Source organism: Pseudarthrobacter defluvii (assembly GCF_030816725.1).
Taxonomy (GTDB): Bacteria; Actinomycetota; Actinomycetes; order Actinomycetales; family Micrococcaceae; genus Arthrobacter; species Arthrobacter defluvii_A.
In genome coordinates this window covers 2798195-2854557 of the sequence record NZ_JAUSYG010000001.1, presented here as the reverse complement: position 1 = coordinate 2854557, position 56363 = coordinate 2798195, and the positions used below count along the sequence as shown (strand labels likewise).

The 56363-nt window shown below is 66.6% G+C and carries 54 protein-coding genes, 3 tRNA genes and 2 riboswitches (2 of these 59 running past the window's edge); of the genes, 43 read left to right on the top strand and 14 right to left on the bottom strand.

Going from position 1 to position 56363, the window contains the following annotated elements:
* The 5 genes from QF031_RS13440 to QF031_RS13420 form a co-directional block, all read left to right on the top strand.
* Window positions 1-20: the final stretch of a CitMHS family transporter gene (locus tag QF031_RS13440; RefSeq protein WP_307428909.1), read on the top strand. The gene continues 1453 nt to the left of window position 1, outside the view; the window shows 20 of its 1473 coding nt (coding positions 1454-1473); its start codon lies off the left edge, out of view; it ends in the stop codon at window positions 18-20.
* 147 nt (window positions 21-167) lie between these two features.
* Window positions 168-464 carry an Asp-tRNA(Asn)/Glu-tRNA(Gln) amidotransferase subunit GatC gene (gene gatC, locus QF031_RS13435; protein WP_307428906.1) on the top strand — a complete coding sequence of 99 codons (297 nt, stop codon included), beginning with the start codon at window positions 168-170 and terminating at the stop codon, window positions 462-464.
* Between the two features lie 2 nt (window positions 465-466).
* Window positions 467-2038 carry an Asp-tRNA(Asn)/Glu-tRNA(Gln) amidotransferase subunit GatA gene (gene gatA / locus QF031_RS13430; RefSeq protein ID WP_307428904.1) on the top strand — a complete coding sequence of 524 codons (1572 nt, stop codon included), beginning with the start codon at window positions 467-469 and terminating at the stop codon, window positions 2036-2038.
* On the top strand, window positions 2038-3546 hold the full coding sequence (gatB, locus tag QF031_RS13425) for an Asp-tRNA(Asn)/Glu-tRNA(Gln) amidotransferase subunit GatB (protein WP_307428901.1): 1509 nt from the start codon (window positions 2038-2040) through the stop codon (window positions 3544-3546). Before gatA ends, gatB begins: the two co-directional genes overlap by 1 nt.
* A gap of 225 nt (window positions 3547-3771) precedes the next feature.
* Window positions 3772-4431 carry a hypothetical protein gene (locus QF031_RS13420; protein WP_307428897.1) on the top strand — a complete coding sequence of 220 codons (660 nt, stop codon included), beginning with the start codon at window positions 3772-3774 and terminating at the stop codon, window positions 4429-4431.
* Window positions 4432-4467: 36 nt separating this feature from the next.
* Here QF031_RS13420 and QF031_RS13415 read toward each other — a convergent pair whose 3' ends face one another.
* Complete coding sequence (locus QF031_RS13415) at window positions 4468-5379, bottom strand: LysR family transcriptional regulator (RefSeq protein ID WP_307428894.1); 912 nt, start codon at window positions 5377-5379, stop codon at window positions 4468-4470.
* A gap of 130 nt (window positions 5380-5509) precedes the next feature.
* Between QF031_RS13415 and tdh the strand changes: the two genes are divergently transcribed.
* The 6 genes from tdh (at window position 5510) to QF031_RS13385 (ending at window position 12035) form a co-directional block, all read left to right on the top strand.
* Window positions 5510-6556 (top strand): L-threonine 3-dehydrogenase, encoded by a 1047-nt coding sequence (gene tdh / locus QF031_RS13410; RefSeq protein ID WP_307428891.1) that lies wholly within the window; start codon window positions 5510-5512, stop codon window positions 6554-6556.
* A gap of 21 nt (window positions 6557-6577) precedes the next feature.
* Window positions 6578-7774, top strand: a complete 1197-nt coding sequence (locus QF031_RS13405) for a glycine C-acetyltransferase (RefSeq protein ID WP_307428887.1) — start codon at window positions 6578-6580, stop codon at window positions 7772-7774.
* 98 nt (window positions 7775-7872) lie between these two features.
* Complete coding sequence (locus QF031_RS13400; protein WP_307428884.1) at window positions 7873-9021, top strand: NAD(P)/FAD-dependent oxidoreductase; 1149 nt, start codon at window positions 7873-7875, stop codon at window positions 9019-9021.
* An 11-nt stretch (window positions 9022-9032) separates the two neighbouring features.
* Complete coding sequence (gene hutI, locus QF031_RS13395) at window positions 9033-10244, top strand: imidazolonepropionase (protein ID WP_307428881.1); 1212 nt, start codon at window positions 9033-9035, stop codon at window positions 10242-10244.
* Between the two features lie 99 nt (window positions 10245-10343).
* Complete coding sequence (locus QF031_RS13390) at window positions 10344-11132, top strand: DeoR/GlpR family DNA-binding transcription regulator (protein WP_307428878.1); 789 nt, start codon at window positions 10344-10346, stop codon at window positions 11130-11132.
* A 126-nt stretch (window positions 11133-11258) separates the two neighbouring features.
* A complete protein-coding gene (locus QF031_RS13385; protein ID WP_307428874.1) occupies window positions 11259-12035 on the top strand; it encodes a CPBP family intramembrane glutamic endopeptidase in 777 nt (258 codons plus the stop codon).
* 569 nt (window positions 12036-12604) lie between these two features.
* Here QF031_RS13385 and QF031_RS13380 read toward each other — a convergent pair.
* Together QF031_RS13380 and QF031_RS13375 are read right to left on the bottom strand one after the other, a co-directional pair.
* Complete coding sequence (locus tag QF031_RS13380) at window positions 12605-14347, bottom strand: HNH endonuclease signature motif containing protein (protein ID WP_307428871.1); 1743 nt, start codon at window positions 14345-14347, stop codon at window positions 12605-12607.
* Between the two features lie 351 nt (window positions 14348-14698).
* The gene (locus QF031_RS13375) at window positions 14699-15337 is read right to left on the bottom strand and encodes a VOC family protein (RefSeq protein WP_307428868.1); all 639 of its coding nucleotides are present in this window, start codon (window positions 15335-15337) and stop codon (window positions 14699-14701) included.
* 151 nt (window positions 15338-15488) lie between these two features.
* Window positions 15489-15603, top strand: a riboswitch (SAM riboswitch).
* Window positions 15604-15646: 43 nt separating this feature from the next.
* On the opposite strand from QF031_RS13375, the gene QF031_RS13370 reads away from it, so the two are divergent.
* From QF031_RS13370 to QF031_RS13355, 4 genes are all read left to right on the top strand, one after another.
* Window positions 15647-16963 (top strand): bifunctional o-acetylhomoserine/o-acetylserine sulfhydrylase, encoded by a 1317-nt coding sequence (locus tag QF031_RS13370; RefSeq protein ID WP_307428865.1) that lies wholly within the window; start codon window positions 15647-15649, stop codon window positions 16961-16963.
* Window positions 16964-17082: 119 nt separating this feature from the next.
* Window positions 17083-17198: riboswitch (SAM riboswitch) on the top strand.
* Window positions 17199-17210: 12 nt separating this feature from the next.
* Window positions 17211-18326: a homoserine O-acetyltransferase MetX gene (gene metX / locus QF031_RS13365; protein WP_307428862.1), complete on the top strand. Its 1116-nt coding sequence runs from the start codon at window positions 17211-17213 to the stop codon at window positions 18324-18326.
* Between the two features lie 192 nt (window positions 18327-18518).
* Complete coding sequence (locus tag QF031_RS13360) at window positions 18519-19901, top strand: MFS transporter (RefSeq protein ID WP_307428860.1); 1383 nt, start codon at window positions 18519-18521, stop codon at window positions 19899-19901.
* 4 nt (window positions 19902-19905) lie between these two features.
* Window positions 19906-21042 (top strand): zinc-dependent alcohol dehydrogenase family protein, encoded by a 1137-nt coding sequence (locus QF031_RS13355; RefSeq protein WP_307428857.1) that lies wholly within the window; start codon window positions 19906-19908, stop codon window positions 21040-21042.
* Window positions 21043-21101: 59 nt separating this feature from the next.
* Here the strand turns inward: QF031_RS13355 and QF031_RS13350 are convergent, their stop codons facing one another.
* Complete coding sequence (locus QF031_RS13350; RefSeq protein ID WP_370874511.1) at window positions 21102-22031, bottom strand: LysR family transcriptional regulator; 930 nt, start codon at window positions 22029-22031, stop codon at window positions 21102-21104.
* 117 nt (window positions 22032-22148) lie between these two features.
* Between QF031_RS13350 and mmsB the strand changes: the two genes are divergently transcribed.
* Entirely contained in the window at window positions 22149-23066 is a 918-nt protein-coding gene (mmsB, locus tag QF031_RS13345) for a 3-hydroxyisobutyrate dehydrogenase (RefSeq protein WP_307428851.1), read from the top strand.
* Window positions 23067-23112: 46 nt separating this feature from the next.
* Window positions 23113-24597 carry a CoA-acylating methylmalonate-semialdehyde dehydrogenase gene (locus QF031_RS13340; RefSeq protein WP_307428849.1) on the top strand — a complete coding sequence of 495 codons (1485 nt, stop codon included), beginning with the start codon at window positions 23113-23115 and terminating at the stop codon, window positions 24595-24597.
* A 70-nt stretch (window positions 24598-24667) separates the two neighbouring features.
* On the opposite strand, the gene QF031_RS13335 is transcribed toward QF031_RS13340, so the two are convergent.
* Window positions 24668-25249, bottom strand: a complete 582-nt coding sequence (locus tag QF031_RS13335) for a hypothetical protein (RefSeq protein WP_307428846.1) — start codon at window positions 25247-25249, stop codon at window positions 24668-24670.
* Window positions 25250-25296: 47 nt separating this feature from the next.
* Window positions 25297-26166, bottom strand: a complete 870-nt coding sequence (locus QF031_RS13330) for an SGNH/GDSL hydrolase family protein (RefSeq protein ID WP_307428844.1) — start codon at window positions 26164-26166, stop codon at window positions 25297-25299.
* 77 nt (window positions 26167-26243) lie between these two features.
* On the opposite strand from QF031_RS13330, the gene QF031_RS13325 reads away from it, so the two are divergent.
* On the top strand, window positions 26244-26894 hold the full coding sequence (locus QF031_RS13325) for an alpha/beta hydrolase (protein WP_307428842.1): 651 nt from the start codon (window positions 26244-26246) through the stop codon (window positions 26892-26894).
* Window positions 26895-26928: 34 nt separating this feature from the next.
* On the opposite strand, the gene QF031_RS13320 is transcribed toward QF031_RS13325, so the two are convergent.
* Window positions 26929-27162: an RNA-binding S4 domain-containing protein gene (locus QF031_RS13320; protein WP_307428840.1), complete on the bottom strand. Its 234-nt coding sequence runs from the start codon at window positions 27160-27162 to the stop codon at window positions 26929-26931.
* 32 nt (window positions 27163-27194) lie between these two features.
* Here QF031_RS13320 and QF031_RS13315 point away from each other — a divergent pair, with 32 nt between their 5' ends.
* The 3 genes from QF031_RS13315 to QF031_RS13305 all read left to right on the top strand — a co-directional run bounded on the left by QF031_RS13315 (window position 27195) and on the right by QF031_RS13305 (window position 30736).
* Entirely contained in the window at window positions 27195-28184 is a 990-nt protein-coding gene (locus QF031_RS13315; protein ID WP_307428839.1) for a DMT family transporter, read from the top strand.
* Between the two features lie 129 nt (window positions 28185-28313).
* Window positions 28314-29699, top strand: coding sequence for a glycine--tRNA ligase (locus QF031_RS13310; RefSeq protein WP_307428837.1), 1386 nt, complete (start codon window positions 28314-28316; stop codon window positions 29697-29699).
* 2 nt (window positions 29700-29701) lie between these two features.
* Complete coding sequence (locus tag QF031_RS13305; RefSeq protein WP_307428834.1) at window positions 29702-30736, top strand: GNAT family N-acetyltransferase; 1035 nt, start codon at window positions 29702-29704, stop codon at window positions 30734-30736.
* Between the two features lie 117 nt (window positions 30737-30853).
* Here QF031_RS13305 and QF031_RS13300 read toward each other — a convergent pair whose 3' ends face one another.
* Both QF031_RS13300 and QF031_RS13295 read right to left on the bottom strand, forming a co-directional pair.
* Complete coding sequence (locus QF031_RS13300) at window positions 30854-31681, bottom strand: lysophospholipid acyltransferase family protein (protein WP_307428833.1); 828 nt, start codon at window positions 31679-31681, stop codon at window positions 30854-30856.
* Between the two features lie 10 nt (window positions 31682-31691).
* Entirely contained in the window at window positions 31692-32501 is an 810-nt protein-coding gene (locus QF031_RS13295) for an alpha/beta hydrolase (RefSeq protein ID WP_307428832.1), read from the bottom strand.
* A gap of 140 nt (window positions 32502-32641) precedes the next feature.
* On the opposite strand from QF031_RS13295, the gene QF031_RS13290 reads away from it, so the two are divergent.
* Window positions 32642-34093, top strand: coding sequence for a YibE/F family protein (locus QF031_RS13290; RefSeq protein WP_307428830.1), 1452 nt, complete (start codon window positions 32642-32644; stop codon window positions 34091-34093).
* A gap of 51 nt (window positions 34094-34144) precedes the next feature.
* On the opposite strand, the gene QF031_RS13285 is transcribed toward QF031_RS13290, so the two are convergent.
* On the bottom strand, window positions 34145-35365 hold the full coding sequence (locus QF031_RS13285) for a globin domain-containing protein (protein ID WP_307428827.1): 1221 nt from the start codon (window positions 35363-35365) through the stop codon (window positions 34145-34147).
* Between the two features lie 153 nt (window positions 35366-35518).
* On the opposite strand from QF031_RS13285, the gene dusB reads away from it, so the two are divergent.
* The 10 genes from dusB (at window position 35519) to QF031_RS13235 (ending at window position 44247) form a co-directional block, all read left to right on the top strand.
* Window positions 35519-36697 carry a tRNA dihydrouridine synthase DusB gene (dusB, locus tag QF031_RS13280; protein WP_307428824.1) on the top strand — a complete coding sequence of 393 codons (1179 nt, stop codon included), beginning with the start codon at window positions 35519-35521 and terminating at the stop codon, window positions 36695-36697.
* Window positions 36698-36704: 7 nt separating this feature from the next.
* Window positions 36705-38009, top strand: coding sequence for a deoxyguanosinetriphosphate triphosphohydrolase (locus QF031_RS13275; protein ID WP_307433350.1), 1305 nt, complete (start codon window positions 36705-36707; stop codon window positions 38007-38009).
* A 116-nt stretch (window positions 38010-38125) separates the two neighbouring features.
* Window positions 38126-38449, top strand: coding sequence for a hypothetical protein (locus tag QF031_RS13270; protein WP_307428822.1), 324 nt, complete (start codon window positions 38126-38128; stop codon window positions 38447-38449).
* Between the two features lie 85 nt (window positions 38450-38534).
* The gene (locus tag QF031_RS13265) at window positions 38535-39704 is read left to right on the top strand and encodes an FAD:protein FMN transferase (protein WP_307428819.1); all 1170 of its coding nucleotides are present in this window, start codon (window positions 38535-38537) and stop codon (window positions 39702-39704) included.
* Window positions 39697-40254, top strand: coding sequence for a ferric reductase-like transmembrane domain-containing protein (locus tag QF031_RS13260; RefSeq protein ID WP_307428817.1), 558 nt, complete (start codon window positions 39697-39699; stop codon window positions 40252-40254). The genes QF031_RS13265 and QF031_RS13260 overlap by 8 nt, the downstream gene beginning before the upstream one ends.
* Window positions 40251-41606 (top strand): NADH-ubiquinone oxidoreductase-F iron-sulfur binding region domain-containing protein, encoded by a 1356-nt coding sequence (locus tag QF031_RS13255; RefSeq protein WP_307428815.1) that lies wholly within the window; start codon window positions 40251-40253, stop codon window positions 41604-41606. Before QF031_RS13260 ends, QF031_RS13255 begins: the two co-directional genes overlap by 4 nt.
* On the top strand, window positions 41603-41863 hold the full coding sequence (locus QF031_RS13250) for a ferredoxin (RefSeq protein ID WP_307428812.1): 261 nt from the start codon (window positions 41603-41605) through the stop codon (window positions 41861-41863). The genes QF031_RS13255 and QF031_RS13250 overlap by 4 nt, the downstream gene beginning before the upstream one ends.
* Before the next feature lie 44 nt (window positions 41864-41907).
* Entirely contained in the window at window positions 41908-43881 is a 1974-nt protein-coding gene (dnaG, locus tag QF031_RS13245; protein ID WP_307428808.1) for a DNA primase, read from the top strand.
* A gap of 97 nt (window positions 43882-43978) precedes the next feature.
* Window positions 43979-44051: transfer RNA gene (locus QF031_RS13240), tRNA-Asn, on the top strand.
* Between the two features lie 123 nt (window positions 44052-44174).
* Window positions 44175-44247: transfer RNA gene (locus QF031_RS13235), tRNA-Asn, on the top strand.
* Window positions 44248-44337: 90 nt separating this feature from the next.
* Here QF031_RS13235 and QF031_RS13230 read toward each other — a convergent pair.
* The 3 genes from QF031_RS13230 to QF031_RS13220 form a co-directional block, all read right to left on the bottom strand.
* Window positions 44338-44745: a hypothetical protein gene (locus QF031_RS13230; protein ID WP_307428806.1), complete on the bottom strand. Its 408-nt coding sequence runs from the start codon at window positions 44743-44745 to the stop codon at window positions 44338-44340.
* 79 nt (window positions 44746-44824) lie between these two features.
* The gene (locus QF031_RS13225; protein WP_307428805.1) at window positions 44825-45043 is read right to left on the bottom strand and encodes a hypothetical protein; all 219 of its coding nucleotides are present in this window, start codon (window positions 45041-45043) and stop codon (window positions 44825-44827) included.
* A gap of 38 nt (window positions 45044-45081) precedes the next feature.
* Window positions 45082-46305, bottom strand: a complete 1224-nt coding sequence (locus QF031_RS13220; RefSeq protein ID WP_307428801.1) for a multidrug effflux MFS transporter — start codon at window positions 46303-46305, stop codon at window positions 45082-45084.
* A 180-nt stretch (window positions 46306-46485) separates the two neighbouring features.
* On the opposite strand from QF031_RS13220, the gene QF031_RS13215 reads away from it, so the two are divergent.
* The 6 genes from QF031_RS13215 (at window position 46486) to QF031_RS13190 (ending at window position 51721) form a co-directional block, all read left to right on the top strand.
* The gene (locus QF031_RS13215) at window positions 46486-47337 is read left to right on the top strand and encodes a phage holin family protein (RefSeq protein ID WP_307428798.1); all 852 of its coding nucleotides are present in this window, start codon (window positions 46486-46488) and stop codon (window positions 47335-47337) included.
* A gap of 68 nt (window positions 47338-47405) precedes the next feature.
* Window positions 47406-48029 carry a CDP-alcohol phosphatidyltransferase family protein gene (locus tag QF031_RS13210; RefSeq protein WP_307428795.1) on the top strand — a complete coding sequence of 208 codons (624 nt, stop codon included), beginning with the start codon at window positions 47406-47408 and terminating at the stop codon, window positions 48027-48029.
* Window positions 48029-48937 carry a DMT family transporter gene (locus tag QF031_RS13205; RefSeq protein WP_307428792.1) on the top strand — a complete coding sequence of 303 codons (909 nt, stop codon included), beginning with the start codon at window positions 48029-48031 and terminating at the stop codon, window positions 48935-48937. Before QF031_RS13210 ends, QF031_RS13205 begins: the two co-directional genes overlap by 1 nt.
* A 111-nt stretch (window positions 48938-49048) precedes the next feature.
* Complete coding sequence (locus tag QF031_RS13200) at window positions 49049-50245, top strand: glycosyltransferase (RefSeq protein ID WP_307428789.1); 1197 nt, start codon at window positions 49049-49051, stop codon at window positions 50243-50245.
* 74 nt (window positions 50246-50319) lie between these two features.
* A tRNA-Ile gene (locus tag QF031_RS13195) sits at window positions 50320-50393 on the top strand.
* Between the two features lie 137 nt (window positions 50394-50530).
* Window positions 50531-51721 (top strand): acyl-CoA dehydrogenase family protein, encoded by a 1191-nt coding sequence (locus tag QF031_RS13190; RefSeq protein ID WP_307428787.1) that lies wholly within the window; start codon window positions 50531-50533, stop codon window positions 51719-51721.
* 131 nt (window positions 51722-51852) lie between these two features.
* Here the strand turns inward: QF031_RS13190 and QF031_RS13185 are convergent, their stop codons facing one another.
* The gene (locus tag QF031_RS13185; RefSeq protein WP_307428785.1) at window positions 51853-52437 is read right to left on the bottom strand and encodes a murein hydrolase activator EnvC family protein; all 585 of its coding nucleotides are present in this window, start codon (window positions 52435-52437) and stop codon (window positions 51853-51855) included.
* A gap of 448 nt (window positions 52438-52885) precedes the next feature.
* Between QF031_RS13185 and rpsB the strand changes: the two genes are divergently transcribed.
* The 5 genes from rpsB to QF031_RS13160 all read left to right on the top strand — a co-directional run.
* On the top strand, window positions 52886-53764 hold the full coding sequence (gene rpsB / locus QF031_RS13180; RefSeq protein ID WP_307428783.1) for a 30S ribosomal protein S2: 879 nt from the start codon (window positions 52886-52888) through the stop codon (window positions 53762-53764).
* A 129-nt stretch (window positions 53765-53893) separates the two neighbouring features.
* Complete coding sequence (gene tsf, locus QF031_RS13175) at window positions 53894-54730, top strand: translation elongation factor Ts (protein WP_141940723.1); 837 nt, start codon at window positions 53894-53896, stop codon at window positions 54728-54730.
* 166 nt (window positions 54731-54896) lie between these two features.
* A complete protein-coding gene (pyrH, locus tag QF031_RS13170; protein WP_043452869.1) occupies window positions 54897-55634 on the top strand; it encodes a UMP kinase in 738 nt (245 codons plus the stop codon).
* 130 nt (window positions 55635-55764) lie between these two features.
* Window positions 55765-56322: a ribosome recycling factor gene (gene frr / locus QF031_RS13165; RefSeq protein ID WP_307428780.1), complete on the top strand. Its 558-nt coding sequence runs from the start codon at window positions 55765-55767 to the stop codon at window positions 56320-56322.
* Window positions 56322-56363: the beginning of a phosphatidate cytidylyltransferase gene (locus QF031_RS13160; protein ID WP_307428777.1), read on the top strand. The gene runs 873 nt beyond the window's last position; 42 of the gene's 915 nt are visible here — the first part of the coding sequence; its start codon is at window positions 56322-56324; its stop codon lies beyond the right edge, outside the window. The genes frr and QF031_RS13160 overlap by 1 nt, the downstream gene beginning before the upstream one ends.

Below are 56363 nucleotides of genomic sequence, written 5' to 3'. Positions count from 1 at the left end.
GAGCCATTGGAATCGGTTAGTCTGTAGCTGCCCGCGCTCCTGTCCCCGTGACACGACGCGGGCATCGAAGGTGCCCGTCTGACGCCCGCTGGGGGATGTCAGACGGGCATCTGCGTTTCCGCACTAGACTGGATCGGAAAACAATCCGAACTTTGCAGGGGAGATCCATGGCTGCGATCAACCGTGACGACGTCGCGCACCTCGCGCGGCTCGCTCACATCGAGATGAGTGCCGAAGAGCTGGACAGGATGGCCGGCGAGCTCGCCGTCATCGTCGATTCGGTCAAGTCCGTCAGCGAGGCCGCCGGGAACGATGTACCGGCCACCTCGCACCCCATCCCGCTCACCAACGTGTTCCGCGACGACGTCGTGGGCCACACCTTCACGGCGGAACAGGCACTCTCCGGCGCCCCGGACTCCGATGAGAACCGTTTCAAGGTCCCGGCCATCCTGGATGAGGCATAACCATGACTGAACAGAACACCAGCGCCGACACCCTGATCCGCCTGTCCGCCGCGCAGCTGGCCGAGAAACTCCGCGCCGGCGAGGTCACCGCCGTCGAAGCCACCCAGGCCTACCTGGACCGCATCGCCGCCGTGGACGGCAAGGTCAACGCCTTCCTGCACGTCAACGCCGAGGAAGCCCTGGCCGTCGCCGCCCAGGTGGACGCCATCCGCGCCGCCGGCGGTGCCGAAGCCGAGGCCCTGCACGTCCTGGCCGGCGTACCGATCGCCGTCAAGGACCTGATCGTCACCATCGGCCAGCCCACCACGGCCGGCTCAAAGATCCTTGAAGGCTGGCACAGCCCGTACGACGCCACGGTTGTGGAGCGCCTGCGCGCCGCGAAGATGCCCATCCTGGGCAAGACCAACCTGGATGAATTCGCCATGGGCTCCTCCACGGAGCACTCCGCCTATGGGCCCACCCGCAACCCTTGGGACCTGGACCGGATCCCGGGCGGCTCCGGTGGCGGTTCGGCCGCTGCCGTTGCCGCCTTCGAGGCACCCCTGGCCTTGGGCACGGACACCGGCGGCTCCATCCGCCAGCCCGGCGCCGTCACCGGCACGGTCGGCGTGAAGCCCACCTACGGCAGCGTCTCCCGCTACGGAGCCATCGCCATGGCCTCCTCGCTGGACCAGATCGGCCCCGTCACCCGCACCGTCCTGGACTCAGCCCTGCTGCACCAGGTCATCGGCGGCCACGATCCGCGCGACTCCACCTCCCTGCCCGACCCGCTGGCGGACCTCGTTGCCGCCGCGAAGACCGGCAACGTTGAGGGTCTCCGGATCGGCATCATCAAGGAACTGCACGGCGAGGGCTACCAGGCCGGCGTCGAAAACCGTTTCAACGATGCCCTGGAGCTGCTCAAGGAAGCCGGGGCGGAGATCGTTGAGGTTTCCTGCCCCAACTTCCAGTACGCCCTGGGCGCCTACTACCTGATCATGCCGTCCGAGGCCTCCTCCAACCTGGCCAAGTTCGACGGCGTCCGGTACGGCCTGCGCGTCCTCCCCGAAGAGGGCCCCATGACGATCGAACGCGTCATGGGTGCCACCCGCGCCGCAGGCTTCGGCGACGAAGTCAAGCGCCGCATCATCCTGGGCACCTACGCTCTGTCCGCCGGCTACTACGACGCCTACTACGGTTCGGCGCAGAAGGTGCGCACCCTGGTGCAGCGGGACTTCGAGGCCGCCTTCGCGCAGGCGGATGTCCTGATCTCGCCCACCGCCCCCACCACGGCGTTCCCGCTCGGCGAAAAACTGGACGATCCGCTGGCCATGTACCTCAACGACGTCGCCACCATCCCGGCCAACCTCGCCGGTGTCCCCGGCCTGTCGCTGCCCGGCGGCCTGGCCGACGAGGACGGACTGCCCGTCGGCATCCAGCTGCTGGCCCCGGCCCGCGAGGATGCCCGCCTGTACCGGGTGGGTGCGGTCCTGGAGTCGCTGCTCGAAGCGAAGTGGGGCGGACCGCTGCTGGCCCAGGCTCCCGACCTTGCCGCCGCCGCTGCCGGAACCCTCGAAACCCAGGAGGCAAAATAATGAACACTGACCATATCCTGAGCTTCGATGAGGCCATGGAGAAGTACGATCCCGTCCTGGGCTTCGAGGTCCACGTGGAGCTGAACACCAAGACCAAGATGTTCTCCTCGGCCCCGAACGTTTTTGGCGACGAGCCCAACACGAACGTCAACGAGGTGGATCTGGGCATGCCCGGCGTCCTGCCCGTGGTGAACCGGACTGCCATCGAGTCCTCCATCAAGATCGGCCTGGCGCTGAACTGCAAGATCGCCGAGTCCTGCCGTTTCGCCCGGAAGCAGTACTTCTACCCGGACACCCCGAAGAACTTCCAGACGTCCCAGTACGACGAGCCCATCGCGTACGACGGCTACCTGGACGTCGAACTCGAGGACGGCACCGTGTTCCGTGTGGAGATCGAGCGCGCGCACATGGAGGAGGACGCCGGCAAGCTGACCCACATGGGCGGCGCCACCGGCCGGATCCACGGCGCCGACTTCTCGCTGGTGGACTACAACCGCGCCGGCGTCCCGCTGGTGGAGATCGTCACCAAGCCCATCGAGGGTGCCGGGTCCCGCGCACCGGAACTGGCCAAGGCCTACGTGGCAGCCGTCCGGGAGATCGTGAAGAACCTGGGCGTGTCCGACGCGAAGATGGAACGCGGCAACGTCCGCTGCGACGCCAACGTCTCGCTGCGCCCGCACGGCCGCGAACGGTTCGGCATCCGGTCCGAAACCAAGAACGTGAACTCGCTGCGCGCCGTCGAACACGCCGTCCGCTACGAGATCCAGCGGCACGCCGCCGTCCTCGATTCCGGCAACCCGGTGGTCCAGGAAACCCGGCACTGGCACGAGGACACCCGGACCACCACCTCCGGCCGGCCCAAGTCCGACGCCGACGATTACCGCTACTTCCCGGAACCTGATCTGGTTCCCGTGGTGGCCTCCCGCGAATGGGTGGAGGAACTGCGCGCCACCCTGCCCGAACCGCCGGCCGAGCGCCGCAAGCGCCTGAAGGCTGACTGGGGCTACTCGGACCTGGAGTTCCGCGACGTGGTCAACGCCGGAGTCCTGGACGAGATCGAGGAAACCATCGCCGCCGGCGCCTCCGCCTCCGTGGCCCGCAAGTGGTGGATGGGCGAGATCGTGGGCCGCGCCAAGGCCGCCGACGTGGATCCCGGCCAGCTGGGCGTCGAGCCTGCCACTGTTGTCGAACTCAGCCGCATGGTGGAGGCCGGCAAGATCAACAACAAGATGGCCGCCCAGGTGCTGGACGGCGTGCTCGCAGGTGAAGGCACGCCCGAGGAGATCGTGGAGAAGCGCGGCCTGGCGGTCGTGTCCGACGACGGACCCCTTCTGGAAGCCATCGACGCCGCACTCGCCGCCCAGCCCGACGTCGCGGACAAGATCCGCGGCGGAAAGGTCCAGGCCATCGGCGCGATCGTGGGCGGGGTCATGAAGGCCACCCGCGGCCAGGCCGACGCCGGCCGCGTAAAGGAACTGATCCTGGAGAGGCTGGGCGTCACCGTTTAGGCCCATCCCGCGCAACTGGGTCGTAGTTGATGTCGTTTTGAACCCTCATAACGGCATCAACTGCGACCCGGTTTCGCTCTAAGCAGGTGTTGGGTACTCGGGCGGCCCCGCCCGAAAGTACCCGTGGCTGCTGGGTTGCGTGGGACTTACACTGGAGCCCACGGGGGCGCTGGTCCCCAGGAGCGTGCGGGAGGAACAACCACGGTGGTCCGGGAACCAACGAAAATGCGCAGGGCGGTGCTTGCCGGTGCAGTTGCCGTGGCGCTGACCGGGGCCGGGTCCGCCCTCGCGTGGTCCGCCACCAGCACGCCAACGCCCTCGCCTTCACAATCGGCATCACAATCAGCGCCTGGCAACTCAGGCAGCGCGCCGGGGCACAACAAGCCCGGCAAAGCCCAGCGCGCGCAGCCGCTGCATGGGGAGAGCGTGGTCAAGAACGCCGACGGTACTTTCCAGACCGTCCTGGAACAGCGCGGAACCGTGGAGTCGGTCAGCGACTCTGCCATCACCGTCAAGAGCGAGGACGGCTTCACCCAGACCTACAACGTCAATGGCGACACGAAAATCACAAGGATCCCTCCGGCCGTCAGTTCAGGCGTAGCGCCCAGCCCGGGAGCAACGCCCAGCGGAGGAAAGTCCGACGACGGCAAGCGCCTTAAGCCAACCGACGGAACCATCGCGGACATCGCCGCCGGGGACACCGTCCGCATTGCCGGCGTCAAGGACGGGGACAAGGCCACGGCCAAGCGGATCGTGAAGGGCGCCGGTGAAGGGCCCGGCATGGGGCTGGGACGCGGACCGGGACACAGCCAGGGCCTGGGACACGGCAAAGGCCTTGGACAAAAGATGGGCAAGGGCAACCACCAGGATGAGCAGGACTCGTAGCCTCCGGAACGCTGCCCCTTTTCAGGGCTGCTGCATTTAGCCCTGCTGCACCAGGCCTGCCATGATGTCCTCCAGCGCCTCGCACACCATCACCACGGCCCGCCGTTTCAGGTTCTCGGGCCGGGCCAGCAGGTCAATCCTCCGGTGGGTGCTGATGCCTTCCAGGGGGCGCAGCACGATGTCCGGGTTGAGGACGGGACCGGCGGTGTACCTGGGCAGCAACCCCACCACGCCGCCGGCAGCCACCAGCGCCGCCACCGTGGAGTAGTCGTTGATGCGGTGGACGATGTTCGGTTCCCGGCTGGAAACGGCTGCGACGGCGGACAGGACGTCGGCGGGGGAGTAGCCGGGGTGGCTGGTCACCCAGGCCTCGGCGCCGACGTCGTCCGCCGTCACCGTGTCCTTTTCCGCCAGGGGGTGGCCGGCCGGCAGCGCCACGTCCAGGGGTTCGTGCGCCAGCGGGATGACGGCCACCCGGTCGGCCGGCCAGCGCGGACTGTGGTCCATGCGGTGTGCCAGCACCAGGTCATACCGGGCAGTGAGGGCGGGAAAGTCATGCTGGGCAACGTCCTCGTCGGACAATTCGATCCGTGGATGCTCTGGCCGGTCCAGCATCCGGGCCAGCGGCGCGAACAGAGCCTGGCCTGCGCTGTGGAAGCCGCTGACCGTTACCCTGCCGGCGGGGGAACCGTGGTAGCTGCTCAGGGCGCCGCGGGCCTCGGCCATGGCGCGGACGACGGCGGCACCTGCGTCAGCGAGTACCTGGCCGGCCTCGGTGAGCACCAGGTTCCGGCCCTCCTTGCGCGTCAGGGGCACCTCCACGCTCCGTTGCAGGTGCGCCAGTTGCTGCGACACCGCCGACGGCGTGACCATGAGCGTGTCGGCCACCGCTTTCACACTGCCCAGGGCACCCAGTTCCCGCAGGATTTCAAGCTGATGAACCTCCATGAACCCCAGTCTATCCATTAGCAGTTGCTACATCGTCGATTGAGAAGATTGCCGTTGTGCTAAAGCGTCGGCAGCGCTTCAATGGGGAAGACGTACCCCGCAGATTGAATGCCAAGCAGTAAGGACGCCAATGAAGGCCCTCTACAAGTCCGGCCCGCACGCCGGTTTCGAGCTCGTCGACCGGCCCGAGCCCGTCGCCGGCCCCGCAGACGTCAAAATCCGGGTCATGACCACGGGAATCTGCGGCACGGACCTGCATATCCAGTCCTGGGACGCCTGGGCACAGGGAATCATCGAAGCTCCCCTGATTGCCGGCCACGAGTTCTACGGCGAAGTGGTGGAGGTCGGGGAGGACGTCCGCGAGGTCAAGGTGGGGGACCGGGTCTCCGGCGAAGGCCACGTGGTGTGCGGCATCTGCCGGAACTGCCGGGCCGGGCGCCGCCAGATGTGCATCCACACGGTCAGCGTGGGAGTGCAGCGCGACGGCGCCTTCGCCGAGTACGTCGTCATTCCCGAAACCAACGTCTGGGTCCACCACGACCCGTCCGTCACGCCCGAACTCGGCGCCATTTTCGACCCCTTCGGCAATGCCGTGCACACCGCGCTGAGCTTTCCGCTGGTGGGCGAGGACGTGCTCATCACCGGCGCGGGTCCCATCGGACTGATGGCCATCGCCGTCGCCCGTCATGCCGGCGCCCGCAAGGTGGTCATCACGGATGTCTCCCAGCCGCGGCTGGATCTGGCCCGCCAACTCGGCGCCGACCTTGCCATCAACGTCTCCACCACCCGGGTGCGCGATGCCCAACGCGAGCTGGGCATGCGCGAGGGCTTCGACGTCGGAATGGAAATGTCCGGCCATCCCTCCGCCCTGCCTGAGATGATCGACAACATGAACCACGGCGGCCGGATCGCCATGCTGGGACTGCCCAGCCAGGAGATCACCATCGACTGGGGCAAGGTGGTCACCCACATGCTCACGCTCAAGGGCATCTACGGCCGTGAGATGTACGAAACCTGGTACGCCATGAGCGCCATGCTCTCCTCCAACCCGGTGCTCCACGCCGGAATTTCCGCCGTGGTCACGGACACGCTGCCGGCCTCGGACTGGGAAAAGGGCTTTGAGATTGCCCGCAGCGGCGTGGGCGGCAAAGTTGTCCTCGACTGGACCCGACTCTAAGACCCGACGGTAAGGAACCCCATGTACACCTCCATCAAGGACCAGCTCCACGACGAGCTGGAAGAAATCCGCACGGCCGGGCTCTACAAGACCGAACGCAGCATCAGCTCTCCGCAGTCCAGCCACATCACCGCCGGGCAGATCGGCGGCCCGGGCGCCGACGTGCTGAACTTCTGCGCCAACAACTACCTGGGCCTGGCGGACCACCCGGACATCATCAGCACCGCCAAGGCAGCCATGGATGAGCGCGGCTTCGGCATGGCCAGCGTCCGTTTCATCTGCGGCACGCAGGACCTGCACCTGGAACTGGAAGCCCGCGTGGCGAAGTTCCTGGGCACCGAGGACACCATCCTGTTCTCCAGTTGCTTCGACGCCAACGGCGGAGTCTTCGAGTCCCTGCTGGGCCCGGACGATGCGGTCATTTCCGATGCCTTGAACCACGCGTCCATCATCGACGGCATCCGCCTGTGCAAGGCCCGCCGCTACCGCTACGCCAACCAGGACATGGCCGAACTCGAGGCCCGCCTGCAGGAGGCCCAGGACGCCCGCCGGAAGATCATCGTCACGGACGGCGTGTTTTCCATGGACGGCTACCTTGCGCCGCTGGAAGCCATCTGCGACCTCGCCGACAAGTACGGCGCCGTGGTCATGGTGGACGACTCGCATGCTGTGGGCTTCATGGGCGCCACCGGGGCGGGCACCCCGGAACACGCGGGCGTTTCGGACCGCGTGGACATCTACACCGGAACCTTCGGGAAGGCGCTCGGCGGGGCCTCCGGCGGATATGTGTCCGGCCGCAGGGAAATCGTTGCCATGCTGCGGCAGAAGGCGCGGCCCTACCTGTTCTCAAACTCCCTGGCTCCCGCCATCGTTGCCGCAACCCTTAAAGCATTGGACCTGGTGGAAAACTCCGGCGACCTGCGGAGCCGGCTGTTCCAAAACGCCGAACTCTTCCGCCGCCGCATGACCGAGGAGGGCTTCGACCTGCTTCCCGGCGAACACGCCATCGTGCCGGTCATGTTCGGTGACGCTGTCATGGCGGCGAAAGTTGCCGACCGCATGCTGCAGCACGGCGTCTTCGTCACCGCCTTCAGCTTCCCCGTGGTCCCGCGGGGTGCCGCGCGGATCCGGGTGCAGCTGTCAGCCGCACATTCAGCGGACGACGTCGAAGCGTGCGTGCGTGCCTTCGTCGCCAGCCGTGCCGAGGCAGCAGCCTGACAGGAGTTTCGGGGAGGCTGGGGATTCCAGCAGGCAGCGGCAGGCAGGGGCTGCTGGTAATAGGCTTTGTCACGACCAGACTCTGACAGGAGCAACCAATGGCAGCACATTACGATGTCCTGATTGTGGGCGGCGGCATCGCCGGCCTGTCCCTGGCGGCCGCACTCGCCGGCCGTTGCACCGTGGCGCTCGTGGAGGCGGAACAGGAACTGGCCTACCACACGTCCTCCCGCTCCGCCCGCCAGCTGATCCCCAGCTACGGGCCGCCGGTGGTCCGGGAACTCACCGTCCGGACCCTTGAGCTGCTCGCGGCACGCGACGCGGAACTTCCGGAACCGGTCCTGACGCCGCGCAGCTTCATGCTTGTTGGTTCCGAAGCGGACGTCGCCGCGGAAGCCAGCGGGCACATGAAGCCCGTTTCCGTTGACCGTGCCCTGGAACTGTGCCCCGCCCTGAAACCGGGAACCTTTGCCGCGGCCGGCCTGGACACCGGCTCCTTTGGCTGCAACGCGCCCCTGCTCCTGGCTGAGCACCGAAAGCGGGCGCTCGCCGCCGGAGCCGACATCATCACCGGCGCCCGCGTCCATTCGGCGCAACGGCTGGGTACCGGATGGCAAGTGGGTGCCGGTGCGGAAGGCTTTGAAGCGGGCGTCATGGTCAACGCGGCCGGTGCGTGGGCTGACGAGCTGGCGGTGATCAGTGGCGTCGAAAAGCTGGGCCTGCAGCCGTACCGGCGCACTGCGGCAATTGCCGCCGTCGAACGCCCCCTGCCTGCCGCCACTCCCATGGTGGCTGCCGCGGACAACACGTTCTATTTCCGTCCTGACGGCCAGGATGTGTTGATTTCGCCGTCTGAAACCGTGCCGAGCGGGCCCGAGGATGCCCGCCCGCGTCCCGGGGACGTGGAACGCCTGGTGGAGAAGCTGAACGCGTTCACCAGTTTGGGGATTACCGAAGTCCGCCGGGCCTGGACCGGGCTGCGCACGGAAGCTGCAGACGGGGTTCCGGTCGCGGGGTTCGACGCCGAGGCAGTCGGGTTCTATTGGCTCGCCGGCCAGGGCGGCTATGGGTTCCAGACGTCGGCAGCCTTGGCGGAGTTCGCTGCGCAGCAGATCCTTGCGGGGCAGGAAGCCGGGGTTGGTGCTGTCTCCGCCGGGGGGACTGCCTCCACCGGTGGGACCGCCGACGGTCCGGCATCCCGGACAGCGCAGGCCCTGGCTGCCACGCGCTGGTCCATCCGGCGTTGAAGAATGGTGCCATGAGTACCCTGATCACCAACATTGCCGAGCTGATGACCCAGGACCTTGAGCACCGGGTCCTGAAGGACGCAGCGGTGGTGGTCGAGGGGGAACGGATCTCTTGGATCGGCGCCGCGGCCGATGCACCCGCGGCGGACGACGCCGTCGATGCCGGGGGGCGGGCCATGCTGCCGGGGTGGGTGGACTCGCACACCCACCTGCTGTTTGCCGGGGACCGCACTGGCGAATTCGAAGCACGGATGGCGGGGGAGGCCTACGCGGCCGGGGGCATCGCCGTCACGATGGAAGCTACGCGCGCTACCTCCGATTTCGATTTGACCCGGCTGGCCATGGGTAGGGTTGCCGAGGCGGTCTCGCAGGGAACCACCTATCTCGAAACCAAGACAGGCTATGGGCTGGATGTTGAGAATGAGGCCCGAAGTGCCCGGATCGCGTCCACGGTGGCGGACCAGGTGACCTACCTCGGTGCCCACCTGGTTCCGGCGGGGCAGGATCCCGAGGAGTACGCCGACCTGGTTTGTGGACCGATGCTGGAGGCCGTCCGCCCCTATGTCCAATGGGCCGACGTCTTCTGCGAAGAGGGCGCATTCAACGCCGAACAGTCCCGCCGCGTACTGATGGCCTGCCGCGATGCCGGCCTGGGCCTGCGCGTGCACGGCAACCAGTTGGGTGAGGGCCCCGGCGTGCAGCTGGCCGTGGAACTGGGAGCGGCGAGCGTGGACCACGTGAACTATCTCGCAGGCCAGGACGTGAAGGCCCTTGCCGCTTCGTGGTCAGGCTGGGATCCCGCCACTGGAACGGGGGAGCGGGGCACCGTGGCTACCTGCCTTCCGGCCTGCGACCTCTCCACCCGGCAGCCGCTGGCTCCTGCCCGCGAGCTTCTCGACGCCGGGGTGCAGGTAGCACTTGCCTCCAACTGCAATCCCGGCACGTCCTACACCAGTTCCATGGCCTTCTGCGTCACCACGGCTGTCCTGCAGATGCACCTCAGCGTGGACGAGGCAGTCCGGGCCGCTACGTACGGTGGCGCCTTGGCATTGCACAGGGACATCGGCCGGGATGCTGACGGTGAACGCGCAGTCGGGTCCATCGCCGTCGGGCACCGGGCCGACCTGCACTTGCTCAACGCCCCGTCCCCGACGCACCTCGCTTACCGCCCCGGGATGCCGTTGACGTACGCTGTCTGGCGGGCCGGTGCCCGGCAACGGTGACCGAAGGCGCCGCTTTGATTGTTCCTGATCGTTTCCCTAGGGTTATAATCAAGAAACGTCATCAGGAGTGGTGGCTGGTGCATGGAAGGGCCCTTTCTAATGACGCGCACGGACCGGCTGACGGCGATCCTCGATCTGCTGGCCAAGACCGGCCAGGTAGAGGTCGATGAAATTGTCAGCACCCTCAATGTTTCCCCTGCCACGGCCCGGCGCGACCTGGACAGCCTTGCCAAACGGCGGCTGCTGACCCGCACCCGTGGTGGCGCCACCACCGGCGCCCTGGCGTACGACCTGCCCGGCCGCTACAACCGCGACGACCATGCCGAAGCCAAGGAACAGATCGCCCAGTGCGCCTCGGCGCTGATCCGGCCGGGAGCGGTTATCGGCCTGTGCGGGGGGACCACCAGTACTGCGCTGGCGCAGATCCTGGCCACCAGGGAAGACCTGAATGCACCCTCCAACCAGCCCACCCTGACCGTGGTGACGAATGCCATCAACATCGCCGGCCAGCTGGCGGTCCGGCCCAACATCAAGGTGATGGTCACGGGCGGAATCCTCAACCCGCGGTCTTACGAGCTGGTGGGCCCGTACACGGACATCATCATGCAGAAGGTGGTGCTGGACATCGCATTCATCGGAGTCAACGGCATCGATCCCGAGGTGGGGCCAACCAATACCGGGGAGGGGGAGGCATCAGTCAATGCCCTCCTGGCGTCCCGGGCGAGGGTTTCCTACGTCATCGCAGATTCCTCCAAGGTGGGGGTGCGCGCCTTCGCCACCATGGACGGCTATAACTTCACCCGCCTGATCACGGACTCAGGTATCTCCCCCCGCGACAAGGCCGCCTTCGAAGCCAACGGCACGGAAGTGATCGTGGCACCCGCCTGATCCGTGCTCCTTCCCCCGCCTGATCAAAGCCCCGTTCCGCCTGATCCCCAGCTCCTTTACGCCTGCGCTGCCGGACACCCGCTGTTCCATCAGGCCGGATCCAGAAACTGAAGGCAAGATGGGAACATGCTGGTTCCCTCCCGCCGTCGACTGCGGCTCGAAGTCTGGATCGTCCTGGGCCTGTCCCTGGGCCAGTCGGCTGTCTATTCCGTGGTGCAGTTGCTCGACAAGATGACCCGGGCCCCTTTGGCCGAGGGGACGTCCACGCTGAACCGCTCGCAGAGCACCCGGGAGTACTTCGACCTGACGTACCAGCTGCTGGACATCATCTTTGCGCTGGTGCCGGTGCTGCTGGTCCTCTACTTCCTCACTGACCAGCGCCAGGCGGCGCCCGGTGAGGCCGGTGCGCGCTCTCCATTCCAGAAACTGGGGTTCAACTTCGCCCGTCCGGGCAAGGACCTGCTGCAGGGCCTGGGACTGGCTGCGCTGATTGGCATCCCCTCCCTGGGCCTCTACGCCGCCGGCCGTGCGCTGGGAATCACCACCGCCATCATTCCCAGTGCGCTGGATGCCTACTGGTGGACTGTTCCCGTCCTCATCCTGTCTGCCATCCGCCACGCGGTGCTCGAAGAAGTCATTGTGGTGGGCTACCTCCTGAACCGCTTCGGGAAGTTCGGTTGGAGCATGCCGCTGGCCATTGCGGTGAGCTCCCTGCTGCGCGGCAGCTACCACCTGTACCAAGGCTTCGGACCTTTCATCGGCAACGCCGTGATGGGTGTCGTGTTCGCGTGGTTGTACACCCGAACCCGCAGGGTCATGCCGTTGGTCATCGCCCACGCACTGCTGGATATCGTGGCGTTCGTCGGCTTCAGCCTTTTCGGTAAGGCTGTGGGGCTGGGGTAACACCCCGCTATTCGCCGCTGCCTGGAAGCCGGTGCCTCTAAAGCCGGTGCGTTGAAAGTGACGTCCTCCCACTCACCCGCCGGTCTTGACTGGATGATCGCCAGGGAGGATGGTCATGCACCATGAGGTGGGGGTCGAGATCGACAGTGTCCTTGATAGTGGCCGTCTTGGTCTTGGCCGGCTTACTCGTCGTCTGGCGCTTGTGGAGCATCCACCAACAGACCTCGGACTGGGTGCTCTGGCCGAACGAGGTTCCCTCCAAAGTGCAGTTTGCCGGGCGCGAGTACAACTGCGGTCCAACCCCGGAGCCCCCGCATCAGGATGTCACCCGTCTAACCGTGCAAGGCGTAACAGCTGGCGGTGCCCAGATCCTCGCAGAAGCCCCCTCCAATGAAGCCCGGGTATTTATCGTCGTGAAGACCGCAGAAAGAACTGTTGCATGCGGCCTGCTTGGAGGCCCATGACTCTGGCTCCGCTCAGCCCCCGGCCCTCGCGGTACCGGAAAACGCGGCCCTCGGCTTGTGGCCCGATCTCCTGTGCAGCCCTTTCCCAGCGCGTGGTCCGGCCCGTCACATCTGCGGTAGCAGTAGCTGCCGCCAGTCCGTTTGCGGGTCGGGTGGCAAAACGAACGGCCGCGCGTAGAAGTCTTCCCACAGTGGATCTGACGCGCATGGTCCCGTCGGGTCGATCAAGTACTGGCTGGGGGGTTCTTCGGGTGGTGGGTCGGGCCAGGTGGGCATGTCTGCGAGCAGTTGCTGCCACTGCACGTCCTCATCCTCGGATTCCGTGGCCTTCAGTCGGGCCGCGGTACCGGAGGAGCCGACTGAGTTTGGTGGCACGCCGGCGTCAGGGACGGTAGTACCCGGTGAAGCCGCCGCCTCATTGGCGCCCGCACCAGCTTCCACTGGCAGGATGCCGGGTGGCCAGTGGGTTGGTTCCGGGTCGGGTTGTTCGGGTCTGTAGTGCCGGCCGGTTGGTGAGGTCCAGCCGGGCGGTTCATTTTCCGTCGCCGGGTCTGGTGTCCATTGGCTGTGGTGTTTGAGTCTGTGGTGCTTGGGACAGAGTTGCGCCAGGTTGCTGATCCCTGTGGTTCCTCCGTGTTCCCAGGCGGTGAGGTGGTCGGTTTCGTTGTCGGGGGTGCGGTTGGTGCAGCCGGGGAAGGTGCATTTGGCGTCGCGCAGCCTGATCCAGCGCTTGATGGCCTCGGTGAGCCGGTAGTTCTTCCGCCCGATCTCCAGTGGCGCCCCGTCCCGGGGATCCACAAGCACCCGGTAGAACGACTCCGCCCCGTCCGCGACGAGTTTCCTGGCCAGTGACGCCGGGATCGGTCCGAAACCATCCAGGATCGCGGGCTCGTCGGTGACGCCGAAGAGGGCGAACACGGGAACCATCACCAGGACATCAGCCCGCGGGGTGGGGACCTGTCCGACCTCCGTGGGTTTCCCGGTCTGTGTGGTGTGCCCGGCGCCGAGGAGCAGGGAGGCGGCGATGTCGGGGCGGAGTTGGGTGAGGGTGCGGGGTTCGTGGGGGCCCTGGAGTCCGCGGGCGGTGGCGGTGGCGCGGTTCCAGATGGCGCACGCGGTGTCTCCGGGGAGGTAGAGCGAGACCCAGGCCATGCCGTCCCGGTCGGGGGTGTATTCCATGCGCCGGTCCGCCACACCCTTTACATAGCGCTTCTGCATCGATTCGGGGTGGTGGCGTTCGCGCCAGGCACGGACCTTGGCCCGGAACCGGGAGGGGATGAGTTCGCCGGGGGCCGCACCCCGGGCCGGGCTGGGGGCGTCCGGGTCGAAGAAGTGCGCCACCAACCCGGCCGCCCCCGCAGGGTCAAGTCCTTCAGTCTCGTCCGCAACAACGCGGGCGTGCTGCCACGACATCGCCCCGGCGGACAGGGCCTCGAACACCCGCGGCAGCTCGCAGATCCGCCGGGACTGGTCCACGAAAGCCCCGGCCGCGGCGGAGCTGATGGTCAGAACCCCGGCGATCTCCTCAACAGTGGACATCTCGGCGTACGTGCGGTCCTGCACCGAGGCGTCCGGCGGGGTCATGGCCTGCTGGAACCCGACGGCTTCGGTGACGTCCCGTGCCTTCACCGCCGCGAGCTGTGCTTCTAATCGGGAGATAACCTCCAGCCGTTCCAGCCGGATCTCGTACCGCCGCTCCATCACATCAACACCGGAACCAACACCGACACCGGCCGCCAGGAAGGAGTCCTCACGGTCCAGCGAATCAAGGACAGCAAGGGCATCAAGGGCAGCAACGCAGGCAGAAACACCCTCCGAAGCCACCCCAACACCGCTGCCGATTTCCATAAGAGAATCATCCAGCGAGCCACTGACATTCTTATGTGCCAGCTGAACCAGCCGCCAGGACGCCTGGGTCAGTCTCCGCGTGGGTGAGGCAGCGCGCCCAGCCAAGATGCCGCCGTCGTAAGCATTTTCGCTGCTGAGGTTCCCTTTCGCAGCCCAGGTGTCAGACGCGCAAAGGAGCATGTGTGGCGCAGAAGGATGAGCGGCCCTCGCTGACTCAAAAGCAGGCGCCACTTAAAAGAATTCGGCCGCCATGAGGTGGTGACGCCGTTGTCACCACCTCATGGCGGCCGAAGCTGGTCCGGGTATAACGCCCGGCGCACCCATATCCCGATAAGGGACTAGGGAGGAGCGTCAGATAGTAACGGCTCCGTTGGCGCTCTCAAAGGTGACCGAGAGGATGCCCGGGGTCCCGTGCGGGGCAACCCATTCGACCGCAACGTCCTCGAGCGGCTTCTCCACCGGCTCACCCAGCCACTCGGTGACGCGCGAGGCGGAACCGGCGATGGTCAGGCAGCTCATCTTGAGGTTGCTCTCGTACGCATTGGACGGGTGGAGCGAGGGATCGCCCTCCCACTTGAGCATGTACGGCACCTGGGGATCGGCGATGAGGCCCAGGATGCCAATCTGCTTCCAGACCAGCTCGCGGCCGTCCGGGAACTTGCGGTTGCCGTTCACGGCGGCGCGGCCCAGGCGTTCCTCGAAGGGGGCGAGGTCGTCCACTTCGACGCACCAGCCCATCCACCCGCCACCGGCAGCGGAACGGGCACGCACTGCCTGCCCGAAGGGTGCCTTGTCCGATGCCGGGTGGTCCAGGACCTCGACAACTTCGAGGTACTTGTGCCCGGCGAGCGGAATGATCATATTTCGGGTTCCGAAGCGGGGGTGTACGCCACCCTTCACTGCCTCAACGCCGAGGGCAGTTGCAATACGTTCGGTAGTGGCCGCGAGGCCATCGTGTTCACAGGCGTAAGAGACGTGATCCATGCGCATGCGAACATCTTGGCACTTTGTGATGCGGCTCTCAGCTAAGGGTACCCTTACTGGAAATGCGGCCCGTCAAAGGGAATAACGAGACCGCAAAAAAGACCATGTTCGTCATAATGCTGTTCTTGGTAATCCACCCCTTCCTAGACTGGGCGCAGGTCATGAGTGCCAGCGCCAAGCCCGGCTCGCTGGCCGGCAACCCTCCATCCGCGGTGGGGTGCCCCGGGTGAGGACCTGGCTGTCCGGCAGGAGCCGGAAAGCAAGCGCGGCCCGTACTGCTCGAAGCATGCCGGGCCCATGTCAAAGGAGATTTGGATGTCCAACGGATGGTCCTTCGAAACCCGCCAGATCCACGCGGGCCAGGAAGCGGACAGTGCCACGGGGGCCCGCGCGCTGCCCATCTACCAGACCACGTCCTTCGTGTTCCCTTCGGCTGAGAGCGCCGCGAACCGCTTCGCCCTGACCGAACTGGCTCCCATTTACACCCGGATCGGCAACCCGACACAGGACGCGGTTGAACAGCGGATCGCCAGCCTTGAAGGCGGCCTGGCGGCCTTGCTGCTGAGCTCCGGGCAGGCCGCAGAGACGTTTGCGGTGCTGAACATCGCGGAAGCGGGGGACCACATTGTGGCCAGCCCCAGCCTGTACGGCGGCACCTATAACCTGTTCGCCCACACGCTGAAGAAGTTCGGCATCTCCGTGACGTTCGTGGACGACCCCGACAACCTGGACCAGTGGCGCGGCGCCGTCCAGCCCAACACCAAGCTCTTCTTCGGCGAAGTGGTATCCAACCCGCGGCAGGACGTCCTGGACATCGAGGGCATCTCCGAGGTGGCGCACCAGGCCGGCGTCCCCCTCATTGTGGACAACACGCTCTCCACCCCCTACCTGATCCGCCCGCTGGAGTGGGGAGCAGACATCGTAATCCACTCCGCCACCAAGTACCTGGGCGGCCACGGTTCAGCCATTGCCGGCGTCATCGTTGATTCCGGGAAGTTCGATTTCAGCAAGGACCCCGAACGGTTCCCCGGCTTCAACACGCCGGACCCCACCTACAACGGCCTTGTCTACGCCCGGGACCTCGGCGAAGGAGGTGCACTTGGGGCCAACCTCTCCTACATCCTCAAGGCGCGCGTCCAGTTGCTGCGCGACCTCGGTTCTGCGGTTTCGCCCTTCAACGCCTTCCTGATCGCCCAGGGCCTGGAGACCTTGAGCCTGCGGGTTGAGCGCCACGTTGCCAACGCCACCAAAGTGGCGGCCTGGCTTGAGGCAAGGGACGACGTCGAGTCCGTCGCCTACGCCGGGCTGCCGTCCAGCCCGTGGTACGAGCGTGGCCGCAAGTACGGGCCCAAGGGGACGGGCGCCGTCGTCGCCTTCAACCTGGCCGGTGGGGCGGAGGCGGGCAAACGCTTTGTCGATGCCCTTGAGCTGCACTCCCATGTTGCCAACATCGGTGACGTCCGCTCGCTGGTCATCCACCCGGCGTCGACCACGCACAGCCAGCTCTCGCCGGAGCAGCAGGTGGTGGCCGGCGTTAATCCGGGGCTGGTCCGGCTTTCCGTGGGGTTGGAACACGTCGACGACATCCTCGCCGACCTGGAAGCAGGCTTCCGCGCCGCCAAGGGCGCGTAGCAGAAGAACGACGCCGGGCCGCAACTTCGGCGGGCAGGGCAGGGCGCGCAGCAAGCCGGGAAGTCACAACCGGTCACACTCTTGGCCTGGACCGGGTGGTGTTTCGTACACTCGATCCAGGTCATGAGTGCCAGTGACAGCCCCGGCTTGCTGGCCGGCAACCCTCCATCCGCGGTGGGGTGCCCCGGGTGAGGACCTGGCCTGCCGGTCAATTGACGGCGGGCAAGCGCGTAGAAGAGGTCTTGCCATGACGGTTACCGCCGCCCCAACCACTATCCCCGAGCACGGAATCGTCCGCTACGCCTCCATCGGGGGACTGGAACTCGAAGCCGGGGGACACCTCCCTGACGTCACCCTGGCCTACGAAACCTGGGGGACGCTCAACGCGGACGCCAGCAATGCCGTCCTGATCGAGCATGCGCTGACGGGCAGCACCCATGTGACCCGCGGCGACACCGACGAAGAAGGCTGGTGGGAACAACTTGCAGGCCCCGGTGCGCCGGTGGATACGGACAAGTTTTTCGTGGTGTCCATCAACATCGTTGGCGGCTGCTACGGATCCACCGGCCCGTCATCGCCCGCGCCGGACGGAAAGCCCTGGGGCTCCCGGTTTCCCCTGGTCACGCTGCGTGACAGCACCGTGGCCGAGGCAAGGCTCGCGGACCAGCTGGGCATCAAGAGCTGGTTCGCCGTCCTCGGCGGATCCATGGGCGGCGCCCGCGCCCTGGAATGGGCGGTGACATACCCGGAGAGGGTGCAGCGCTGCGCCGTCATCGCGGTAGGAGCCGCCAGCACGGCCGAACAGATTGCCTTCGCGCAGGCCCAGACGCTGGCCATCCGGCAGGACCCCAACTTCAATGGTGGAGATTACTACGGCGGTCCGTGTCCGGAAGACGGGCTGGCACTCGCCCGGCGCATTGCCCACATCACCTACCGGTCCGCCGCCGAACTCGAGGGCCGGTTCGGCCGGGCGCCCCAGGCACCCGAGTCGCCCTTCCAGGGGGAAGTGCTCGCAACCCGCGGCCGCTACCAAGTGGAGAGCTACCTGGACCACCAGGGCAACAAGCTTGTGAAGCGCTTTGACGCCAACAGCTACATCGCCCTGACCGAGGCACTGATGAGCCATGACATCTGCCGGGGCCGGGGGACCCTGGCCGAAACCCTGGCCAGGTCCACGGCACGGTTCCTCGTGGCCGCCGTCGACTCCGACCGGCTCTACTTCCCGGCTCAGTCCCGCGAACTGGCGCAGGCCCTGCCCGGCGAGGTTGACGTCCACGTCATCCAGGCGCCCATCGGCCACGACGGGTTCCTGACCGAAATCGGGCAGCTGGGCGGCCAGCTCCGGGGCACCTTCCTGGCGTAGGCACTCCAGGTGCAGGCGAGCCCAAGCGGCGGGTGCAATGTGCATTACTGCAGATGCGTTCTGCACTAATGGGCGTTGAGGTTGCGCCGCAGGCAGACCATACTCATCGAATCCGGCTTTCGTGGTGTGCATCACACCCGGCTGCCATCGACTGGTCCCCGTGGTGTCGACGACGACGCCGAAGGAGTTCGCATGAGTACGGAACGCCCCGCCGCGAGGCGCACTGAGGAAACCGACGTCAAGGCATCAGGCCTGAAGAAGGTGGTGACGGCCTCCATGGCCGGCACTGTCGTGGAGTGGTACGAGTTCTTCCTCTACGCATCAGCAGCCACCCTGGTGTTCGGGAAGGCATTCTTCCCCAATGCCGGCACAGAACTGGACGGCATCATCGCCGCCTTCCTCACCTATGCCGTCGGCTTCGTCGCCCGCCCCATCGGCGGCATCGTCTTTGGCCACTTCGGCGACAAGTTCGGCCGCAAGCAGCTGCTGCAGCTCAGCATCATCCTGGTGGGAGTCTCCACCTTCCTCATGGGCTGCCTGCCCACGTTCGGGCAGATCGGCTACTGGGCTCCCGCGCTGCTGGTCGTCCTCCGCTTCGCCCAGGGCTTCGCCGTTGGCGGCGAATGGGGCGGCGCCGTCCTCCTCGTGGCAGAGCACAGCCCCAGCAAGTCCCGCGGCTTCTGGGCCAGCTGGCCGCAGTCTGCCGTGCCGCTGGGGAACCTGCTGGCCACGGCCGTGCTGTTCGTCCTGTCCTCCACGCTGACCCAGGAAGCATTCCTCGGGTGGGGCTGGCGCGTGGCTTTCTGGCTGTCGGCGGTGATCGTCCTGATCGGCTACTACATCCGCACCAAGGTCAACGACGCCCCCATCTTCCTGGAGGCGCGCAGAGAGGTCGAAGCCGGCCACAAGGGCTACGGCGTGGCCGAGGTCTTCCGCCGCTACCCGCGCGGCGTCTTCACCGCCATGGGCCTGCGCTTCGCGGAGAACATCCTGTACTACCTGGTGGTGACCTTCTCCATCACGTACCTGAAGACCGTGGTGCAGGCGGACACCACCCGCATCCTCCTCCTGCTGCTCCTGGCCCACGCCGTCCACTTCTCGGTGGTCCCCATGGTGGGCAAGTTGTCGGACCGGTTCGGCCGCAAACCCGTCTACATGGCCGGCGCACTCATGGGCGCCACGTGGGGCTTCTTCGCCTTCCCCATGATGGATACGAAGAACGATTTCGTCATCCTGGCCGCCATCATGATCGGCCTGGTGTTCCACGCCTTCATGTACGCCGGACAGCCCGCTCTCATGGCGGAGATGTTCCCCACCCGGATGCGCTACTCAGGGGTCTCCCTGGGCTACCAGGTGACATCGATCGTGGCTGGCTCGCTGGCTCCGATCATCGCCGCGTCGCTCCTGGCCACCTACAAGTCCTCCGTCCCCGTGGCTGTCTATCTGCTCATCGCCTGTGCCATCACCGCCGTCGCTGTCTTTTTCTTGAAGGAGACCCGCGGCATCTCGCTGCATGACGTGGATGCCGCTGACGCCAAGGGCACGGCTGACCTGCTGGCCGCCAGCAAGAAGTAAATCCATGAAGGCCGCCGTCCTGTACGCCACCGTCCCCGCCGCCGGAAACACCCCCGGAACGGGCAGCTACTCCGAGTCCCGGCCACTGCTGGTGCAGGAACTGGAGCAGCCGGAGCCCCGTGCCGGTGAGCTTGGAGTTTCCATCACTTACTCGAGCCTGTGCCATTCGGACCTTTCCGTGGTGGACGGCTCCCGGGTCCGCCCGCTTCCGATGGCCTTGGGCCACGAGGCGGTGGGGCGGGTGGTGTCCCTGGGCGAGGGTGTGTCCGAGGTGTCGGTGGGCGACCATGTGGTGCTTGTGTTCGTGCCGAGCTGCGGCCACTGCCGGGCCTGCGCGTCCGGGCGGCCCGCGCTCTGCCACCGGGCGGCCGAGGTGAACGGATCCGGGGACCTGTTGCACGGTCCTGCATTGTTGCGCACGCCGGCGGGGGAGCGCATCAACCATCACCTTGGCGTCTCGGCCTTCGCTGATTACGCGGTGGTCGCCCGGGAATCAGTGGTGGTGATTGACGACGACGTCCCGGATACCGTGGCGGCAATGTTTGGTTGCGCCGTGCTCACCGGAATGGGCGCCGTGTTCAACACTGCCGCAGTCATCCCCGGTCAGTCCGTGGCAGTCTTCGGCCTGGGTGCGGTGGGCCTCTCCGCGGTGATGGCGGCCCGCCTCGCCGGGGCTGCCAGTGTGATCGCCATCGATCCGAACCAGGGCAAGCACCAGCTGGCGCGCGACGCCGGCGCCACCGCCGTGGGTACCCCGGACGACGCCGGGCGGCTGATCGAAGAAGCTTCGGGCGACGGCGTGGACGTTGCGATCGAGGCGGTGGGCTCCGCCGGCGTGATCGCCTCCTGCCTGGAGCGGGTGACGCGGGGCGGCGCGGTGGTCTCCGTGGGCCTGCCCCACCCATCCGCAGAGTTGACGGTGCCGGCCCTGCAGTTCGCCGGGGCCGGCAAGCGGCTGCTGGGCTCCTACATGGGTGACGCCGTTCCCGCGCGGGACATCCCCAGGTACCTCGGGTACTGGCGGGAGGGCAAACTGCCGGTTGAGCTGCTGCACACCGATACCCGGCCACTGAGCGAGATCAATGAGGGCCTGGACGCGCTGGCGACGGGGCAGGTAGTGCGGCGGCTCTTCCAGGCCTGACGCTGCCAGGCCCGACACGCGGTCCTGACGCGTACGGGCCTGCTGCTGGGCCGCAGGGTTTACCCTGCGAGCAGCGCCGAGCGCTCCTTCACTTCGTCCTGCAACGCCGCGATCACAGCCTGTACCCGGGCCGACCGAAGCGATTCCGGACGGGCAACGGCCCAGATAGGAAGCTGGCGTTCAAAATCGGCTGCCAGGACGGGGACGAAATCCGGGCTGTCGGTGGCCACCATGAAGTTGGGCAGCAGCCCGATGCCGGCGCCCCGGCGCACGGCCTCCACCTGCGCGAAAACGCTGGTGGCCTGGAAGCTTGTCCGGGGGATCGGCAGCTGCGCTGACCACCGGGGGCCCAACTCTGCCACCTGGAGCGCCGACTCGACGTAAGAGACGAACGCGTGCTGCCCCACGTCGTCGAGCCTTTCCGGCAGGCCATGCCGCGCCACATAGCCGGGGCTGGCGTAGAGGCGCAGGTAGTAGTTGCTCAGGAAGATGGTCTGAGCTGTGGTGACATCAGCGCGGCCCACCACGATTTCCAGGTCCACTCCTGACCGGTTCTGGCTGACCTTCCGGGTAGCGCTCAGCATTTCGATGTTCAGCTGGGGGTGCTGCCGCTGGAGCCGCACCAGCGACGGGGTGACGAACACGGCTCCCACGCCGTCGGTGGTGGCGACACGGACCAGGCCGGCAAGGGTGCTCTGGTCCTTGCTGATCAGGCCTGACAGCGAGCCAAGCGTGCTTTCGATCGCCTCCGCCGCTTCCACTGCCGCAGCCCCAAGCTGCGTCAGCTCCCAGCCATGCGGGCTGCGTTCCAGGGTCCGGCCGCCCAGCTGCTTGTCCAGGGCGAGGATCCGGCGTGAAATGGTGGTGTGGGTGGTTCCCAGGGTTTCGGCGACCGCGTTGAACCGGCCCAGGCGCGCGACGGTCAGCAGGATGAGCAGGTCGTCCGGGCTTGCCAACCGCCTCGAGTCCACGCCGGCCCTTCCTTCCATGTGCATCAGTGCACAGAGTGTCTGTGATTTTTCCCCTTGATTGCACTCTAGCAGGGTGTGATCGTAGACACAGGCATGCCGGCAGCAGCGCCGGGATGAAAGCAAAGGAGCTTACGCATGGCAGTAATCGGTTGGGTCGGCCTGGGCAACATGGGCGGCCACATGTCCGTGAACCTGGTGAAGGCCGGGCACGATGTACGCGGTTTCGACCTGAACCCCGCAGCCTTGGATGCCGCTGCCGCAGGGGGTGTCAAGCGGGCCGCCAGCATCGCGGAAGCGGTGGACGGGGCGGACGCGGTGTTCACCATGCTGCCCAAGGGTGAACACGCCCGTGCCGTGTATATCGGCGAGGACGGCGTGCTGGCGCACGCGGATACCCGCACGCTGCTCATTGACTCCTCCACCATCGACATCGCCTCCGCACAGGAACTGCACGACGCCGCGGCTGCTGCCGGCTTCCGCTTCGTGGACGCTCCTGTGTCCGGCGGAATGAGCGGAGCGGAGGCCGGAACCCTGACCTTCATGGTGGGCGGTGAAGAGGGTGCCGTCAAAGACGCTGCGGGCTTCATCGGGCCCATGTCCGGCAACATCATCCCTACCGGCGGCCCCACCACGGGGCAGGCGGCCAAGATCTGCAACAACCTGATGCTTTTCATCAACCTTGCCTCCACCGCAGAGGGAGCGGTCCTCGCCGACAGGCTCGGCCTGGACAAGCAGGTCTTCTGGGACATTGCCTCGGTCTCCTCGGGAGACTCATGGGCGCTGCGCACCTGGTACCCGGTGCCGGGCGTGGTCCCCACCGCCGCCTCCAACAACGACTTCGCGCCCACCTTCACCACCGAGCTCGCGAACAAGGACATCGGCCTGGCCATCAGCGCCGCAGAAGACACCGGCACTCCACTGGAGATCGGCAAACACGTCCAGCAGCTGTTCCAGCGGCTCATCGACGCCGGTGACGCCGGCAAGGACTGCTCCATGATCATCAAGCTCGTGGACGGCTCGCTCCAGCCTGCCGACCGGGCGCCGTCGAATTAGCCGTCCAACTAACCAAGCCGCACGCAACGCAGGAAAAGAGACTCCCTTGGAAACCATTCCGCACTACATCAACGGTGCCCGCGTCACCGATGCCGACCGCTTCGGTCCGGTCTTCAACCCCGCCACCGGCCAGCAGGAGAAGCAGGTGGCGCTCGCCTCCACGGCACGGACAGAGGAAGCCATCGCGGCAGCCCGCGCTGCGCTCCCGGCCTGGCGGGCCACCAGCCTGGCCAAGCGCACCACCATCTTCTTCAAGGTCCGCGAAATCCTGACTGAACGAAAGTCCGAACTCGCCGCGATCCTCACCAGCGAACACGGCAAGGTCCTCTCCGACGCCGAGGGTGAAATCGCCCGCGGCCTCGAGAACATCGACTTCGCCACCGGACTGTCCCACATGCTCAAGGGCGAACGCTCGGAGCAGGTCTCCAGCGGCATCGATGTCCACTCCGTCCGCCAGCCCGTGGGCGTCGTGGCCTGCATTACCCCGTTCAACTTCCCGGCCATGGTGCCGCTGTGGATGATCGGCAGCGCCCTCGCGTGCGGCAACACGGTCCTGCTGAAGCCCAGCGAAAAGGATCCGTCGGCGGCCGTCTTCATCGCGGAGGCCTTCGCCGAAGCGGGTCTCCCGGCCGGCGTGCTGAACGTGGTCCAGGGGGACAAGGAAGCCGTGGACGTCCTGCTCGAACACCCCGACGTGAAGGCAGTGAGCTTCGTCGGGTCCACCCCCGTGGCCCAGTCGATCTACAAGCGGGCAGCAGAGCACGGCAAGCGGGTGCAGGCGCTGGGTGGTGCAAAGAACCACATGGTGGTGCTTCCCGACGCCGACCTGGACATGGCTGCCGACGCTGCGGTTTCCGCCGCCTACGGTTCCGCCGGCGAACGCTGCATGGCCGTCAGCGTCCTGGTGGCCGTGGGCAACATCGCCGATGACCTGGTGAAGGCGATATCCACCCGCATGGCAGACCTGAAGATCGGTGCCGGAACCGATCCCGCATCACAAATGGGTCCCCTGATCACCGCGGAGCACCGGGACCGGGTGGCATCCTATGTTTCGGGCGCCGAAGGTGAAGGCGGAACCGTGGTGGTGGACGGCCGCTCACAGCAGTTCGACTCCAATGGGTTCTTCATCGGCGTCAGCCTGGTGGACCACGTCAAGCCCGGCATGAAGGTGTACGACGACGAAATCTTCGGCCCGGTCCTTTCCGTGGTGCGCGTGGACACCTATGCCGACGCCGTGAAGCTGGTCAACGACAATGAGTTCGGCAACGGCACGGCCATCTTTACCCGCGACGGCGGCGCGGCGCGGCAGTTCGAGTTCGACGTGGAGGCAGGGATGGTGGGCGTCAACGTCCCCATCCCGGTCCCGGTGGGCACGTTCTCGTTCGGCGGCTGGAAGAACTCACTGTTCGGCGACACCCACATGTACGGTCCGGACAGCATCCGTTTCTACACGCGCGGCAAAGTGGTGACCACCCGCTGGCCGGATCCGTCCACCTCCGTGATCGATCTGGGCTTCCCCCAGGTGGATTAAGGCAAGTGAATTAAGCAACAACAGGCCGGGGACCGTGAGTCGGTCCCCGGCCTGTTGAGTGCCAGCTTGGCTAGCCGTTCATGATGTCGCCGCGGCGCTTCATGTACTCCTCCATCGACATCTCACCGTTGCTGTACTGCTGGTCCAGCTCCGCGAGTTTGCGTGCGCGGAACCCCTGGGGTGCCGAAGCGGGAGGGGGAGTGGCAGGCCCGGAGGACTGCCGGGGTCCCTGCTGCTGGTACGGCTGCTGCTGGTGTCCCTGCTGGTACGGCGGTTCCTGCCCGAAGTCCTGTGACGCAGCGCCGAAGCGCGGGTCCGGCATGGGCGGCTGCCCGTACTGGTACGGCGGCTGCTGCTGCCCGCCAAAAGGCGGCTGGCCGGCCTGGCGGAAGCCGCCGGAGAAGTAGTCCTGCTGGGTGTAACCGTCGCGGGGCTGGTTGCTCTGCGGCCCGGCTGACCCTGGGTACTGGCCGTACCCGGGATTCTGGTTCGATCCCGGAAACTGGTCCGGTCCGGGATACTGGCCTGGGCCGGGGATTTGGCCGGGGAAGCCTTGGTCCCGGTCCCGCCGAGCCACGGAGCGCCGGTACGCCCGCATGGCCATGGGGACCACGAAGGACAGGATGATGATCCAGAAAAACAAGCTGCTCACGGTGCGGCGCCTCTCGTATGGTGTCCTTCCAGCGTAACCCCGGCAGCCTACCGGCGACTGGGTTCCGAAGTTCCCAACGGACCCTCCCCGGATCCCAACGGGACGCCCGGGCCGAAGACGGGACCCGGCGTCGGCCGCTTTGCCGTGATGCCGTCGCCTGACGACTGGTGGCGCAGCCGGCGCAGCACCCACGGCATGAAGTATTCGCGCGCCCACACCAGATCCCCGCTCCTGGCCTCGCGCCACGTCCGTGGCGGCAATGGCTTGGGCTGCAGCGGTTCCAGGGAGTGCTCCACGTTGAGCGCGTCCAGAACCATCGCCGCAATGGTGTGGTGGCCCAGCGGGGAGAAGTGCAGCCGGTCCTGGTCCCACATCTGCGGGTCGCTCAGCTGCCGCAGCGACCACATGTCCGCGATGACGGCGTCGTGCCGTGCAGCGACAGTCCGCAGGTTCTCGTTATAGATGGCCACCTTGCTGCGGATCCTGCCCAGCACGGACGAGCCCGTATCCGGCCCATTGAACAGGACCACCGTGGCCCCGCCCATGGACAGGATCTGGACCACGGAGTCGAGCTTCTCGGCCAACGCGTCGGGATCGCCGCCCGGACGGATCAGGTCATTGCCGCCGGCGGACAGGGTCACCAGGTCCGGCTTCAGTTCCAGGGCCGGGGCCAGTTGCTGGTCCACGATCTGCTGGAGCAATCTGCCGCGCACCGCCAGGTTGGCATAGGCGAAGTCCGGCTGGGTGCGGCCCAGCTCTTCGGCCACCCTGTCGGCCCAACCGCGGTGGCCTCCCGGGCGTGAGGGTTCGGGGTCGCCGATGCCTTCGGTGAAGGAATCACCCATCGCCACGTACCGGGTCCAGGGGTGGGAACCGGGGCGCACGGAGGGGGTCTGGAGGGCACTTGCGTCAGTCACGGTCCTATCCTGCCTTCCGCTTCCATGCCTACGCGAACGTAGGTTGTTACCTTCGGGTAACTGTAAGAATGGAAACCATGACTGACGCCGAAGTATTTCCTGCCCCCGTTGTCCTGTGGTCCCATCCCGAAGACCAGCGCGCCGGCAAACCGCTGCTGGTGCTGCTCCACGGCTACGGCGCCAACGAGCAGGACCTGCTCAGCCTGGCCGACATGCTGCCCGGGGACTTCGCCGTCGCGTCCGTGCGGGCGCCCATCGCCATGGGCCCGGGTTTCACCTGGTTCCCGCTCACCGCCTCCATCGAGTACTCGCTGGAGCGGGTCAAGAAGGCCTCGGCCTACGTGCTCGACTGGATCGACACCATTCGTGTGGGCCACCCGTCGGTGACCCTGCTCGGCTTCTCCATGGGCATGGCGATGGCCACCACCCTCCTGCGCCAGCGGCCCACGGACTTCGCAGCCGTCGTCGGACTGTCAGGTTTCGTAGTGGACGCTGCCGGGGACCCGTCGTTCAAGGACCATGAACTGGACGGCACCGTGCCCATGTTCTGGGGCCGGGACCAGCAGGATCCTGTGATCACCCAGGACAAAATCGAGTTCACCATGGGCTGGGTGCGCAGGCACGTCAAGCTCACCAAGGTGCTGTACACGGGCATGTGGCACGGCATCAACCAGCAGGAGATCGGGCACGTGGGCGAGTTCCTCACCCATGAGGTGCTGAACAAATAGAACGTACGACGGCGGCGCCCGCCGGCTGCCGTCGCTAGTCCGCCTTTGGTGCCGCCACCCGGACGGTGTGGCCGTTTACGGTGACGGTGTCCCCGTCGTGGAGCTGGCGCCCGCGGCGGTCGTCGATCTCACCATTGACCTTGACCAGCCCGTTCTTGATGAGCTCTGCCGCCTCCACGCCGTCCTCCACGAGGTTGGCGAGCTTCAGCAGTTGGCCCAGCCTGATCATGCTGTCGCGGATGGGGACGTCGTCAATGGGGTTGCTCATAGAGCAATAATGCCTGAACTAAGGTGGATTCAATGACCTCCCCTTCCCGCCTGCCGGTACTCGCAGGCCTGCCCCTGGCCGTGGGCTCGGGCCTCGCCATCCCCGTCCAGGGGCGCATCAACGGGGCGCTGGGTGCCCGGCTCAACGATGGAATCGCCGCCGCGGCCGTGAGTTTCAGCACAGGACTGCTGGTCATGATCGTCATTTCGCTGCTGTTGCCGCGCGGCAGGGCCGGCCTGGCGAACATCCTCCCCGCCGTCCGGAACCGGGCCTTTCCCCGGATCTACGTGGTGGCGGGCGCCATCGGTGCACTGTTCGTGTTTGCCCAGTCCTTCACTGTGGGCATCCTCGGCGTGGCGCTGTTCACCGTCGCCACCGTCACAGGCCAGACAGTGAGCGGCCTGCTGGTGGACCGGCTGGGGATAGGCCCGGCCGGAAAGAAATCCGTGACCGGCATCCGCATCATCGGCTGCATCCTGACCATCGCCGCCGTCGCCTGGGCGGTGTCGCCCCGGTTCAGCAGCGCAGGCGCAGGGGACGGCGTTACAGGGTTGCTGCTTCCCCTCCTCCTGCCGGTGGCGGCGGGCTTCCTCATGAGTTTCCAGCAGGCCATGAACGGCACCGCGACGCTCCACTACGGCACCCCCATCGCCGCCACGCTGGTCAATTTCGTGGCCGGCTGCATCGTGCTGTGGGCAGCGTATGCGGTGAAGCTGGCCCTGGCCGGCCCCGCCAACCCGCTGCCGGGGGAGTGGTGGTATTACTTGGGCGGTCCCATGGGCTGCGTCTTCATCGGCCTGGGCGCCCTCCTGGTCCGCAGCCTGGGCGTGCTGGTCACCGGGCTGGGGATGATCGCCGGCCAGCTGCTCGGATCCCTGGCCCTGGACCTGGCGCTTCCCGCCCCGGGCACCATCGTGGCGCCGGCCACCGTGCTCGGGACCCTGCTGACCCTCGCCGCCATCATCCTGGCCACCCTGCCCTGGCCGCGGGGAGCGCTGCGCAGGCAGTGGCCGGTACGCTAGGACACAAGCTTTCCACCGTCTTCCTTCATCCGTCCCGGTGCGCTGCACCTGTGCTCCAGTCACAGCGCAGCCCGGGCCCGACAACCCGCGGACCGCACCCAGCGGCCCTGTAGAAATTGGAGTTATCCCATGGCAGCAAAATCCGTCCTCGACCAGGTCATCTCCCTCTCCAAGCGGAGGGGCTTCGTGTTCCAGGCCGGTGAGATCTACGGCGGCTCCCGCTCTGCCTGGGACTACGGCCCCCTCGGCGCCGAGCTGAAGGAAAACATCAAGCGCCAGTGGTGGCAGTCCATGGTCCGCGGCCGCGAGGACGTGGTGGGCCTGGACTCCTCCGTGATCCTGCCCCGCCAGGTCTGGGAAGCCTCCGGCCACGTGGAGGTCTTCTCCGACCCCCTGGTTGAGTGCCTCTCCTGCCACAAGCGCTACCGCGCGGACCACCTCGAGGAGGAGTACGAGGAAAAGAAGGGCCGCCCGGCGGAGAACGGCCTCAAGGACATCGCCTGCGCCAACTGCGGCACCCGCGGCCAGTGGACCGAGCCGCAGGAGTTCTCCGGCCTGCTCAAGACCTACCTGGGGCCGGTGGCCAACGAAGAGGGCCTGCACTACCTGCGTCCCGAGACCGCGCAGGGCATCTTCGTGAACTTCAACAACGTCCTCACCACGTCCCGGAAGAAGCCGCCGTTCGGCATCGGCCAGATCGGCAAGTCCTTCCGCAACGAGATCACGCCGGGCAACTTCATTTTCCGCACCCGTGAGTTCGAGCAGATGGAAATGGAATTCTTCGTGGAGCCCGGCACGGACGAAGAATGGCACAAGTACTGGATGAACGAGCGCATGGCCTGGTACACCGGCCTGGGCATCCGGGACGAGAACCTGCGCTTCTACGAGCACCCCAAGGAAAAGCTCAGCCACTACTCCAAGGGCACTACGGACATCGAATACCGCTTCGGCTTCCAGGGCTCGGAATGGGGCGAGCTGGAAGGCATCGCCAACCGCACCGACTTCGACCTCTCCACCCACGCCAAGGCATCCGGCACGGACCTGAGCTACTTTAACCAGGCCACCAACGAGCGCTACACCCCGTATGTCATTGAGCCCGCGGCTGGCCTGACCCGTTCCTTCATGGCATTCCTGGTGGACGCCTACACCGAGGACGAGGCGCCCAACGCCAAGGGCGGCGTGGATGTGCGCACCGTGCTGAAGCTTGACCCGCGCCTGGCCCCGGTCAAGGCCGCCGTGCTGCCGCTGAGCCGCAACGAGGACCTCTCCCCGAAGGCCAAGGCCCTGGGCGCACAGCTGCGGAAGAACTGGAACATCGATTTCGACGATGCCGGTGCCATCGGCCGCCGCTACCGCCGCCAGGACGAGATCGGCACCCCGTTCTGCATCACCGTGGACTTCGACACCCTCGAGGACCAGGCCGTCACCATCCGCGAGCGGGACACCATGAGCCAGGAGCGCGTCTCCCTGGACAAGGTGGAGGGCTACCTGGCGGCACGGCTGATCGGCGCCTGAGCATGGCCATCGAATACCGCGAATGGCGCGACGGCGACGACCTGGCGCTCCTGGAAATCTGGGGTGACCCGGACACCGCCCAGGCCCGCCAGTTCCGTGGCGCCCTCGCCGTCTCCTCCAACGGCAGGGACGGCATGCCCTGGCGCCGCTGCGTCGTGGCGGAAGACGTCGTTGACGGCGTGGGCATTCCCGTGGCCGCCGGCGTGGTCTATGAAGCGTCGCTGCACCCGGAGCGCCTGTGGACGTACATCGAAGTGGCGAAGGACCATCGCCGCGCGGGCATCGGTGCCAGCCTCCTGACCATGCTGCGGCGGGAAGCCGAACACGCGCCGTCGGGCGTTACCAAACTGCGGGCCAAGGTGGAGCCCGGCACGGCCGGTGCCGCGTTCGCCGAAGCCTTCGGCCTGGCGCCGATCCAGCGCTCCCGGCTGGCCGTCGTCGAACCGGGGGCCCTCCGGCTGCCGGTCTTCCCGGACAAGGACCACGGCGGGCGCCCCATTGACGGCGAAAACGCCGGCTCCGACGTGGTGATGGACCTGGCCACAGGCTCCGTGGAGCTGACGGACGTGGTGGGCCGGTACTACACCTCCATCCACGGCTGGGACTCTCCGGGGGTGCTGTCCGTGGGCCAGGTGCAGAAGCTGTTCCTGGACGAGCTCACCGGAGCCCACGGCGCCATCGTGCTGCGGGCCCAGCCCGAGTCCGCGTTCGGCCAAGGGGTGGCACCCACTAAGAAGGGACGCATCCGCGCGTTCGCGGTCAGCTATGCCGCGCCTGCCGATCCCGACGCAGCGCCGGGTGCTGAGACCGCGGGGCCGGAAACGCCCACCGACGTCTTCGTAGGGCACGAGCCATCGCTCACCGCTGACGACGCCGCCGAAGCGGTCCGCGACATCCTTGCCCTGATCGCGTACCAGCACCCTGTCATGCTGGAACTGGACGATTCCATGACCGCCCTGCGCGCCGCCGTCGAGCCCCTCCTTGAGAGCGGCAAAGCGCGGCTGGCGGGCGGGGAAACCCTGGTGGTCTCGGACTAGCACATCCCCTGCCGCCCACGTCAGTGCCACGTGCTGTCCCAAGGGATGGCGCGTGGCACTGACTGCTTAAGCACCGTGTTCCGGCTACTGCGTGCAGGGTGCTGCTTCGCCCGGGGACTACTTCGTGCGGGGAGCACGACGGCGGCCCGCGGCTGCGTCGGCTGCGTCCAGCAGCTGCCGCTGGGCATCGGTGGGGGCGCTGCCGCCCAGGTGTGCCGGCATCCACCAGGCCCCTGGTTCTGGCTGGAGCGGAAAGCCGGCGATGCAGTCCTCGATCCCTGCCTGGAGTGTGCTGCGCAGCCTTTCCGTTGCGGCGTCCACATCAACGTCACGCGGAAACACCATCGGCTTGTCAACCTGGACCCGGACGGGCGCGCGCCAGCTGCGCCGCGGGGAGAAGCCATGGCCGCGGGTCAGGATCCGGTGGGCGCCCCAGACAGACACCGGGATGACCGGGACGCCTGCCTCCGCCGCCATCCGGACAGCCCCGCTCCGGCACTCACGCACGGTGAAACTCCGGCTCACCCCCGCCTCGGGAAAGACCGCCAAATATTCGCCGGCCCGCAGCTTGGCCACGGCGGCGTCGTAGGCGTCCCAGTGGTGGTCCGTGTACCCCACCACTATCTGGCCTGTGGCACTGATGGCGGGGCCAGCCAGCCAATGGTCCGCCGCGCCCTGGTGGACCAAAAACCGCAGCTGGGCGCCGGTGCGGCGCCACAGGAGCAGCTCAAGGACGGCGAAGTCCAGGTAGCCGAAGTGTGTGACGGCAAAGACCGCCCCGGTGCCGGGTGTCGCCTCCCTGGACGGGCCGCTTCGCGGGTGTGCCGTGGGGAGGTGCTCCAGCCCCGAGACACCGATACCCAGCTGAAGGGCCCAGCGCAGGAACTGCCCCGTGCGGACGATCAGCCGGTAGAAGCGGTCGTTGGGTGGGGGACGCCAGGGCATGGGGAGTGGCCTAAAGGGTGACCTGGACGGAGGAGTCCGGCAGCAGCTGCGTGAAGGCGCGGGACGGCTGGACGGTGGCGCCCGTGCTCTCGGCAAAGGACTTGATGACGAACCCGGTGGCCAGGGTCTGCCATATCCGGACCTTCCGGAGCATGAAGTGGCCAACGCCCTTGAGCGACACATACTGCACGCTGGCGGCGTCGGCAGCAGCGCGGCGGGCGAAGGCCAGGGACTGCGTGGGGCTGGTCATGTGGTCCGTGGTCCCGTGGATGATCAGGACCTTCCGGCCGGTGACCCTGTCCGCCGGGGTTTGCGGGTCCAGCCAGGGCGCCAGCGCCACCACGGCCTCCACCTGCGGGTGGTCCGCGGCGCACACAGCGGTCAGGCCGCCCATCGAGTGGCCCAACAGGAATACAGGAACATCGGGGTGGCGTTCGGCGATCTGGCGCAGCGCCCACCGTGCGTCCTGCAAGGGAGACATGTCGGAGCCGTTCCAGCCGCGGACACTGTTGCGCAGGGACCAGACGGCCAGCCCGTGCTTCCGGCCCGCGCGGTGCAGGTGCCGGGCGAAGGGCACCATGCGTGCCGGGCTCAGGTGCCGGGCCTCTACAGGGTCCCGGCTGTGTGCCTTTCCGCCATGCAGGACCAGGACCACGCCCTTGGTGTCCCCGGATGCATCCAGGATGCTGAGCACGGGCTGGTGGGCTGGAACCAAGGGGACCTGCCCGGCATGAACCCCGCCACCGGACTCCAGCGGAATCCCTGCCCGGGATATCCCTGCCCCACGAACACCGGCTCCATGCGTACCACGGTTGTCCATACCTGGTTCCTCCCCATCCCGATGGTCCATTTATCAACCCTATGGCGCCGCACGTAGAGTTCAACCATGAGGTTGTACTGCTGATGGGCGCCGGTCACTCCCACGCTTCCTTGAATCATTCGGAGCCGACGCCCCAGGCGATGGCTGCCCGCAGCAAGGCGAACCGCATCCTGGCCGCACTGCTCATTCCGCTGGCACTCTTAACCCTGGCGGGGATGGCCGCGCTCTGGCCATCGGGGAGCAAGGAAGGGATCTCGCTCGCCAACCCGTACTCCACCGCTCCCGGTGTCACCTTCGATACGGGCGCCATCCAGAGCGTGGCGACCGGCAGCTGCATGCAGGGCATGGGCCAGCAGGGCGGCAGCCAACAGGGAACGGATCAGCAGGGTACAAATCAGCAGGGGCCAGGCCAACAAGGCAGCACGCAGCAGCCGCCGGGCCAGGGGACCGAATGTACCTTTGCCCTGACCGAGCCGGACAAAGGTGGAAGCCCCGTGAAAGTGGTCATCAACCCGGATGTGGCCTCCTCCCATGGCGTAAAACCCGGGGACCAGATCCGCTACCTCAATCTGTCCAACGTCCAGGGAGCCACGGCGTCGCAGGGTTCGCCGGCCTACATTTTCGTTGACTTCGTCCGCACCCTGCCGATCATCCTGCTGGCCGTGCTCTACGCCGTGGTGGTCATCGCCGTCGCCAGGTGGCGGGGGTTGCGCGCCCTCATCGGCCTGGTTGGCGCGTACTTCGTGCTCGCCAACTTCCTGTTGCCGGGCCTGGTGGAAGGCAAGCCGCCACTGTTGCTGGCCCTGGTGGGCTCCACCGTGATCATGATCGGAGTGCTGTACTTCGCCCACGGATTCTCCGCGCGCACCTCCACGGCACTCCTGGGCACCATCTTCGGGCTGGCCATCACAGCCCTGCTGGCAGCCTGGGCCACGGACGCCGCCAACCTCGCCGGCGTGGGCAGCCACGACGCCGCCACCCTGGTGAACACATCGTCCAACATCTCAATCTCCGGCGTGATCCTCTGCGGACTCATCATCTCCGGCCTGGGCGTCCTCAACGACGTCACCATCACGCAGTCCTCGGCTGTCTGGGAACTCTACGAACTGGCACCCGCCAGCAGCGCCCGGAAACTGTTCACCTCCGCCATGCGGATCGGCCGCGACCACATCGCCTCCACCGTGTACACCATTGCCTTTGCCTACGCCGGCGCGGCGCTGCCCATCCTGATCATCGTGATGCTCTACGACCGGCCGCTGATGGACACCCTCACCAGCGCCGAACTCTCCGAGGAGGTCATCCGGACACTGGTCGGTTCCATCGGCCTGGTCCTGGCCATTCCCGTCACCACCCTGATTGCCGTGCTCGTGGTCAAGGCTACTGGCGTCAGGGCTGCGGCCCAGGCAGAGAACGCGGCACCTGGCGCCGGAAAGCACGACGACGGGCACGGCCACGTGGACGATGTTGCGGACACCGGGGCGCTCGCCGCCGCCGCGCTTGAGGAACGCGGGCGGCGCACCGCCGTCGAACCTACCGCCGAACCCCCTGTTGAGCCCGCTACCCGGCGGGGACGGCGGGCCGACCGGGGTTGACCTGGTTTTGCGTGGAGGAGGTGCGTGGATGGGCGCCGCCCCGGGCATTACCTACTGGTAGTCGGCCAGCCAGAGGTCCGGTCCAAAGACTTCGTACTGGATGTCCTTGGCCGGGACCCCTGCGCCCACCAGGGCGGTCCGGACGGCCTGCATGAACGGCATGGGGCCGCAGAGGTAATACTCGGCGTCCGGCGGCAACTGGATGTCCTTGACGTTCATGAACCCCGAGTGGACGCTGCCGTTTTCGCCGCCCGCGGAGGACCCCTCGCCGTCCGGATTGAGGAACCACGACGTCAGCGAGGCATCGGGGAGGGCAGCGAGGTCCGCCGTCACCTGCTTCCGCAGTGCAAACGAGGCGGGGGACTCCCCGGCGTGCAGGAACAGGACCTTCCGCTGGGAACCCGACTTGACCAGGTGGGACAGCATGCCGGCCATGGGGGTGACCCCGATCCCTGCGCTTGCCAGCACCACGGGCCGGTCGGTGTATTCCAGCACCACATCGCCGAAGGGCGCGGAGAGGGTGACCTCGTCGCCCACGTTGACGTGGTCGTGCAGGAGGTTGGACATCTCCCCGTCGGGCGCACCCTCCGTGCGCACCCGCTTGACGGCGAACCGCCGGTGCTGGCCATCGTCTGCCTGGGTGAGGCTGTACTGGCGGGGCTGCAGGACGCCGTCGCGCATCTGCATCCGGATGGTGACGTACTGTCCAGGGAGCGACGGCTTGACCTCCCGCTCGTCGGTCCGCTCCACCACGAAACTGACCACGTCCTCGGTTTCCTGGATCTTTTCGGCCACCCGCCAGGTACGCCACACGGTTTCCGGGCTCAACCGCACGGCGTCGTACAGGCCGCGTTCCTTGTTGATGAGCATGTTGGCCATCAGCCAGTAGACCTCGTCCCAGGCCGCGGCCACATCCGGTGTTACGGCATCGCCCAGGACATCGACGATGGCCCACATCAGGTTGTCGTGCACCACCTGGTACTGCTCGGGGCTCAGGCCCAGGGACACGTGCTTGTGCGAGATGCGGGACAGCAGGTGGTCCGGCAGGTGGGTGGGGTCGTTGATGAGGAAGCCGGCAAAGGCGGCAACGGAACCGGCCAGGGCCTGCTGCTGCCGGCCGTCGGCCTGGTTGCCGCGGTTGAACAGGCCGTTGAGCAGTTCGGGGTGTTCCTGGAACATGTGCGTGTAGAAACGGGAGGCGATCTCCCGGATGTTTTCGCCGACGACGGGAAGGGTCGCCTGGATCACGGGATACGAGGTGTCGGAAAGCATGGGTATGTCTCCTTCAAACGTCCTGGCTGGGTGTCCGTTCCCGCGCCACGCTAGCACCGGGCGGAAGCGTGCAACAGGCCCTTTGGCACTCGCACCCGCCACCTGCCGAACACGGCCAGCCGCCGATTTGCCCGGCTTTGCAACAATGGACAGGTGACTGTTGCAGCAACTCCTCCCGCCCCCAAGCTGGAACTCCCGCCCCTGAAGCTGGGACCCATCACGGTTGACACCCCGGTGATCCTGGCCCCCATGGCCGGCATCACCAACTCCGCCTTCCGCAGGCTGTGCCGTGAATACGGCGGCGGCATGTACGTGGCGGAGATGGTCACGTCCCGCGCGCTGGTGGAACGGACGCCCGAGTCCCTGCGGATCATTTCGCACGACGACGATGAAAAAGTCCGTTCCGTCCAGCTGTACGGTGTGGACCCCGTGACCGTAGGCGCCGCCGTCCGGATGCTCGTTGAGGAAGACCGGGCCGACCACATCGACCTCAACTTCGGCTGCCCCGTCCCCAAGGTGACCCGGCGCGGCGGCGGCTCTGCCCTGCCGTGGAAGATCGACCTCTTCACCGCCATCGTGCAGACCGCCGTCAAGGAAGCGTCCAAAGGCAACGTTCCGCTGACCATCAAGATGCGCAAGGGCATCGACGATGACCACCTGACGTACCTCGACGCAGGCCGCATCGCCCGCGATGCCGGTGTGGCCGCCGTCGCGCTCCACGGCCGCACCGCCGCCCAGTTCTACTCCGGCCAGGCCGACTGGTCCGCCATCGCCCGGCTCCGCGAGGCGTTGCCTGACATCCCGGTGCTGGGCAACGGCGACATCTGGTCTGCCGAGGACGCCGTCAGGATGGTCCGGGAAACAGGCGTTGACGGAGTGGTGGTAGGCCGCGGCTGCCAGGGCCGGCCCTGGCTCTTCGGCGACCTGCAGGCCGCGTTCGAGGGCAGCGACGTCCGCCACCGCCCCAACCTCCGCCAGGTGGCCGAGGGCGTGTACCGGCACGCCGAACTGATGGTGGAGACCTTTGGCGACGAAGGCAAGGCCCTGCGCGAGATCCGCAAGCACATCGCCTGGTACTTCAAGGGCTACGTGGTGGGCGGCGAACTGCGGACCCGGCTGGCCCTGGTCACCAGCCTGGAAGTGCTCCGGGATACCCTCGCCGAGCTGGACCTGGACTCGCCCTATCCAGGGGTGGACGCGGAAGGTCCACGCGGCCGCGCCGGCTCGCCCAAGAAGCCTGCACTGCCCAAGGACTGGCTGGACTCCCGCGCCCTGAACGACGACCAGTCCCGGGACATCTCCGCCGCGGAACTGGATGTGTCCGGTGGCTGAAACGCCCATGGCCGCAAGCCGTACCGCCGGAACCCCCACTGCAGCCCTGGCGCTGCCCGGTTACGACACGCACGATTCCGCCCGGTGGGTGGAGGAGCCGCCCAAGAGCACCTACCGCTCCGATTTTGAGCGGGACCGCGCCCGGGTGCTGCACTCCTCGGCGCTGCGCCGGCTGGGCGCCAAAACCCAGGTGGTGGCGCCGGACACGGATGACTTTGTCCGCACCCGCCTCACCCACAGCCTGGAGGTGGCGCAGGTGGGCCGGGAACTGGGCCGGGCCCTGGGGTGCGACCCCGACGTCGTGGACACCGCCTGCCTGAGCCATGACCTCGGCCACCCGCCCTTCGGCCACAACGGGGAATCGGCATTGAACGAGGTGGCGCATGCCATCGGCGGCTTCGAAGGCAATGCCCAGACCCTCCGCCTGCTCACGCGGCTCGAACCCAAGGTGCTCACTGCTGACGGCCAGCCCGCCGGACTGAACCTCACGCGCGCAAGCCTGGATGCGGCGTCGAAATATCCCTGGTCAGCCCTGGAAGCTCCGGTGATCCACGGGCAGCGGACCAGCAAGTTCGGTGCCTACGAGGATGACCTGCCCATCTTCAACTGGATCCGCGAAGGCGCCCCGGAACGCCGGACCTGCCTTGAAGCGCAGGTGATGGACCTGGCGGACGACATCTCCTACTCAGTGCACGACGTGGAGGATGCGATCGTCGCCGGCCACTTCCAGCTGCGCTGGATGGACAACCCGGACCACCGTGCCCGTGTGGTGGGGTACGCCAAGCAGTGGTACCTGCCGCACAACGACCCCGCAGCCATCGACGCCGCACTGGCCCGCCTGGAGGCCACCGACGTGTGGGTGCGCGAGGCGGACGGCAGCCGCAAGTCCATGGCTGCGCTGAAGAATATGACCAGCCAGCTGATTGGCCGGTTCTGCCAGAGCGCCCTGGAAACCACCCGCGCCGTGTACGGGCCGGAGAACCTGACCCGGTACAACGCCGAACTCATGGTTCCCGATGAGACGGTCATGGAGATCGCGGTCATGAAGGGCCTTGCCACCACCTTCGTCATGACCACCGAACACCGGCAGCCCATCTACGAGCGCCAGCGGGAAGTCCTCCACGCACTGGTCACCGCCCTGAGCGCCACCGGTGACCGGCACCTGGAGCCGATGTTCGCTGCGGACTGGCGGGCGGCGGACGACGACGGTGCGCGCCTTCGCGTGGTCATCGACCAGGTGGCGTCGCTCACCGACGGGTCGGCCCTGGCAATGTACGAGCGCCTGGTGGGGAGCCTGCCCTCGCTCTGGTGAACCGCCACTTGCTTCCACCCGGGCTTCCGCCTGATCAACAGCTTCCTCAAGGCGTCTTCACAGGAAGGGCGCGCACCATGGGAGGAAAGGCAGGCCGTTAGGAACGGGAGCAGGTCATGAGTACTCGCAGCAGGGGCAAGCGCCTTGCCACCGGGATTACTGCTGCCGTGGGCGTTGGCAGCTTCGCCGCAGCCGGCGTGGCCGCGGCCGCCGTGTATGCCGCAACCCCGTCCGTGATTGCCAGGACAACCCCCGCCACGGACAGCAGCACACAGGGAAGCACGCCCAAATCCGGTTCAGCCCGCTACGACGACGACGACCACGGCGCCAGGCAGGACAGGGACCCGGGGCGCTCGAAGAGCTACGGCAACTACGGCAGCAGCAGTCCGGTCCAGCCCGGCAACGGCGGCACCATCCACGGAAGGTCCTCGGGGTCCTGACGTGGCCGGTTGCAGCACCACCCATTGCACAGGGGCCACGGACTTTGCAGAGGCGGAGGCTCCTACCGCACAATCCAGCTGGTCCGTGTGGGAACTCGAGGCAACGGTCACGGTCACGGAACCGGGCCTGCTTGTTGCGGCGGAACGGATTGTCCGCCAGGTGGTGGAAGCGGTGGACCGTGCCTGCAGCCGGTTCCGTTCCGATTCTGAACTGGTGGCGCTCCAGCCGCGGATGGCAGCGGGCGTCACAGTGAGCCCCATGTTCCGGCTGCTCCTGGAGCGCGCCCTGGGCGCCGCCAGGATGACCGACGGCGACGTGGACCCCACCCTCGGTGCAGACCTGGCGGCCCTGGGCCACGGACCGGACATACCGGGCGACGCGCCGGAGCCACCCACCGGCGGGGCGGGCACGCCGGGCAGGCCTGGAATCCGGAGCGTACCGCTGTCACCGCTGCCCCCGTCGCCGGTCCCGGTGGCGCCACGGACCCCCGGCTGGGCCCGGGTCCGCCTCGACCCACCCCATGGCCAGAAGCTGCCTTCAGACGCCCTGTCTTTAGACGCCCTGCCTCCAGACGCCCTCCCTTCACATACTTTGCCCGGTGACGCGACAACCCCTGATTCAGCCGTGCTGACGGTTCCGGCCGGACTTCACCTGGACCTGGGCGCATCGGCCAAGGCCGTCGCGGCGGATCTCGCCGCCGCCGAGGTGTACCGGCGGCTGGGCTGCGGAGTGCTCGTAAGCCTGGGCGGCGACCTGGCAAGCGCAGGGCCCGGCCCCCAGGAGGGCCAGGCGGAGGGCAAGTCCGGCCACTGGCAGATCCTGGTGCAGGACCTCCCGTCCGATCCTGCCCAGCACATTTCCCTCGCACAGGGTTTTGCCTTGGCTACGTCCAGTACGCAAAAACGCCGCTGGCAGCATCAGGGCACCCAGGTCCACCACATCCTTGATCCACGCTTTGGCCTTCCTGCCGAGGCGGTCTGGCGCTCGGTGACCGTCTCGGCCCCTACCTGCCTGGAGGCGAACGCGTTCAGCACCGCGGCCGTCGTCCGGGGCTTCCGGGCCCTCGATTGGTTCCGGACCGAAGGAATACCCGCCCGTTTCGTGGACACCAGGGGCATGGTCACCACCACCGGAGGCTGGCCCGCCGACAGCCACCACCCTGCGGAGACCTTCAGTTCGGACGAAAGTCTCGACTCTGAGGAAAGCTTGGGCGCTGCCGATAGCTCCAGCCCGGGAGGTGCAGGCCATGGATGAGGCACTGTGGGCTTTCGGCCGGGTCAGCGGCTTCGTGTCCCTGGCCCTGTTTACCGCGTCGGTGCTGCTGGGAATCCTGAACCGGTCAGGCCGGCCCCTGTTGGTGCTGCCGCGGTTCTCCATCAGCCTCCTGCACCGCAACATCGCGCTGCTCGCCACGGTTTTCCTGGGGCTGCACGTCGGGTCCCTGCTCCTTGACTCTTTTGCCAAGCTCAACCCGGTGGACATCGTGGTTCCGTTCCTGGGTTCATACCAGCCGTTCTGGCAGGGGCTGGGAACGGTCGCCCTGGACCTGGTCCTTGCCATAGTCGTCACAGGGCTGCTGCGGCACCGGATCGGACAACGCACCTTCAGGGCTGTTCACTGGCTTAGCTACGGTGTCTGGCCGGTGGCCATGGCCCATGCCCTTGGAAACGGTACTGATGTTTCAAACGGGTGGTTCCTCCTGCTGGCGGTGGTGTCCGCGGTGGCGGTTGCCGCGGCACTGCTGTGGCGGCTAAGCCCGTCCTTCCTCGAAACCTTTCGCGCCAGGCAAGGAAACCTCCCGTGAGCCAACCCCGTGACAGCTACCCCGCGGCACCCCAGGACAACTACCAGGACCGTCAGCAAGCCGGTTACCAGGACCCTCACCGGGACGCTTACGCGCCCCCGCCCCTGCAAGGGCCCCGGGACAGCATCCGCCAGGAACCGCGCCTCCTGGCAGCAGGTCCCGATGCAGGTTGGGCACGCCACACGGACATCTTTGGCCGCTGGGAACCACAGGCAGCCGGCCCGGGACTACTGGAAGTACTTGCCGAATCCGGTCTGACCGGCCGGGGCGGAGCCGCCTTCGAAACCTGGCGCAAGGCAACTGCCACTGCCGGTTCCGGGAGGAAGAGTTTGTTTGCCGTCCGGCCAGTGGTGATCGCCAACGGCGCCGAGGGCGAGCCCCTGAGCTTCAAGGACCGCACACTCCTTGCCCACGCCCCCCACTTGGTCATTGACGGGCTGATGGCCCTCGCCGCTGCCCTCGGCCAAGCCGGCACGAGCGGTACCAACATGTACATCTACGCACCCGCGGCCAGCCTGCCCCGGGTGCGGGAGGCCCTTGCCGAGCGTCCGCGGGGCAAACAGGTACGCGTGGTGCAGGCTCCCGAAACCTTCATCTCCGGTGAGTCGAGCGCCGTCGTGAACATGATTGCGAACGGCACCGCCCTGCCCACGGACCAGCGCCGGCGCCTCAGCGAGTCAGGCCTGAACGGCCGTCCCACACTGGTGGTCAACGTGGAGACCCTGGCCCAGGTTGCCCTGATCGCCCGCTTCGGCGCGCGGTGGTTCCGGGAGGCCGGCACTCCAACGGACCCTGGCACCAGGCTGGTGTCCGTATCCGGTCCTGCCCCAGCGCGGGATGTGGTGCTGGAAGTGCCGGGCGGCGTGCAACTTTGCTTGGTCCTGAAGGAGGCGGGCATGGATCCTGGTTCCCTGTCCGCCGTCCTGGTGGGTGGGTACCACGGCCGGTGGGTTCGGCCTGCGGAGCACGCGCTTTCACCTGTGGGGCCGCCGGGCCGGACGGCGCGCCCGGGAGCGGGAGTAATCCATGCCTTGGACCTGCAGACCTGCGGGATCCAGGCCACGGCCCGGATCGTCAGCTACCTGGCCGGCCAGTCCGCCCGGCAGTGCGGGCCCTGCATGTTCGGCCTGCCGGCCATGGCGTCCATCCTCAACCGGATCGCCGGAGGCGAAACAGATCACCGCCTCGCCACCGAGCTGGACCGCCTGGGACGGCTGGTGTCAGGACGTGGCGCCTGCCGGCATCCCGAGGGGACCACGGGCCTGGTCAGCAGTGCGCTGGAGGTCTTCGCCGCGGACTTCCGCGCCCACCTGGCCGGATACTGCACAGGCCCGGGAGGCGTGGCGGCATGAAGACCTACCTGCACATCGACTGGACCAGCTGCGACGGCCGCGGCCTGTGCACGGAACTGCTTCCCGGCGTACTCGACCGGGACGACTGGGGGTACCCGGTGGCGCGCGGCAAGGTGGGCCGTGAACGCACGGACGTCCCGCTGCGGGACGCCGACCGGGACGCGGCACAGGAAGCCGTCTTCCTTTGCCCCAAGCTTGCCCTCAGCCTTATGCAGCGAACGGTGCCCGAACCGGGGCAGCGGACGCCCGGCAGGTAAGGGACCGGGCCACGGCAGCAAGCCAATGACACTAAGATTGCTGTGTGGCTGGGCTGATCAAACGTGAAGATATCGATGAAGTACGCCAGCGCACGGACATCAAGGAAGTGGTAGACGGCTACGTAACGCTCAAGGGCGCCGGGCTGGGAACCTTCAAAGGTCTGTGCCCCTTCCACGACGAGCGCTCGCCGTCCTTCACCGTCCGCCCCCAGGTGGGCCGATACCACTGCTTCGGCTGCGGCGAGGACGGCGACGTCATCGCGTTCGTCCAAAAGCAGGACCACAGCTCGTTCCAGGAGGCCGTCGAGAAGCTGGCCGCGAGGATCGGCTATGAGCTGCGCTACGAGGACGGCGGAACCGGCCCCAACCGGGAGGAAGTGGGCCGCCGCCAGCGCCTGCTGGACGCACACAAGATCGCCGACGAATTCTTCCGCGCCCAGCTGCTTACCCCGGGCGCGGTCGAGGCCCGGAACTTCCTGTTCGGCCGGGGCTTCGACAGGGCCGCCGCTGAACACTTTGGCTGCGGCTACGCTCCGCAGGGCTGGGACGCCCTCCTGAAGCACCTCCGCGGCCGCGGATTCACCGATGCCGAGCTCAAGCTCACCGGCATGTTCAGCGAGGGAAACCGGGGCATCTACGACCGCTTCCGGGGACGCCTCATCTGGCCCATCAAGGACATGGCCGGCGACACGATCGGCTTCGGCGCCCGCAAGCTGTACGAGGACGACCAGGGGCCTAAGTACCTGAACACCCCGGAAACCACCCTCTACAAGAAGTCCCAGGTCCTCTACGGCATCGACCTGGCCAAGAAAAGCATCGCCAAGGACCGCCAGCTGGTAGTGGTGGAGGGCTACACGGACGTCATGGCCTGCCACCTTGCAGGAATTACGACGGCGGTGGCCACCTGCGGCACGGCGTTCGGCACTGAGCACATCAAGATCGCCCGCCGGCTTTTGTCCGATGACGGCACCGGGGGAGAAGTGGTGTTCACCTTCGACGGTGACGCCGCCGGGCAGAAGGCGGCCCTGCGCGCCTTCGAGGAGGACCAGCGGTTTACCGCCCAAACCTTCGTGGCCGTGGAACCCACCGGGGCCGACCCCTGCGACCTTCGCCTCAGCAGGGGGGACGAGGCGGTGCACGCCCTGATCCAGTCCCGGCGGCCCCTGTTCGAGTTCGCCATCCGCACCACCCTGAAGCAGTTCAACCTTGACACTGTGGAGGGCCGCGTCCAGGGCCTGAAGGCTTCCGTGCCGGTGGTGGCGGCCATCCGCGACGGCTCAACCCGGACCGGCTACTGCCAGGCCCTGACCGGCTGGCTTGGGATGCCTGACCCCAACGAAGTCCTGCGCCTGGTCAACACCGAAGTGAAGAACGCAACGAAACGGGGGGACACCGCCCGGGAACCGGCGCCGGGGGCACGCGCAGGCGGACGGCAGAACCACGGCCCGCAAAACCATGGCCAGCAAACCCCGGCGCCCCCAGCCCAAGCCGGAGGCCCTGGCGTAGCTGCCGCGCCGCCGTCGGGCGCTGTCCCTTCCTTCCACCGGCCCGACCCGCGCGACCCCGTGGCCTCCATGGAGCGGCAGGCCCTGGAAGTGGCGCTGCAGCAGCCTTCGCTGCTGGCCGGCGAGGTCTGGGACCGGTTCGCCGCGGTCCGCTTTGCCACCCCGGCCTTCCAGGCCGTGCACGACGCCATGCGCGCCACAGGGCCAGGACACGTGGGTGATCCGGTGCGCTGGGTGGAGTACGTCATGCACGAGGTCCCGGAGCCGCTCCGGCCGCTGGTGTCGGAGCTTTCGGTGGTACCGCTTCCGGCCCATACCGAGGAGGCGGTGCTGAAGTACTGCCGCGACATCCTGTCCCGGCTTTTCGAACTCCAGATCACCCGGGTCAAGGCGGACAAGATGGGCCAGCTGCAGCGCCTCGACGCCGCAGCAGATCCGGAGGCATTCCAGCGGCTCAACCGTGAACTGATGATGCTCGAAATGGAACGCCGGGCTTTGCGCGCGGAGGCCTAGGACGCGACTGCTGGAAGGAGCAACTGGGTGGTGGAGGTCACGCTCCGCCCGATTTCGTTTCCGCCGCGGGTGTTTGCTAGGCTGGTACCCGCTTCATTCCTCCTTAGCTCAATTGGCAGAGCATTCGACTGTTAATCGAAGGGTTGCTGGTTCAAGTCCAGCAGGAGGAGCTTCCAATCCCCGTTCCGGTTTCCGGAACGGGGATTTTTGTTTCCCGGAAGGGCCCTTTTGGCCCGGAACACCGCCGATTTCCCTTGGGCCGGAATCCTTTGCTAATGTCATACCTGCTTCATTCCTCCTTAGCTCAATTGGCAGAGCATTCGACTGTTAATCGAAGGGTTGCTGGTTCAAGTCCAGCAGGAGGAGCGTTACGAAAAATCCCTGTTCCTCCACTTGGAGGAACAGGGATTTTTTCTTTTCTCGGGGTGGCAAGCGTGAGCTGGCGATAAGCGCTGGCTACACGAAATCCATCTCCACCTGCAGGAACCTTTCGGCCTCGGCGATGGCTGCCTCGAAGGCTTCCTTCTCGGTGGGGGACTTCCGGGGTTCGCGCGGATTCCATTCGTGCGGCGCCGAGTGGATCCTGACAAAGCCTGCATCCGGCGGCGCGTAGAAAATCCCGAAGCGCTGCACGGGCCACTCCGGCGATGTTTCCGGGGCCACCAGCAGGGCCGCGTTGAAAGCGGGATTGAACCATTGGGCGATGGGCCGGCGGCGGTCCTCGGTGAACAGCCCCGCCGCATACAGCGCCGCCGACTGCTGTCCTGCCTGCGCGCACAGCCGCTCCCACCACAGTGGCAGGATCCGGGCGTCGCACCGTTGCCATGTGGCTGGAAGTGGCGGTTGGTTCTGCCAGCTGGGCACGGGATCATTTTATCGCGGGAGGCACCCGGAAGGCAGGGACAGGGGGATTCGTGCTTCCTGGGCCTTGCTTCCCGGACCCCTACTTCCCGGCGCCCGGCCTCCGGCAGTCCTTTTTCCGCGGGCCCGGCTTCCTGGAACCCGGGTTCACCCGGTAAAGGACCGCGGCGCCGGCCAGCAGTCCAAGGACGATGCCCATGGCGGGGTTGCCTACGGCCCGGCCGGCGAAATAGCCCACGACGGCGCCAAGCACCGCCCCGAGGAAGAGTCCCCTTCCATTGCGGTGCGGTTTGCGGTCCATGTGCTGCCTTCCTGCTGGTGGCTGGTGGCCGGTTGCTGTCAGTGGATGGAAGGGACAGTGCGCGGACGGACCACCAGCCACAGTGCCCCGATGGCTACCAGGATGCACGCCGCTTGAACAGCCCCCATCGGCGCGGCACTGGTGATGCCGAGCCAGCCCACCACGGGGGAGATCAGCCCGGCCATGAGGAACGTGGCCGCCCCGAGCAGCGATGCCGCCGTCCCCGCCTGGCCGGCGTGGCCGGCCAGGGCCAGCACCTGGACGCAGGGGAACATGAAGCCGGTGCCCATGATGTAGAACCACAGCGGTACCATCACGCCCCACAGGCCCAGGCCCGCCAGGTCAAACACCACGATCAGCAGGGCCATCAAGAACATCCACGCCGTGGCGCCCGCCAGGATCCATTGCGGCGGAACGATCCGGATCAGCCGCGAGCTGGTCTGCACGCCGGTCACGATGCCCAGGGAGTTGATGCCGAAGAGCAGCCCGTACTGCTGGGCCGAGAACCCGAAGATGTCCTGAAACAGGAACGGGGAGGCCGACAGATAGGTGAAGAGGCCGCCGAAATTGAAGCCGGCCACCATGAGCAGCCCCACGAAGATCCGGTCACTGAAGAGTGCCTTGTAGCGCTGCCCGGCCGTCATGCCGCTCTGGCCCCGCTTCTCCGGCGGCAGCGTCTCGCGCACCACGAGCAGGGCGGCCACGATGACCAACGTTCCGTAGGCGGCCAGGAACACGAAGATGCCGGGCCACGGCATCACCAGGAGCAGCTGCGAACCGATCACTGGCGCGAGGATGGGCGCCAGGCCGTTGACCAGCGACATCCGCGAGAACATCCGCACCATGGCATATCCGGAAAACAGGTCGCGCACCATGGCCATGGCCACCACGCCGCCGCCGGCCGCGCCAACACCCATCAGGACACGGAACACTCCAAGCGTCGCGATGTCCGTGGACAGGGCAGCGCCGAGGGATGCGGCGATGTGCAGCGCGGTGGCCAGGATCAGGGGAATCCGGCGCCCGAACTTGTCGCTGAAGGGCCCCACCACGAGCTGGCCGAATGCAAAACCGACAGTGGTACCTGCCAGGGTGAGCTGAACCTGCGCCTCGGTCACCCCCAGGCTTGCCTCCAGCGCGGGAAAGGCAGGCAGGTAAAGGTCGATGGTGAACGGGCCGAGGGCCGTCAGAGCACCCAGAAGGAGGATGTAGAGGAGCTTGCGGCGGCGGCTCAGCAAGTCGCCGGGATTGGGGGAATTGGTCACGGAGAACAATCCTAGGCCCGGCCAGGACTGTTTTTGCAGCGTTGTAGGCCGCGCCGTCCGGCAAGCCCCCAAGTTCGCCCTGAACCTGAATGGTAGTTTTGGTGGCGTGGACTGTGCGCCTGCACATTTCCGCAGCAAACGGAAGCAGTATCGACTCATGAAACCAGTAAGGCGGAACCGATGAGCGGACGTCACAGCGGGCGTACCAGCCCGGGATTGCGTATCACTGCGCTGCCCGGAACGGCAAGACTCCTTTTCCGGTTGGCGCCCCGCCAGCTCAACGACGAGATCGCCTTCGCCAAGATCGAACTCAAACGCAAGGGCATCCAGGTGGGGGTGGCCGCGGCCTTCTTCGCCGTGGCGCTGCTCTTCCTGGCATTCCTGGTGGTCGGCCTGATCGTCGCGGCCATCATGGGGCTGTCCACCATCATGCCCGCATGGCTGGCAGCCCTCCTGGTCTCCGCGGCCTTCCTGCTGGTTGCGCTCATCGGCGGACTGATTGGCCTCGCCAGGTTCAAGAAAGCCATGCCGCTGATGCCCGAGGAAACCATCCGCGGCATCAGGCACGATATTGGCGTTGCCCGGGAGGGCTCGGCGTTCAACCCGGCCATCCTGGATCCGGAAAGCCCCGAGGCCAAGGCTGCGAAGGCCGCCAAGGCCGAGGCCGCTGCGAAGGCAAAAGCCGAAAAGGAAGCCAAAGCGGCACAGCGCGACCAGGAGTTCCCGCACGCGTCCGAACCCGAGCTGGTGCGCCGCCTGAGCCAGCGGCGGCACCACCTCACGGAGGTCCGCGACGAGCTCGGCACCGAGCTGGACCTCAAGACCCAGGCCCGCTACCTGCTGGCAGCAGCCCAGGTCAAGGCACGCGAGGGCCAGGTGCTGGCGCAGCATGGAGTGGATGTGGCGGGTCAAAGGTTCGCGGCGTTGTCCGGCTCCGCAGACCTGTCCAGGCGCTGGAAGCCGGTGGCAGCCTTCGTGGCGGCCGGAGCCGTGCTGGTCCTCCTCCTCCGCAGGCTGTTCCGCTCCAACTAGCCTGCTCCGCAAGCAAGGCAGAACCGACACACCGCGCTCAGGCGCAGCAGGGAAGGAGAGGGGGACGGGTGAAGTTCATTGGTGCGGGCGCCCGCCCCGGCCGTCCCCAGGTGGACCACGACCTCGTGTTCACCATCCCCAACCTGCTCACTGTGGTGCGGTTCATGGGCGTTCCGCTCTTTATGTGGCTCGTCCTGGCCCAAAAGGAGTACGGCGCCGGGGTGGTCGTCCTGGCCGTCATGGCCGGAACGGACTGGATTGACGGCTACATAGCCCGCCGGTTCGACCAGGCTTCCAAACTTGGCAGGGTCCTTGACCCCATTGCCGACCGGCTGGCCCTGCTGGCCGTGGCGTTCACACTGGTGATTGCCGGCGTCGTGCATTGGCTCTACCTGGCCGCGCTGGTGGTGCCTGATGCTGTGTTGCTGGCACTGACGCTCTTCTTCTTCCATGGCCACCCGGACCTCCCCGTCAGCGTGGTGGGCAAGGTGCGGACCGGCCTGCTGCTCCTGGGCACCCCGCTGCTGGTCCTCTCCCGCCTGGACACCGGCATGTCGGAGCAGCTCTTTGTTGCTGCCTGGGTGGTGTTGGGCCTGGGCCTGATCGGCCACTGGATTGCCGCGTACAACTACTTTTGGGCCATTCTGCGAAAGGGCCGGGAACTGCAACAGCACGACGGCGGGAACGCCTGATGGTGTGGCTTGCCGTCGGCCTGGCGGTGCTTGGCGCCTTCTGCCTTGCCCTGGGTGCCCAGCGCCAGGGCAGTGCCGTTAAGGCCGACACCGGCGGCCTCGCACTGAGTTCCAACGGCTTCCTGCGACTGCTCCGCAATCCGAGGTGGATGTTTGGGCTCCTGCTGCTCTGTACCGGCATGGCCATGAATGCCGTAGCCCTGGTGTCCGCACCGCTCACGGTGATCCAGCCCATCGGCGCCATCGCCCTGGTGATCACCACCGTGGTGAACGCCCGCGACCAGGACCTGACCATCAACCGCGCCACTGCCGTCTCCATTGGCGCGTGCGTCACCGGATCTGCGCTCTTCGTCCTCCTGGCGGTCAACGTCACCCAGGAAAGCCACCACGTCAGCCCCGAGGATGAGCTCACCATCGTGCTGTTGCTGGCCCTGGCGGTGGGGCTGTTCGGCACGCTGGCAGTGACGTTCCGGCACCGCATGAATGCGTTCGTCTACATCGTTGGCGCCGGCATCCTGTTCGGCTTCGTCGCGGTACTTACCCGGATCATCGGCAAACACCTCCTGGACCCCAACGGCCTCTTCCTGCTCAACGTCCAGTGGTACTCGGTGGTGGCCATCCTCGCGGCGGGCGGCCTGGGGTCGTGGTTCGTCCAGAGTGCGTACTCCACGGGGCCGCCGGACCTGGTCATCGCCGGACTCACGGTGGTTGACCCCATGGTGGGCATCGCCATCGGCATCATCATCCTGGGCGAACTGCGGCCCGACGTCCATGCGGTTATGGCGATTGCGATGGGAACCGCCGCGTGCCTTGCTATCGTTGGGGTTATCGCCCTTTCCCGGCACCACCCGGAGGTCACCAAGCGCAAGAAGGACGCGCGGAAGGCTTCCGGCAGGCCGACCCACTAACCCATTCCGTCCGAACCCATGCAATCCCACGAAGCCCGGCGCCCCGCGCCAGCGGCCAACCGTGCTGTCAGTTCCACGCTGTCCGCACCGTGACCATCAGGAGTACTCCCCATGACCACGCCCGCCGACCAGCGCCCCCTGACCATCCTCATCGCCGCCGACACCTATCCTCCGGATGTCAACGGTGCTGCCCAGTTCGGCTACCGGCTGGCCAAGGGCATGACTGCCCGGGGCCACAACGTCCATGTGCTGGCGTCCCGCGCCAGCAAGGGAAAGAGCTTCACCGAGTTCCGCGACGAAGCAACGGTGCACAGGCTCCGCTCGCACAAGGCGTTCACCCATGAGACCTTCCGCCTGTGCTTTCCGTGGGAAATCAAGAAGGAAATCAGCCTGCTCTTCGACCGGGTGAAGCCCGACGTGGTGCACATCCAGAGCCATTACATGATCGGCGAGCACGTGCTCTACGAAGCCGTTAAGCGCGGGGTGCGCATCGTGGCGACCAACCACTTCATGCCCGAAAACCTCAACCCCTTCCTGCCGTTCCCCCAGTGGTTCAAGGACATCATTGGCCGGGTCTCCTGGAAGGACATGGGCAAGGTCATGGGCCACGCGGACGTGGTGACCACCCCCACGCCGCTGGCGGCCAGGGCCATGCACGAGCACGCCTTCTTACGCAAGGTGCTCCCGCTGTCCAACGGCATCGACTCCGCAGCCTACGAGCTGCAGCCGGGCGAGTACATCGAGCCTCACGCCCACCCCACCGTGCTCTTCGCCGGCCGCCTCGCTGAAGAAAAGCATGTGGACGTGCTCATCGAGGCCATTGGCAAGACGCCGCCGGAATTGAACGTGCACCTGGAGATTGTGGGCGGGGGAGAGGTCCGCCCCGCGCTGGAGGACCTGGTGCGGCGGCTCGGCCTGACCGCCCGGGTTAAGTTCCTGGGCCTCGCCAGCGACGAAGACCTGCGCAAGGCCTACGTCCAGGCGGACCTGTTCTGCATGCCGGGTACGGCTGAGCTGCAGTCCCTGGTCACCCTGGAAGCGATGTCCGCCTCCACCCCGGTGGTCCTGGCCGACGCCATGGCCCTGCCGCACCTGGTGCGCGACGGCGAAAACGGCTACCTCTTCACGCCCAACGACAGCGACGACCTGGCCAAGAAGATCACCCAGGTGCTGGAACGTCCCAAGGACGAGCAGCGCGCCATGGGCCGGGCCAGCCGGCAGTTGGTGGAACCGCACAGCATCCAGGGAACGCTGCAGACCTTTGAAGACCTCTACCGCGGCGCCACGTACGAGGACAAAGTGGTCTGAACCCTTTCCCGGGTTTGCTAGAGTGTTTTTGCCCTGCTGGAGTGCCTGGTCCGAATACGTACTCCCGGGGTTTGGGGGCTATAGCTCAGCTGGTTAGAGCGCGGGACTCATAATCCTAAGGTCCTCGGTTCAAGTCCGAGTAGCCCTACCCCCAGCCGCGGCCGACGATCTTCGTTGGCCGCGGCGTTCTTGGTTAACCCCGGTACCTGAGGTATGTTACTGCCCAGTAACATACCGTGCTCCGTTCCGCGGCATGGCCAGCGCTGACCACCCAAGAAGGTACCCATGGCAACCTCTGCAGCCGAATCCCACGAGCTTCCCTACGCCGACGGCGATTTCTTCGCATTCGAGCAGCTTCTGTCCGGCAAGGAGCAGGACCGGCTCGCCGAAGTCCGCGACTTCCTGGCCCGCGAGGTCAGGCCCGTTGCCGTCGACTGCTGGAACCGCGGGGAGTTTCCCATGGATTTGGTGCCCAAGTTCGCCGACCTGGACCTGGTCAGCCCGGTCCGGCGGCAGGGGTACTCCAACCTCTTCGCGGGCATGCTCCACGCCGAGGTAACCCGCGCGGACGCCTCGATCGCAACCTTCCTTGGAGTGCACGACGGGCTGTTCACCGGCTCCATCGAACTGCTGGCTTCCCAGGAGCAGAAGGACGAGTGGCTGCCCGATATTTACGCCCTGAAGAAGATCGGCGCCTTCGGCCTGACCGAGCCGCTGGGCGGCAGCGATGTGGCCGGTGGAACGCGCACCACGGCGCGCAGGGACGGCGACACCTGGGTCCTCAACGGGGCGAAACGGTGGATTGGCAACGCCACGTTCTCCGACTGGGTGGTGGTCTACGCCCGCGACGTGGCTGACAACCAGGTCAAGGGCTTCCTGGTGGACACCACCCTTGCTGGATTCAGCGCCACCAAGATCGAAAACAAGATCTCCCTTCGCACCGTCCAGAACGCTGACATTGTCCTGACGGATGTGGTGGTCCCCGACCACTTCAAGCTGGCCAACGCCAACAGCTTCCGTGACGTCAACAAGGTGCTCAAAGCCACCCGGCTTTCCGTTGCCTGGCAGGCTGTGGGCCTCCAGCTGGCCGCCTTCGATGTTGCCCGCCGCTATGCGGTGGAGCGGCACCAATTCGGCCGGCCGCTGGCCTCTTTCCAGCTCATCCAGGACCAGTTGGTCCGGATCCTGGGCAATATCGTCAGTTCCATGGGCATGATGGTCCGGCTGTCGCAACTGGAGGACGAAGGCGCGGCGAAGGACGAACAGTCCGCACTGGCCAAGGCCTTCGCCACGGCGCGCATGCGGGAGAGCGTGGCCCTGGGCCGCGGCATCCTGGGCGGCAACGGCATCGTGACCGACTATGAGATGGCCAAGATCTTCGCCGACGCCGAAGCCATCTACTCCTATGAGGGCACAGCCGAGATCAATACGCTGGTGACGGGCCGGGCCATCACCGGCATCTCGGCCATCGTCTGACCCGCCACGGTCCAGTCTGCCACCGTCTCACCAACCACTGTTCGGCGGCCACTGTTCAGCCCGCCGTCGCGCATCCACCACCGCCGTACCGCATGCTTCATCCAGCAGCTTCATGGCGTGGCGCGCGTGGCCTACGGTGGGCCCGGCAATGGAAGCAGGATGGACGGGCGAAGGTCCAGGACGAACTGCAGGGGATTGACGTAGACCTCTCCTTCCCGCACTCCCCAGTGCAGGCACTGGGCCGCCGGGCAGTGACCGGGTACGGCCGTTCCGATCACCTGGCCGGCAGCCACGGCGGAGCCGGCAACCAGTGGGCTGTCCACCGGTTCGAAACTGCTGCGCAGCCCGCCCCCGTGGTCGATGGTGATGACGGGCCGGTCCACCACCACCCCCACGAAGCTGACCGTTCCCGCCGCGGGCGACACCACCTGCGTGCCCGCGGCGAAGTCCAGGTCCACGCCGCGGTGCCCACTGAGCCAGGGCTTGGGCGGGGGATCGAAACTCCGCAGCACGCGCGGACGCGGTGCGAGCGGCCACTGCCAGGAGGGCCTGGCACCCACCCCGGCAGCCGCCGTCGTCCATTCCGGCTGGACAGCCGCGGACTGGCCCGGGAATGACTGCCCCGCAACTGGGCTGCCGTACTGGAAAGCCGGGCCGGGGGAGGCCACCGACGCCGGCAGCAGCAGGAGTGCGGCCAGGAGGACTGATGGTCTCATGCCCCCAGCCTGCCTGGCGGATGCCGGGCGGGGGAGGGCCACTTGGGGCTATGTGGACAACCGTCCGGCCAGGCAGATCATCGTCCGGCGGCAGGGGGCGCCTGTAGTACACTTGGTGGAGCAGTTTGCTGCGCCCTCAACGCCTCCCGTCCCAGTGGTCCACCCCCGCGGTGCACGCCCCTGTCCGGAATGCGTCGGCACATCTCATTCAGGAGTGTGGGGGAGCGGCGGCTGACTACGCGCATCCAGCCCTCCGGCAGCGCACGCCCCGGCGTCGTCCACGGAGGACCGCACTTCCTGCGGTCAGGCTTTGTTCCTGATGGGAAGAACGGTGGATGCCAGGAGCACGGCCCGTCCGGGCCACGCTGATCAACCGTCAACTATTGGCAGGGTAAGAAGCCTCCGGGTTTTCTCATGAATGACCTGCCGGAAAATAAGGAGCGCCGGAATGCCCGTCGTAACCATGCGCCAGCTGCTTGACAGCGGCGTCCACTTTGGACACCAGACCCGCCGTTGGAACCCGAAGATGAAGCGCTTCATCTTCACCGAGCGCAACGGCATCTACATCATCGACCTCCAGCAGTCGCTGTCCTACATCGACCGTGCCTACGAGTTCGTCAAGGCCACTGTCGCCCACGGCGGCACCGTACTCTTCGTCGGCACCAAGAAGCAGGCCCAGGAAGCAATCGCCGAGCAGGCAACCCGCGTGGGCCAGCCCTACGTCAACCAGCGCTGGCTCGGCGGTATGCTGACCAACTTCCAGACGGTTGCCAAGCGCATCCAGCGCATGAAGGAACTCGAAGAGATCGACTTCGACGACGTCGCCGGTTCCGCTTACACCAAGAAGGAACTCCTGCTCCTCAAGCGCGAGCTCACCAAGCTGGAGTCCAACCTGGGCGGTATCCGCAACCTGACCAAGGCTCCCTCCGTGCTCTGGGTTGTCGACACCAAGAAGGAACACCTCGCCGTTGACGAGGCCAAGAAGCTGAACATCCCGGTTGTGGCCATCCTGGACACCAACTGCGATCCGGACGAAGTCGACTTCCCGATCCCGGGCAACGACGACGCCATCCGCTCCGTGAACCTCCTGACCCGCGTTGTTGCAGACGCCGTTGCCGAGGGCCTGATCGCCCGCAATAACCGCGGCACCGGCGCCACCGAAGCTCCGGAAGAGCCGCTGGCCGAGTGGGAGCGCGAGCTCCTCGAAGGCAACAAGGCAGAAGCCGCTGCAGCTCCGGCCGAGAACGCTGAAGCTCCGGCCGCAGAGGAAGCCCCGGCCGCTGCCGAGGCTGCTGCCGCTGAGGCTCCCGCCGAAGACGCCAAGTAAGACACGCAATATCCGGATTCTCCGCGCTGTCCGCAGCCGGAGCTGCTGACAGGATGGCGGCCCACCCCCGTGGGCTGCCGTCCTGTCGGTCCGTAACACCACCACACATTTCTAGACAGAGGGGTTCACATGGCGAACTACACTGCCGCGGACATCAAGGCCCTGCGCGAGCGCACCGGCGCCGGCATGATGGACGTCAAGAAGGCTCTTGACGAAGCCAACGGTGACGCCGAGAAGGCCATCGAGATCATCCGCATCAAGGGCCTCAAGGGCGCTACCAAGCGTGAAGGCCGCTCCACCGCTGAAGGCCTCGTGGCCGCCAAGGTCAGCAACGGCGTCGGCGTCATGATCGAGGTCAACTGCGAGACCGACTTCGTCGCCAAGGCCGACAAGTTCATCCAGCTGGCGGACAAGGTCCTGGCCGTCGCCGTCGAGTCCGGCGCTGCCGACCTCGAAACCCTGCTCGCCACCGATGTCGACGGCAAGCCGCTGTCCGAGGTCGTCGTCGAAGAGGGCGCCATCCTGGGCGAAAAGGTTGTTGTCCGCCGCATCTCCCGCATCGAGGGTGCAACGGTCGACGCTTACCTGCACAAGACCTCCAAGGACCTCCCGGCCCAGGTCGGCGTGCTGTTCGCAGTCGATGGTGAAGGCGAAGCAGCAGCCGCCGCCGCCCACGACGTCGCCGTCCACATCGCAGCCATGGCTCCGAACTACCTCACCCGTGAGGACGTTCCGGCCGAGCTCGTTGAGTCCGAGCGCCGCATCGCCGAAGAGACCGCCAAGGCTGAAGGCAAGCCCGAAGCCGCACTCACCAAGATTGTGGAAGGCCGCGTGACGGGCTTCTACAAGGGTGAGGTCCTGGTTGACCAGGCATTCGCCAAGGACGCCAAGAAGTCTGTGGCACAGGTCCTCGAAGAGGCCGGTGTCAAGGGAACTGCGTTCACGCGTTTCCGCGTCGGCTCCTAGTCGAAACTGAAAGGGGTGGCTGCTTCGGTGGCCGCCCCTTTTGCATGCGCCCAATCCGCTGGAACCCTAAAGCAGCGGAAGACCAGTCCAAGTGGAGCGCAGCCGGTTCCGGCCACCGGATCCGGCAGGATACCCTTTTTTCGGAAGTCATCAACGGGAAGGCATCATGGAAGCCGTCAACACTGTCACGCATTCAGAGAAGAGCCGGCGGCGCGTCCTCCTGAAGCTCTCCGGCGAGGTCTTCGGCGGCGGAAAGCTGGGTGTCGATCCCGAAACCGTCCGTGACGTTGCCAAGCAGATCGCCGCGGCCGTCCCGCAGGTTGAGGTGGCCATCGTTGTGGGCGGCGGCAACTTCTTCCGCGGTGCTGAACTTTCCCAGAGCGGCATGGACCGCTCCCGTGCCGACTACATGGGCATGTTGGGAACGGTCATGAATTGCCTGGCGCTGCAGGACTTCCTGGAGCAGGCAGGCGTTGAAACCCGCGTGCAGAGCGCCATCACCATGGGCCAGGTGGCCGAGGCCTACATCCCGCGCCGCGCCATCCGCCACATGGAAAAGGGCCGCGTGGTCATCTTCGGCGCCGGCGCCGGCCTGCCGTACTTCTCCACGGACACCGTGGCAGCACAGCGGGCCCTGGAAGTCCACGCCGACGTTGTACTCATGGCCAAGAGCGGGGTGGACGCCGTCTACACGGCAGACCCCAAGAAGGACCCCACCGCAGAGCGCTTGGAGACCCTCAGCTATGACGATGCCCTGCGCCGGGACATCCGGGTCATGGACCAGACTGCCATGACCATGTGCAAGGACAACAACCTGTCCATGGTGGTCTTCGGCATGGAGGGTGAAGGCAACGTCACCCGCGCCATCCTTGGCGAGAAGCTGGGCACGCTGGTCACCGCCTAGCTGCGGCTAGGATGATTCCAGGACAGTTCCGTCCCCGCCCTTCCCGGCGGGGATGGTAACCAGCAACCAAGAACCACGTGAGTGCATGGAACCGGCGCCCCGGACCGCACCAGAACCGTCAGGAGAGACCGTGATCGAAGAAACCTTGCTCGAAGCCGAAGAAAAGATGGACAAGGCGGTTGAGGTAGCCAAGGAAGACTTCGCTTCCGTCCGCACCGGCCGCGCGAACCCCGGCCTGTACAACAAGGTCCTGGTGGAATACTACGGCTCGCCCACACCGCTGCAGCAACTGGCTTCCTTTGCCATCCCGGACGCCCGGACCATCCTGATCACCCCGTTCGACAAGTCCGCCCTCCGGGACATCGAGCGCGCCCTGAGCGATTCCGAGGTTGGCGCCAACCCTTCCAATGACGGCAACGTCATCAGGATCACCATTCCTGAACTGACCAAGGAACGCCGCAAGGAATACGTCAAGATCGTCAAGACCAAGGGCGAGGACGCAAAGGTCTCCATCCGGAACATCCGCCGCAAGGCCAAGGAAACCCTGGACCGCCTGGTCAAGGACGGCGAAGCGGGCGAGGACGAAGGCAACCGTGCCGAGAAGGAACTGGACAGCCTGACCAAAGCCCACGTGGACGGCATCGACGAGCTGCTCAAGCGCAAGGAAGCAGAGCTGCTCGAAGTCTGATGGGCCAGGCAGATCAGGCCCCCACACCCAGGGCGCGCACA

Bases quoted from the DNA above. Each gene is read 5' to 3' on its own strand.
- pyrH (WP_043452869.1), top strand. From the start codon at position 54,897: ATGGAAGCCGTCAACACTGTCACGCATTCAGAGAAGAGCCGGCGGCGC.
- QF031_RS13290 (WP_307428830.1), top strand. From the start codon at position 32,642: ATGGCTGCCCGCAGCAAGGCGAACCGCATCCTGGCCGCACTGCTCATT.
- gatC (WP_307428906.1), top strand. From the start codon at position 168: ATGGCTGCGATCAACCGTGACGACGTCGCGCACCTCGCGCGGCTCGCT.
- QF031_RS13375 (WP_307428868.1), bottom strand. From the start codon at position 15,337: ATGCGCATGGATCACGTCTCTTACGCCTGTGAACACGATGGCCTCGCG.
- gatA (WP_307428904.1), top strand. From the start codon at position 467: ATGACTGAACAGAACACCAGCGCCGACACCCTGATCCGCCTGTCCGCC.
- QF031_RS13300 (WP_307428833.1), bottom strand. From the start codon at position 31,681: ATGCCCTGGCGTCCCCCACCCAACGACCGCTTCTACCGGCTGATCGTC.
- tsf (WP_141940723.1), top strand. From the start codon at position 53,894: ATGGCGAACTACACTGCCGCGGACATCAAGGCCCTGCGCGAGCGCACC.
- QF031_RS13185 (WP_307428785.1), bottom strand. From the start codon at position 52,437: ATGAGACCATCAGTCCTCCTGGCCGCACTCCTGCTGCTGCCGGCGTCG.
- QF031_RS13305 (WP_307428834.1), top strand. From the start codon at position 29,702: ATGGCCATCGAATACCGCGAATGGCGCGACGGCGACGACCTGGCGCTC.
- QF031_RS13370 (WP_307428865.1), top strand. From the start codon at position 15,647: ATGTCCAACGGATGGTCCTTCGAAACCCGCCAGATCCACGCGGGCCAG.
- mmsB (WP_307428851.1), top strand. From the start codon at position 22,149: ATGGCAGTAATCGGTTGGGTCGGCCTGGGCAACATGGGCGGCCACATG.
- QF031_RS13360 (WP_307428860.1), top strand. From the start codon at position 18,519: ATGAGTACGGAACGCCCCGCCGCGAGGCGCACTGAGGAAACCGACGTC.
- QF031_RS13390 (WP_307428878.1), top strand. From the start codon at position 10,344: ATGACGCGCACGGACCGGCTGACGGCGATCCTCGATCTGCTGGCCAAG.
- QF031_RS13225 (WP_307428805.1), bottom strand. From the start codon at position 45,043: ATGGACCGCAAACCGCACCGCAATGGAAGGGGACTCTTCCTCGGGGCG.
- tdh (WP_307428891.1), top strand. From the start codon at position 5,510: ATGAAGGCCCTCTACAAGTCCGGCCCGCACGCCGGTTTCGAGCTCGTC.
- QF031_RS13380 (WP_307428871.1), bottom strand. From the start codon at position 14,347: ATGGAAATCGGCAGCGGTGTTGGGGTGGCTTCGGAGGGTGTTTCTGCC.
- QF031_RS13205 (WP_307428792.1), top strand. From the start codon at position 48,029: ATGGTGTGGCTTGCCGTCGGCCTGGCGGTGCTTGGCGCCTTCTGCCTT.
- QF031_RS13355 (WP_307428857.1), top strand. From the start codon at position 19,906: ATGAAGGCCGCCGTCCTGTACGCCACCGTCCCCGCCGCCGGAAACACC.
- rpsB (WP_307428783.1), top strand. From the start codon at position 52,886: ATGCCCGTCGTAACCATGCGCCAGCTGCTTGACAGCGGCGTCCACTTT.
- QF031_RS13190 (WP_307428787.1), top strand. From the start codon at position 50,531: ATGGCAACCTCTGCAGCCGAATCCCACGAGCTTCCCTACGCCGACGGC.
- QF031_RS13415 (WP_307428894.1), bottom strand. From the start codon at position 5,379: ATGGAGGTTCATCAGCTTGAAATCCTGCGGGAACTGGGTGCCCTGGGC.
- QF031_RS13405 (WP_307428887.1), top strand. From the start codon at position 6,578: ATGTACACCTCCATCAAGGACCAGCTCCACGACGAGCTGGAAGAAATC.
- QF031_RS13295 (WP_307428832.1), bottom strand. From the start codon at position 32,501: ATGGACAACCGTGGTACGCATGGAGCCGGTGTTCGTGGGGCAGGGATA.
- QF031_RS13215 (WP_307428798.1), top strand. From the start codon at position 46,486: ATGAGCGGACGTCACAGCGGGCGTACCAGCCCGGGATTGCGTATCACT.
- QF031_RS13315 (WP_307428839.1), top strand. From the start codon at position 27,195: ATGACCTCCCCTTCCCGCCTGCCGGTACTCGCAGGCCTGCCCCTGGCC.
- gatB (WP_307428901.1), top strand. From the start codon at position 2,038: ATGAACACTGACCATATCCTGAGCTTCGATGAGGCCATGGAGAAGTAC.
- QF031_RS13285 (WP_307428827.1), bottom strand. From the start codon at position 35,365: ATGCTTTCCGACACCTCGTATCCCGTGATCCAGGCGACCCTTCCCGTC.
- hutI (WP_307428881.1), top strand. From the start codon at position 9,033: ATGAGTACCCTGATCACCAACATTGCCGAGCTGATGACCCAGGACCTT.
- QF031_RS13420 (WP_307428897.1), top strand. From the start codon at position 3,772: ATGCGCAGGGCGGTGCTTGCCGGTGCAGTTGCCGTGGCGCTGACCGGG.
- QF031_RS13260 (WP_307428817.1), top strand. From the start codon at position 39,697: ATGGATGAGGCACTGTGGGCTTTCGGCCGGGTCAGCGGCTTCGTGTCC.
- QF031_RS13200 (WP_307428789.1), top strand. From the start codon at position 49,049: ATGACCACGCCCGCCGACCAGCGCCCCCTGACCATCCTCATCGCCGCC.
- QF031_RS13250 (WP_307428812.1), top strand. From the start codon at position 41,603: ATGAAGACCTACCTGCACATCGACTGGACCAGCTGCGACGGCCGCGGC.
- QF031_RS13400 (WP_307428884.1), top strand. From the start codon at position 7,873: ATGGCAGCACATTACGATGTCCTGATTGTGGGCGGCGGCATCGCCGGC.
- QF031_RS13385 (WP_307428874.1), top strand. From the start codon at position 11,259: ATGCTGGTTCCCTCCCGCCGTCGACTGCGGCTCGAAGTCTGGATCGTC.
- QF031_RS13350 (WP_370874511.1), bottom strand. From the start codon at position 22,031: ATGGAAGGAAGGGCCGGCGTGGACTCGAGGCGGTTGGCAAGCCCGGAC.
- metX (WP_307428862.1), top strand. From the start codon at position 17,211: ATGACGGTTACCGCCGCCCCAACCACTATCCCCGAGCACGGAATCGTC.
- QF031_RS13270 (WP_307428822.1), top strand. From the start codon at position 38,126: ATGAGTACTCGCAGCAGGGGCAAGCGCCTTGCCACCGGGATTACTGCT.
- QF031_RS13325 (WP_307428842.1), top strand. From the start codon at position 26,244: ATGACTGACGCCGAAGTATTTCCTGCCCCCGTTGTCCTGTGGTCCCAT.
- QF031_RS13320 (WP_307428840.1), bottom strand. From the start codon at position 27,162: ATGAGCAACCCCATTGACGACGTCCCCATCCGCGACAGCATGATCAGG.
- QF031_RS13310 (WP_307428837.1), top strand. From the start codon at position 28,314: ATGGCAGCAAAATCCGTCCTCGACCAGGTCATCTCCCTCTCCAAGCGG.
- QF031_RS13275 (WP_307433350.1), top strand. From the start codon at position 36,705: ATGGCCGCAAGCCGTACCGCCGGAACCCCCACTGCAGCCCTGGCGCTG.